A 56,560-nucleotide genomic window follows, 5' to 3' on the forward strand; every position below is an offset into this window, starting at 1 on the left:
AAAAAAAGCAGCTCGTTTTKKTTGCAAAAATCAAATAATGAATCAGGTGGTTCGTTTAGTAGAGCTTGAGAAGCATTTCTAGCCTTGCCAAAAAGATTTGTTTTAAGTCGACACAACCGTTTTTTTTGAAGGGTACCTGTTCTTGTTGGAGTAGTGTGATTTGTTCTGGCCATCCAGGGACTGTTCGTCCTGCTGAATTTACAACACGGTGGCAAGGCAAATTTAATGTGCGGTCTGTGTGCTTTAAAACATTACCAACAAGACGGGCATTTTTAGGATGCTGAATCATATAGGCGATTTGGCCATAAGTGGTGACTTTTCCTTTAGGAATGCGTTTTATAACAGAATAAACACTATCAATAAATGCTTTTGAAGCCATTTTAAAAACTCCTTTTTTAGTTTAGTATAGCAAATTTTTAGTTTGTCAGGTATGCTAATAGTTGGAAAGATTGGAGTGTGAATAAAATGGTGGATTTTACATATGCAAAAGTAAAGCAACTTGTTGTGCATTTTGTTGGGAATAAAGCGCAAGAAGAAGGCTATGAGATAGCGAAAAATGGCTTGACGGATATTTCGGAGGATTTAAACCGAACGCTTATCTCGATTTTTTGTGATGGTTTTCAAGATGATGATTTTTTTCATTTTACACATGAGACAAGTTTAGATTTTAATGAAGTGTATACGTATTCCAATAATATTTTTACGGATGATATGCATTTTTTAGAAGATACGGAGTCAATTGTAAAGCATTTATATAGTGAATCGACACATCCTAATATTAAAAGTGGAGATGTGTGGATTTTTGAATTGGAAGGCTGCGTTGTGGATGGAAATTTCACGAATGCAATTGGTATTTTTAAAGTAGAAAATAAAGAAGTTTATGTCAAAAATGATTTTAGCGGAAATAATTTTACGATTAGCTATGATACTGGTGTTACAGGAACGGATCTTGATAAAGGATGCTTTATATTTAATGATGCACGTGAAGAGGGGTTTAAAGTACTAGTTTTGAGCCGACTTTCAAAAAATGATTCGATATACTGGAAAGATCGCTTTTTAGCGATTGAGAAAACGGCGGATGAGAAATTTTATACAGAAAGTTTTGTCCATATTTGTACGGATTATATTAAGCAAAAAGAAGATTCTCTCATGGAAAAAGCGAGTTTTGTAAAGGCGACAAGTGAGTATATGCAATCATCAGAAATGCTTGATGTGGATGCTTTTACAGAAAAAACGATTGAAAATCCAGTGCAACAGGCGGAATTTAAAACGATTGTTGAGAATTTTGAGCAAGAAAATAATTTCAGAATGCCAAAAGAATTTCAGGTGGATGAGGAAAAAGCGGAAAAGTTTTCTAAAAAAGTAAGAAAGACGCTTAAGTTAGGGCGAAATATGACGCTTACGATTAAAGACTTGGAAAACTTAAATGAAGATGATTTTGTTCAAGGGTATGATCAGGAACGCGGACGGAACTATATGATTGTATATTTTGATGAATAAAAAAGCGCCTACAAGGCGCTTTCAGACTGCTGACAAACGGCAATCTTCGTTGTTAGCGCCTCCGTTCCGGTGCTCACGTACTCAAGTACGCTCCGCTCCGCTACTCGGCACTGCCTAGAATCTCACCATTTGTCAGCAGTCTGATTTTGGTGAGAAGCGTTTTGTTTTGCGTAATCTTTGAGTTTTTCTACAAGCTAAAAGCGCCTACAAGGCGCTTTTTTATTAGCGGTTTTGGATTACTTCTGTTTTGTAGCCGTCTGGATCGGTGATGAAATAATAGGTTGGGTCGCTACCTGGGAGACCTTTTAAATCTGTAACTGTGTAGCCTGCTTCCACATGTTTTTGATGGGAGGCTTTTAAATCGTCTACACCAACAGCTAGGTGGCCATAGCCATCGCCGATATTATAGGGCTCTTTTTTATCATAATTGTAAGTAAGCTCGAGTTCAAAGCCGCCCTCCTGAAAAGCAAGGTAAACCAGTGTAAATTCATGTTCAGGGAAATCTTTACGGCGTGTTTCTTTTAAATCAAAAGCCTTTGTGTAAAAATCAAGTGATTTATCTAAATGTTGCACGCGGATACACGTATGTAGCATATTTGTCATTTTATTTCCTCCTCTTAGGTTTCTCCCCATATTTTAGTATAGCTGTGCTTGAATTTCAAATTCGAGGGCTCGCGTTGTTTTGTTTCTTGCGTTATAATGGAGCTAGAATTTATGATGAAGGTGTGAGCTAGCATGCTAAATGTTGAACATATTGTAACTGGTCCAGTTGAAGAAAATACGTATGTTGTTCATGACGGGAAGACACTGCTTGTGGTTGATCCTGGAAGTGAGCCGGAGCGAATTGAGAAAATGATTGAGGAGACAGGCGCAAAGCCAGTAGCGATTTTATTAACCCATACGCATTATGATCATATTGGGGCGCTTGATGCGATTCGCGATCGTTATCAGATTCCTGTTTATGTTAGTCCTCTTGAGCAGGAGTGGCTTTCTAATCCCGAACATAATGGTTCAGTGATGTTAAGGGATTACGGTTTTGCTGTGATTAAAGCGCGTCCCGCGGAATTTGAACTAGAGATGCGAGATTATGATTTTTCAGGTATTAAATTTAAAGTCGTACCGACGCCAGGGCATTCGATTGGTAGTGTGAGTTTTATTTTTGATGATTTTGCCATTGTTGGTGATGCACTTTTTAAAGGCAGTATTGGAAGGACGGATCTTTACACGGGAAGTACGGAAACTTTACTGGAGAGCATCCAAACGGAGCTGTTTAGTTTGCCGGATGAGACGATTATTTACCCGGGGCACCGTGAATCTTCTACTATCGGTTTTGAAAAAGCGACGAATCCATATTTTAATTAGGAGGAATGTAAGATGAATGAACATGAATTACTTGAAAATGGCTACCGCAAATATCACGGAGAAAAAGTAGATGTGTATTTTAATGCGTCGATTTGTGAGCATTCTGGGAATTGTGTTCGTGGAAATGGTGAACTCTTTAATTTAGATAGAAAGCCATGGATCTTACCGGATAATGTGTCAAAAGAAGAAGTTATTCGCGTTATTAATACGTGTCCGAGTGGCGCGCTGAAATATATTGTGCATGATGAAGACGAAATTGAAAAATAAGGAGTGGGGCTCATGGAATTTAAAAATGGTGAAAATCGAATTTATGCGGTGAATGATGAAGGCATAGAAGTTGGCGAAATTACATTTACAGATGTTGGGGAATCCATGTTTATTATTGACCACACGGGTGTGGATGACAATATGCGCGGCCAAGGAATTGCGAGTGAGTTAGTTGCACATGCCGTTTCGAAAGCGAGAGCAGAAAACAAAAAAATTATTCCACTTTGTCCGTTTGCAAAAGCGGAGTTTGCTCGAAAAAAAGAGTATCAAGAAGTGGAAGCCAACCGTAAATGAATGTTTTAGATTTGAAAAAAGAGCGAAAAGTGTCATGGCTTGAGCTCTTTTTTGATTTAGTTTTTGTCACGGCAGTTTCGAGTACGACCCACCTTCTTTTAGAAATTGATGAATATCCTAGGCAAGTCGCATTTTATTTTTTAGAATACTTGTTAATGGTAACGCCTATGTTTTGGGCTTGGATTGGTCAAACCATGTTTTTCAATCGTTACGGTGAGAAAATAAAAAAACCAGAAATTTACATGTTAAGCCAGATGTTTTTTCTGATTTTAATGACAGCGAGCTTTGATTTGGAATTTAGTAACACCTTTTATACCTTTATTATTGGTTATGCGGGAATCAGGCTTGTTACAGTTTGCCAATATTTTATTGTAAGTAAAAAGCTCTCGGGGGATGCAAGGCAAATTTCGAGGCTACTTGGGACGATTTTTTTACTTGGCATACTTCTATCCCTAAGTTCTCTTTTTTTTGAAAGTCCCGTCCGCTATAGCGTCATGTATGCAGGGATTTTGCTAGATATTATTTTGCCACTTCTGCTCACGCGCCGCCTGAAAAAAGTGCCTGTAGATTTGCCTCATCTGGCGGAACGTTTTGGCCTATTTGTGATTATTACTTTTGGAGAAAGTATCGTCGCAATTACCAGCCTGCTAGTGGGGCATACGAAAGATTTAAACGTACTTGGCTATACGATAATCAGTTTCGGCCTAATTGCCACCCTCTTTATGTCTTACTTTCACAGTTTTGAACACATCATAGACCAAAAAAAAGAAACAAACGGACAAGTATTACTTTATGGTCATTACTTCATTATTGTTTCGATTATGATTTTAGCTGCCAATATACATTTATTGTTTGCAGGACATCTAGAAAAAAGCATTCTTTTGTTATTTAGTTATGGCGCAGTAGCTGTATTTTTCATCGCTAAACAAGTTGTTTTCGTTTACCATCAAAAAAGAGAAATTGAATTTTCTTTTTGGAAAGATTCCATACTTGTCTTGCTGCTTGTGATCGCTTTTCTAATGAATGAATTTACGGCTCTTCCAGTAGAAATAAGTTTTCTATCGTTATGGCTAATTGCTTTAGTAGACTTGGTGATTCAGTTTAACAAGACAAAGCCAGTTCGCTTAAGCAAGCTTTAATTTATAGAAAAGCCTTTTAAAAATGACACTAAATCTGTTATTTTAAAAGGCTTTTTTTGTTGTTAGCGTAAGAAAAATAAAATAAAAAACTTTCCTCTTGACAAAAAAGTTTCCTTAGTGCAAAATATAATTATCAGATATATAGAAAGAAGGCAGACCTATGGAGTCAGAGGAACTAATCATAAAATAAAAAAAGAAAAAAAAGGGTGCATGGATTCAAAAAACGCATAGTGTTAGCCTTGAAGAAGTACATCGTTCGATTCCTATTCCGAAAAATGCTAGTTTTATGAAAAAATTGCTAGCTTTTATGGGTCCGGGATCGCTTGTTGCAGTTGGATATGTTGATCCTGGTAACTGGGCGACTTCAATTGCAGGCGGGGCGCGTTTTGGATACACATTACTTAGTGTTATTTTAATTTCAAATTTAATTGCGATGCTTTTACAGAGTCTATCTGCGAAGCTTGGAATAGTAACAGGTATGGATTTAGCTCAAGCGACAAGAGCGGCAGTCGGGAAAAAGACATCTGTTGTGTTGTGGATTTTAACGGAACTGGCCATTATTGCAACGGATATTGCGGAGGTCATTGGCTCTGCCATAGCGTTAAATTTATTGTTTGGCATCCCACTTCTTCTCGGTGTGGCGATTACGACGCTGGATGTTTTACTGCTTCTTTTATTACAGAAAAAAGGGTTCCGCATTATTGAATCAATCGTCATTGTTTTAATGACAACGATTTTACTTATTTTTGGTTTTGAAGTGGTGGCATCTCATCCTAATATGGCGCAGTTAATGGAAGGGTACATTCCTAAAAAAGAAATTGCTACAAATCCGGCGATGCTTTTTATTGCACTTGGGATTTTAGGCGCGACGGTGATGCCGCATAATTTATATTTGCATTCTTCACTTGTGCAAACTAGGCGTTATGACCGGAGTAAGGAAGGGAAGAAAGAGGCAGTTAAATTTGCCAAGATTGACTCCACTTTTTCCCTAACTATTGCGTTCGTTATTAATTCGATGATCCTTATTCTTGGTGCTGCTGCATTTCACGGTACGGGGCTTCATGTGACAGAAATTGAGGGTGCCTATGAACTACTTGGTCCGACGCTTGGAATGGGGATTGCGAGCACGCTATTTGCGGTGGCGCTCCTTGCTTCTGGGCAAAATTCAACTATAACGGGTACTTTAAGTGGCCAAATTGTCATGGAGGGTTTTATTCACCTTCGTATGAAACCGTGGATAAGACGGGTGATTACACGACTTCTTGCAGTCATTCCAGTATTTATCGTAACGCTTTTAGCGGGCGAAAAAGGAACAGGTTCATTGCTACTTTGGAGTCAAGTTATTTTAAGCTTGCAACTGCCATTTGCTGTCGTCCCACTCGTTTTATTTACAAGCAGTAAAAAGAAAATGGGAGAATTCGCGAATAGTAAGCTGGTAAAAGTGGTCGCTTGGACAGCTACGTTTATCATTGTAGCGCTCAATATTTTCCTTTTAAGTTATATTTTACTAACAGGACAAGATTTAGGTTAACTCAAAATGCCATGCAGACTTCGCATGGCATTTGCTTTGTTTGTATAGTAAAATGAAGAGGAAGCCTAAGATAAAAGGAGACGCAAATAGTGGGTAATTATCTTGAAATTCCAAACTTAGATAAAAATTTTCCATTTCGTACTTTTACAAATGACGGGGAAGTACTTGTATATCCGCACTGGCATAAGGAAATTGAAATGATTTATGTTCTCCGTGGCAGCTTGAATTTAGGTGTCAACGATGTTCCCATTCAAATGAATGCAGGAGAAATTCAAATCATTAATGGCGGGGATGTGCATTATTTTTTGGCCTCGCCAAACAGCGAACGTATTGTGATTCAGTTTGACCTCGCTTTTTTTCAACAAGATAAAAAGTCAAATGAACAAGCTGATTTAAGACGTTTGTTTCAAACATGCGTAAGCTCTAGTCGTAATTGGGACGATGCGATTCGTTCGAAGATGCGCGAACTTATCTTAACGATTCACGAAGAGGAGCAAAATAAACAAAGCGGATTTGAATATGCGACAAAGGCCAAAATGTTAGAGATGCTCGTTTTATTATATCGGGAAGTCCCTAAAAATGCGGCTACTGGAGAGAATATTTTACGTGATGAGGCCGTTTTAAAATCGCAAGAAACATTAGAGACACTAGATGAAATTTTCTCCTATATTGAAAAACGTTATAAAGAGCCCATTAATTTGCAAGAAATGGCTGATTTGACGGGTTTTAGCACCTACTATTTCACGAAGTTTTTTAAACGTAATACAGGGATGACATTTGTTACTTTTTTAAATGATTATCGTTTAAATAAAGCGAAGTGGATTTTAATGAATGAAGAGTTTCCTATTACGGAAGTTGCTGAAATGACAGGGTTTAGTAGTGTTAAAACTTTTCATCATGCGTTTAAACGCGCGATGGGAATTGCACCGCTTAAATTTAGGAAGACAATATACGAGAAGAATCGGACAATAAAATAGGAAGAATTTCTCTCATTTGTTTTGTATGATTAGCCTATATAAAACGAATGGGGGATTTTTTATGAAGATTGGAATTATTGGTTGTGGTGGTATTGCAAACGGTAAACATATGCCAAGCTTGAAACAAGTGGAAGGCGTTCAAATGGTTGCTTTTTGTGATATTATTTTGGAGCGTGCAAACGATGCTAAACGTGATTTCGGGACTCAAAATGCAAGCGTATACACAGATTATAAAGAGCTTTTGAAAAATGAAGATATTGATGTGATTCATGTTTGTACACCAAATATTTCGCATGCAGAAATTAGCATTGCGGCTCTTCGTGCAGGTAATCATGTTATGTGCGAGAAACCGATGGCTAAAACGGCAAAGGAAGCTCAAGCGATGATTGACGCAGCAAAGGAGACGGGGAAAAAGTTAACAATTGGTTATCAAAATCGCTTCCGCAAAGACTCGCGTTACCTACATACGGTTTGCGAAGACGGAGAACTTGGCGATATTTATTATGCAAAAGCGAAGGCCATAAGACGCCGTGCAGTTCCAACTTGGGGCGTGTTTTTAGATGAGGAAGCGCAAGGCGGCGGTCCGCTTATTGATATTGGAACCCATGCGTTAGATTTAACACTTTGGATGATGGACAACTATAAACCGAAATATGTCGTTGGAAATAGTTATCACAAACTTTCTGGAAATGAAAATGCGGCGAATGCTTGGGGAGCCTGGGATCCGTCAAAATTTACTGTGGAAGATTCGGCGTTTGGTTTTATTACGATGGAAAACGGTGCAACCATTGTCCTTGAAGCAAGTTGGGCACTGAATACGCTTGATGTTGGAGAAGCTAAAACGGTACTTTCTGGAACTTTAGGCGGCGCGGATATGGATGATGGTCTTCGGATTAACGGAGAGGCACACGGATTAACCTTTGAGAAAAAAATTGACCTTGAAACTGGTGGCGTGGATTTCTATGACGGGACTGGCGAGGATCCTGCTGTTTTAGAAGCGCAGTCTTGGATAGAAGCGATTCAGGAGGACAGGGATCCAGTTGTGATGCCAGAACAGGCACTTGTTGTGACGCAAATTTTAGAAGGTATTTATGAGTCAGCCAAAACAGGACAACCGGTATTTTTTAAATAGAAAGCGGGGATGAATGGTGAATCAAAAAATCGGTCTACAAATGTGGAGTGTCAAAGAAGCTTCGGAACGCGATTTTTTCGGAACGCTTGAAGAAGTTGCTAAAATAGGCTATGACGGTGTGGAATTTGCAGGCTACTATGATGTTCAGGCGCCAGATTTAAAGGCGAAGTTAGAGGAGCTTAATTTGGAAGTAGCTGGTTCGCACATTCCGCTTGAGCGTTTACTTTCAGATTTAGATGCCGTTATAAAATACGAAAAGACACTCGGAAATCGTCATATTGTATGCCCTTACGCGGATTTCAAATCGGAGGCGGAATGGGTAGAATTAGCGCACAAGTTTGAACGAATTGCGGAAAAAGTGGTAGAGGCGGGAATGACGTTTAGTTATCACAATCATGCTCATGAATTTAGAACCATTAAAGACGAATATATTTTAGATTTTCTGCTAAAAAAAGCACCACATGTATCGCTCGAACTAGATACGTATTGGGCGGAATTTGCTGGTGCGTCGGCGCCGGAATATATGAAAAAATATAAAAACAGAATGCCCCTTATTCACCTAAAAGATCGTTTAGGAGACGAGAGCACTGAAATCGGAAGTGGCAATTTAGATATCCAAAGCTTTATACATGCAGCACGTGAAAATGGAACGGAATGGCTTATTATAGAACAGGAAGCCTTTCAGAAATTTGAACCATTAGAAAGTGTTAAAATGGGCTTTTTGAGCCTTGAAGGGATGGTTGCAAAATGATACAAGTAACAGTTTGGAACGAATTTCGCCATGAAAAAGAAAATGAAGTGGTAAGAAATATTTATCCGGACGGAATTCATATGCAAATCGCATCATTTTTAAAGGAAGCGGGATATGAGGCGCAAACAGCCACACTGGATGAAGCTGAACATGGTCTTACGGAAGAAGTTTTAGCCAAGACCGATTGTTTGATTTGGTGGGGGCATATGGCGCATGATGCGGTGGATGAAGAGATTGTGTCACGTGTCCAAAAGCATGTTTTGCGAGGTATGGGGCTTGTTGTGCTTCATTCTGGGCATATGTCGAAAATTTTTATGCGCCTTATGGGAACGAGTTGTGATTTGAAATGGCGCGAGGCGGATGAGCGTGAACGACTTTTTGTAGTGGATCCGACACATCCGATTGCTGAAGGGATTCCCGAGTCATTTGAGCTTTTAAAAGAGGAGATGTACGGGGAACATTTTGATATCCCTGCGCCCGATGAGACTGTGTTCTTAAGCTGGTTTGAAGGCGGTAATGTGTTTAGAAGTGGCATTACGTATAAGCGAGGCAACGGGCGAATTTTTTACTTCCAGCCTGGGCATGAATCTTATCCAACCTATTACAATGAATGGGTTCAAAAAGTCATTATAAATGGTGTCAAATGGTGTTCAGAAAATCGAAAGACCTATCCGGTTTATGGGAATCAAAAACCATTTTATGCGATTGAAGGGAGTAATGAAAAATGAAATTAGGCGTTTTTACACCATTATTTGCGGATTTAAGTTTAGACGAAATGCTTGATAAAGTAGCGAAAAGTGGACTTGATGCGGTGGAAATTGGAACAGGAGGAAATCCTGGTAATCATCACTGCCCAACAGACGAGCTTTTAGAAAGTGAAGAAGCACGTACAGCATATTTGGCGAAATTTAAAGAGCGCGGCATTCAAATTAGCGCGCTTAGCTGTCACGATAATCCAATCTCGCCAGTGAAGGAAGAACGAGAAGCGGCAGATACTATTTTACGGAAGACGATAAAGCTTGCGGCACTTTTAGGTGTGCCGGTTGTGAATACCTTTTCGGGAACTGCGGGGAATTCAGACGAAGCGACTGCGCCAAACTGGCCTGTCATTCCGTGGCCAACTGTTTATAGTGATATGAAAACTTGGCAATGGGAAGAGAAATTAGTTCCGTATTGGAAAGAAATTGGCGAACTTGCGGAGGGGCACGGGATTAAAATTGGTATTGAATTACATGGCGGCTTTTTGTGTCACACACCATATACGATTTTAAAGTTGCGTGAGATGACAAATGACGCAATTGGTGTCAACCTTGACCCAAGCCATCTTTGGTGGCAGGGAATTGATCCGGTTGGCGCGATTAAAATTTTAGGCGAAGCCGGTGCAATTCATCATTTCCATGCGAAAGACACCTATTTAGACCAAGATAATATGAATCTATACGGTCTTTTAGACATGCAACCTTATGGGGAAGTTAAAACGCGTGCGTGGACTTTCCGTTCAGTGGGTTGTGGTCATAGTTTAGCGGAATGGTCGGATATGATGAGTGCACTTCGCACATATGGCTATGATTATGTGGTGAGTATTGAGCATGAGGATCCATTAATGTCGATAGATGAAGGGTTCAAGCGAGCGGTTACGAATTTACAATCTATTTTAATTCGTGACGTGCCGCAAGATATGTGGTGGGCCTAATGGAAAAAGTGAATTTAGTCATTATTGGTTTTGGTGGCATGGGATCTTATCATGTGGAGCTGGCTAAGATGAGTGAGCATGTTGTCCCTGTTGGTGCATTTGATATTGATGAAAAAGTACATGAAAAAATTCGTGAAAAAGGATTGCGGGTTTACCGTAGTTATCAGGAAGTTTTGGCGGATGAATCAGTGGATGCGGTTTTAATTGCTACGCCAAACGACGTGCATAAAAAATTAGTCATTCGGGCGCTTGAATCCGGAAAGCATGTGTTATGTGAAAAGCCTGTTACTTTAAATACAACGGAGTTAAAAGAAATTTTAGCTGTTGCAGAGAAAACGGGTCGGACGTTTATGGTACATCAAAATAGGCGTTATGATCAAGATTTCTTGATTGTAAAACGGATGATTCAAGAAAAATCAATTGGGGATGTTTACCGCATTGAATCGCGTGTGCAAGGTGCAAATGGTATTCCAGGTGACTGGCGCCATTTAAAAGCGCAGGGCGGCGGTATGGTTCTTGATTGGGGCGTTCATTTGCTCGATCAATTATTGTTTATGGTTGATTCGAAAATAAAGCATGTATCTGCCAACCTAAGTTTTATCCTAGGGGACGAAGTTGATGACGGTTTTGTAAGTACGATTACGTTTGAAAACGGGGTTACCGCGCATATTGAAGTTGGGACGACTAATTTCATTAAGCTACCGCGCTGGTATGTGCTTGGAACAAACGGAACGGCGGTCATTCGTGACTGGGATTTAAGCGGGGAGGTTGTTATTGCGACTGAAAACCTGCATAACTCGCAGCCGACTCCAATTCAAGCAGGACAAGGGCTCACAAAAACGATGGCGCCCCCTTCTGAAGAGGCGACTGAAACGCGCGCTCTCCCTGCTCCGCTCGAAATGGAGACTAGTTTATATAATAACTTTGCGGATGTTATTTTAAAACAGGCGACTCCAATTGTGAAAAACGAGGAAGTGTACCGTGTTTTAACTTTAATTGAAGCGATTTTTAAAGCAGCTGAAGAAAATAAAGTGATTGAAAACTTTGATACAATTTAAAAAATCCATCCCGTATGCGCTACTTTTTGTTTAAAAATTTCTCGTTGTGGAACACTAATAAAGAAGACAATTTTGTTAGGAGGAATTTTACATGACTGAAGATAAAGGACTTTCCGACATATTAAAAGGTGCTAAAGATAAAGTCGTCGGAGAAGCAAAAGATTCATATGGTAAGCTTACGGGAGATAAAGCCAAACAAGGTGAAGGTAAAGCACAAAAAGCAAAAGGTACAGTAAATGAAAAAGTTGGCGAAGCAAAAGATAAGTTATCAGATGAATAAATGAAGAACAGCTTGGTTTCTTATAATGGGAACTAGGCTGTTTTTTTAGAAAAAAGGAGGGTTTTCTTTGGAAAAAGTTCTATTTGTATTGCTCGAGGAATTCGCTGATTGGGAACTAGCCTCCCTTGCAGCTGCTTTAAATGAGGAGCCGGAAAATGGCCAGGCTAAACGTTATTTAGTGGAAACTGTATCGCTTAAAAAAGAGCCCATTAAATCAATTGGTGGAATTACAGTCCTTCCAGATTATGCATTAAATGAGGTGCCAACCGATTTTTCCGCCCTGATTTTAATTGGTGGGAATTCTTGGCGAAAAAAAGAAAGTGAAGATGTAATGGAACTGGTTCATTATGCGATTAGCCGAAATGCTGTTTTGGGAGCGATTTGTGACGCCGCTTATTTTATAGGCTCCCATGGCATTTTAAACGAAGTGAAACATACGGCTAATTTTCTGGAAGAGTTGCAAGAGGTTCCGCTTTATACAGGTGAAAAGTATTTTGAAGCGAAGCAAGCGGTTCGTGATGGCTCAATTGTGACAGCAAATGGCTCCGCAATTTTTGAATTTGGTAAAGAGGTCATGCTTGCCATGGATGCATTTCCAAAAGCCGAAATTTTAGAATGGTACGATTTCTTTAAATTAGGTTACTATGAGGCAAAAAAGAAACATCCATCCTAATTCTAAAGCCAAGGTGGTACTCGCCTTGGCTTTAACAATCTTCTGGGTTAATAATAGAAAGGGTCATGTGATCTTCCCATTTTCCATTTATTTTGACATTTTTCCGCGCGATACCTTCTTTTTCAAAACCAGCTTTTTCTAAAACACGCATGCTCCGTAGGTTATGTGGCATAACACCTGCTTCAAGTCTGTGTAAATTTAATTTAGAAAAAGCAATAGCAACCACTTGTTTTACGGCCTCCGTCATATAGCCTCGTCCATTGACTTCACGGTCTAAAAAATAACCGACCCAAGCACTTTGTAAGCTATGACGTAAAACGCCTGTTAATGCAATAATACCAACGATGGAACCAGTCGCTTTTTCTTCAATAACATACGAATACGCGTGGTCATTTTCAGAACTTAATTTTGCCTGAATAATCCGATTTTTTTGCCCCTCTAATGTATAAAACTCATCTTTTCTAAGTCCTGTATAGTTTTGGAAAAACTCACGATTACGTTCTTCAAGTGCAAGCAATTCGGTGGCATCATCTAGTTCCATATAGCGAAGTGAAATCAAAATTTTCAGCCCCTTTTTTTAATTTTAGTATACACAAAAGTTAGGGAAACGAAAAGCTAGCGTGTTAAACATAATTCAATATCACGTAAATAAACTTCCTGCCCTTGTTTTAGAGTTAAAGTGAGTCTCGATACAACGCCTAGAAAATCGTTATTCATCCGAATCTTCTCTGTGATTACTACACGCGTTTTATTTTCGTTCGTTGCTTTATATTCTTCAAAAATGTAGCCGCTAAAAAAGCGATGTTTAATTTTATAGATGCGATATTGATTGGTTTTTTCGTCAATTCTATAAAAATCTAATTGTTGTCCGTTTGAATAAAATTCAGTTATTTTATTTGAGGAAGGTTCAGTTTGCATTCGTACGATATCTGTTCGCCAAGAAACATTACTTCTATAAGCCAGTAGATTCCAAACTTTTTCAACTGGCGCAGAAACGATGCGTTCTGCTACAGATTTTTCATATAGCCACATAAAAATTCCCCTTTCTTTCAAAGTTAACGTTCTTATACCTGTTTTCTTTTTGTTTGAAACGTAGTTGACATAAATTCAAATATGGTATATTCTGCTAATGAACAGGAAGTGTTGAAATTGAGAATTATCGTACCATTCGTAGAAAAGATTTCCTCTGCACAAATGAAGAAGACAGGGCATTGTGTAGAGGCTAAAAAATTTGAAAATCCTTGTCGGTAAAAGTTGGCATCATCACATTTAAGATGGCTTATTTGTGTTGCCCTTTTCCCGGCACTGACTGAAAATGGATTAAAAGGCCAAAGACAATTGCGTTTGTCTTTGGCCTTTTGTTTGAAACGAAACAGGAGGCGAACGAAAATGCTTCCTGTTTTTTATTTTGGCTGAAAGAGGAGATTAAAATGAGTATTTTAGAAGTGAAAAATTTAACACAAAGTTTTCCAGACCGTATGCTTTATAAAGGAGCAGAATTTAATATTTATAAAGGAGAACATGTTGGGGTTGTGGGGCGTAATGGAGCAGGTAAAAGTACGCTTTTACAAATTTTATTAGGTACGCTTCTACCAGATGATGGAGCTATAAAATGGCAGTCCGGCATACAAGTCGGGCATTTAGATCAATATGCAGAAATAAACGGGGATTATTCCATTTTGGCGTATTTAAAGCTAGCTTTTCAGTCCCTTTTTGAAGAAGAGGAGAAGATGAACGAGCTCTATGCAAGTGGAGACAGTGAGGCGATTTTAAAAGCTTCGAAAATTCAAGAAGAGTTATTACAGTTTGATTTTTACGGTATTGATCGCAAAATTACAGAAGTAACGAAAGGACTTGGGATTGATGAATTTGGTTTAGACCAGCTTGTTAAAAATTTAAGTGGTGGTCAACGTGCAAAAGTGATTTTAGCTAAGTTGCTTTTAGAGGAACCAGATGTGCTTATTTTAGATGAACCGACTAACTTTTTAGATACCTTTCATATTGACTGGCTAGGAAATGTACTCAAAAATTCAAAGGGCGCATTTATTCTGGTGTCGCATGACGAAACTTTTTTAGATCATGTCACCACACATATTTTAGATGTTGAATTTGGGACGATTAAAAAATATACAGGAAGTTATAAAGCGTTCCTAAAGCAAAAAGCGCATTTACAAGAGTCCTATTCACGTGAATATACAAAACAACAAAGAAAAATTTCGGAAACAGAAGCTTACATTCGCAAAAATAAAGCAGGGGTTAATTCAAAAATGGCGAGGGGACGGCAAAAGCAATTGGATCGTCTCGAAAGGATAGCTCCTCCCACATTTCACGAAAAACCTCGCTTTCAATTTAAAGAAAAAAACGATTTAGTGAGTGGGGAAAGTTTAGTCGTATCTGACCTTTTGGTCGGCTATGAAAAACCTCTGCTACCAAAACTGAATTTTCGTGTGCACGCTGGTGAGAAGTTTGTCATTACGGGATTTAATGGTATTGGGAAATCCACCCTTCTGAAAACCATTTTAGGTGAAATAAAGGCCTTAGGAGGGGAGATTCACTTCGCTAAAAATGTGCATATCGGTTATTTTGAGCAAGATTTAGTTTTTGATGCGAAAGAGATGACGCCCCTTCAATATATTCAAAATAAGTTTAAGACAAAAAGTGTGAAAGAAGTGCGGCAAATTCTAGCTCGTAGTGGTATTCGTGCCGAATTTGTTGACCGTCCGATTGAAACGCTGAGTGGCGGTGAACAAGCCAAGGTGAAGTTAACAGAATTGCTTCTTTTAGAAACCAATTTCTTAATTTTAGATGAGCCAACTAACCACTTAGATGCTCTTGCCAAAAAGGCTTTAAAGGAGGCGCTTCAAACTTATTCAGGCACAGTTCTTTTAGTTTCACATGAAGCCGATTTTTATAAAAATCTCACCGAGCGAGAGTTAAAGTTGTGAAGGAGAATAGATTTTATTACAATAAAAAAAGGAGGGGTTAGGATGAAAACAAATGTAAGTCTGTTAATTAAAAAATCTGTCGATGCTGTTTTTGAAGCCTTTATTAATCCGGAAATCAACAACAAAATTTTGGTTTACAAAAAGCTCTGGAAAGTTAGTTGAGGGGGAGGAAATAACTTGGGAATGGGAAATGTATGGTGTTTCAGATGAGATTTCAGTTTTAGAAATCATTCCTAATAACCGTATTCATATTCGCGATTCAAACTTAAAGGAAACTATTTTTGCATTTGAAAGTTATTCAGAAACAGAAACGATTGTTAAAATTGAAAATGGCGAATTTGATCAGCTTAGCGAAATCGTGGATAGCACAGAAGGCTATACGCTCGTCTTAAGTGGCTTAAAAGCTTATTTAGAACATGGCATACAATTAAATTTAGTTGAAGATAAACATCCAAAGGCACGAATTGATAGAGAAAAATAGTTGGCTAATTGATAAATGAAAAAATTATCACAAATATTGACTCTGTTTTCACAAACTGAACATCGCTTTATATCAACTTTTTTAGCAATAAAAGAGGAAAGAATGTTCAGTTTGTATTTATTTTTAGTTTATAAATATTATTATTTACTGTTGACATCTTCTTAAAATCAGATGATAATTTAAGTGTGAGTAGTCACGAATTAAAGCTTTTAGGAGGAATTTATATGTCATTAATTGGAAAAGAAATTGAAGAGTTTACAGCAAAAGCTTTCCATCAAGGTGAATTTATCGATGTATCATCTGAAAACTTTAAAGGAAAATGGAGTGTCGTATGCTTTTATCCAGCAGATTTCACTTTTGTTTGCCCAACAGAGCTTGAGGATTTACAAGACCAATATAAAACGCTTCAAGATTTAGATGTAGAAGTTTATTCTGTTTCAACAGATACCCACTTTACACATAAAGCGTGGCACGATTCTTCAGACGCGATTAGTAAAATTGAGTACATAATGATTGGCGATCCATCCCACAATATTTCACGCATTTTCGATGTGCTTGATGAGGAAGAGGGCTTAGCAAATCGCGGCACATTTATTATTGACCCAGACGGCATTGTTCAAACCGTTGAAATCAACGCAGATGGTATTGGTCGCGACGCTAGTACTTTAATCGATAAAATTCGTGCAGGTCAATATGTACGCAATAATCCAGGCGAAGTTTGCCCAGCCAAATGGAAAGAAGGCGCTGAGACGCTTAAGCCAAGTCTTGATCTTGTAGGGAAAATCTAAAGATGGCTTTAGAAAAAGAAATCAAAGAACAGCTAGCGGGTTACCTGGAATTACTTGAGCAAGATATTGTTTTAAAAGTAAGTGTCGCATCAGATGAGAACTCAAATAAGCTGGCAGAATTTGTAACAGAAATTGCTGCAATGTCGCCTAAAATCCACATGGAAAAAGGAAATCTCGCAAAAACGCCTAGTTTCAGTGTAGAACGTGTAAATGAGGACATGGGAATTGTTTTTGCCGGAATTCCACTTGGTCACGAATTCACTTCATTTGTTTTAGCTATTTTACAAGTGAGCGGTCGTTCGCCAAAGGTCGATGAAAAAATTATTTCGCAAATTAAAAAGATTAGCGGAACGTTTCATTTTGAATCCTATGTAAGCCTAACTTGCCACAACTGCCCGGATGTCGTACAGGCGCTCAATATTATGAGTATTTTAAACCCGAATATTAGCCACACGATGATTGAAGGCGGTATGTTTAAAGATGAGGTGGAAGCGAAAAACATTATGGCTGTTCCGACAGTTTTTGTAAACGGCGAGCCATTTGGAAATGGCCGAATGACCATCGAACAAATTGTAACTAAAATTGCTGGAGCCGTTGACGCTTCTGAATTTGAGGACAAAAAACCGTTTGATGTGCTCGTTATTGGCGGTGGACCGGCGGGTGCTAGCGCAGCGATTTATGCGGCTAGGAAAGGCATTCGAACGGGTATCGTAGCCGAAACTTTTGGTGGCCAAGTGTTAGAGACTTTAGGCATCGAAAATGTTATTGGAACAAAATATACGGAAGGTCCGAAACTGATGGCGCAAGTGGAGGAACACGTGAACGAATATGATGTGGACGTGATGAAATCCGTACGCGTAGCTAGTCTTACGAAAAATGAACAAGTTGAAGTAACGCTTGAAAATGGTGCTGTTTTGACGAGTAAAACGGCAATCATTTCAACGGGCGCTAGATGGCGTAATATTGGCGTTCCCGGCGAATCAGAGTTTAAAAATAAAGGTGTCGCTTACTGTCCGCACTGCGATGGTCCTCTTTTTGAAGGAAAAAAAGTCGCTGTAGTCGGCGGTGGTAATTCTGGGATTGAGGCTGCAATTGATCTTGCGGGAATCGTTAAGCATGTAACAGTGCTCGAGTTTATGCCAGAATTAAAAGCAGATCAAGTGCTACAAAAACGCCTATATTCCTTGCCAAATGTCACGGTGCTTAAAAACGTTCAAACGAAAGAAATTACGGGTGATAGTAAAGTAAACGGTGTGACTTATGTGGACCGTGAAACAAATGAAGAAACGCATATTGATGTAGAGGGCGTCTTTATTTTAATCGGTTTAGCACCCAATACAGAATGGTTAGAAGGCACGGTAGAACGCACAAAAATGGGCGAGATTATTGTCGATAAGCACGGTGCAACAAATGTACCAGGTGTGTTTGCGGCTGGTGATTGTACGGACAGTGCTTATAAACAAATCATTATTTCAATGGGCTCAGGTGCGACAGCTGCACTAGGCGCGTTTGATTATATGATTCGGAATTAAAAAATTAGCAGGCATAAATAGTGCCTGCTAATTTTTTGCGATTGTAAAATAGGAATCTTGGCTGTTGGTGGAAAAACTTTACAAAACTTGACTTATAATTAGCAGTAAATGCTTATTTCTATCTACGAGTTCACTAATTAATCGCTTGGCAACTTGATACAATATTGCTACTTGTATCTCTTTCAGTTATAATAAGAATTCTAAAACACAACAAAGGGGCTAACAACATGACATTTTTTAAAGTATTACAATCATTTTGGGTTAATTTTGCAAATTTCAAGGGAAGAGCAAGTAGAATGGAGTTCTGGTGCAATTTTATTTTGTACTATGCAATAGGGAGAACATTAGGCCTATTTATGGAAGAATCACTAATCATTCTTATTTCTCTTAGTGTGTTTGAGCTTATTCTAATTATTCCGCTAATTGTGCGCCGTTGTAATGATGCAAATGTCGGAAAAGGCTATAAAAGAACACTGATTACTGCTTATATCATCGTCAGTTTCCTCCCACCAATTGCTGACATTCTTTTTTTACTTTTAATTATTGCGAATATTTTTGTAATCGTATCTTTCCTTATTATCGGGACAAAACCTTCGGAAAAAATGGATGGAAATCTATAAAATTTTATTATAAATAACTCGAAATTACAAAATAGGGATAATTATTTTAAGAATAAACCACCCCAAGCCTAGTCGTTTGGGGTGGTTTTGATTAGATTAATGAATAGTGTTTCGTTTATTTGTTTAAAAATAAAAAGCCTTGATTCCTCAAGGCTTTTTGTGCAGACGGAGAAACGGGGATTCGAACCCCGGCGCGAGTTAGACCCGCCTAACAGATTTCGAGTCTGTCCCCTTCAGCCGGACTTGGGTATTTCTCCACAACAGAAATTATTGTATAATAAATCGCTCTAAAAAGCAACTGCAAGCTGTTTGTAATAGGGAATTCACAAGTTTTTTTGTAAAAAGATGATATCGTTTTCATGAAGTGGTAAAATAAAAGTATCTTAACTAAAGAGGTGGATATATTGGAACAGTTAAAACTTGGCGGTAAACTTGCGGCACCTAGTATTGCGATTGGCTGTATGCGAATGGCAGATTTGTCGGTTGAAAAAGCGGAAAAAGTGGTTAGAACCTCAATTGAAAATGACTTAAACTTTTTTGATCACGCGGATATTTATGGTGGCGGAAAATCAGAAGAAATTTTTGCAGAGGCGCTTCAAATGACAGCCGCTACACGCGAAAAGATTATTTTGCAATCGAAATGTGGAATTCGAAATGGTTTCTTTGATTTCTCGAAGGAACATATTATAAATTCGGTTGACGGGATTTTAAAACGGTTGCGTACGGAGTATTTGGATGTCCTGTTACTACATCGTCCGGACACGCTTTTTGAACCGGAAGAGGTTGCAGAAGCTTTTTCTGAGCTTGAAAAAAGTGGGAAAGTACGTCATTTTGGTGTAAGTAATCAAAATCCGTTGCAAATCGAGCTTTTAAAGAAAAATGTGGAGCAAGATTTAATTGCGAATCAGCTACAATTTAGCATTATGCACACGGGCATGATTGATGCGGGGCTGAATGTGAATATGACGGTGGATGCTGGTGTCGTTCGTGATAGCGGAATTTTAGAATATAGTCGGCTAAACGACATGACCATTCAAGCATGGTCGCCGTTCCAATACGGATTTTTCGAAGGCGTGTTCTTGGATAACCCGAAATTTCCTGAATTAAATCAAGCAGTGAATAAGTTAGCGGAGAAATACCAAGTGACAAACTCAGCAATTGCGGTTGCGTGGATATTACGGCATCCAGCTAAAATCCAAACCGTCCTTGGAACGATGAATCCTGAACGAATCGCAGGAATCCGCAAAGGAGCAGATATCCAATTAACGCGCGAAGAATGGTATGAAATTTATCGTGCAGCGGGAAATGTGCTGCCATAAAATAAAAAGGCTGATAAATTCAGCCTTTTTATTTTGAAGTAGACGTTTTTTCATCATGAATTTTACTTAGTTGCTGGCCGATATAGTTGATATTTCTAGATGATAGGGTTCGCTGAATGATAATGGTATTTTGCGACGCCGGATATTCGCCGTAATCAAGATTGGTGAGGAGAATATCAGGTTCTTCTGGACTAAAATCATCTAAAAAGACGATATTAAATGATTCTAAGAAAAAGCTACATATAGTCTTTTCGATATGCTTATTGGCGAAATAAGTTAAATCAGTTGCAAGCTTTAATTTAATTTGAGGTTCAAAATCATAATGAAGTTGGTAGTGCAAAAATAGCAAACCGTATTTGGATGTTAAATAGGTTTCGGATAAAAATAAAGAGTCACTTGTTGTACGATATAAATGCTTAATTAATTTCTGGATGACTTTTTTTGTATTGGATAAATAATTATTCGGTGTTGGGGCATTTAAACGATTGAAGTACGGGTAGCCGTTTAAATCCGTCGTGAAAGCTGGAAATAATTTTGCAAAGAGATGGTAGGAAAAACTAAAAATAATTGCGGGATGTAATTCTTGTATTAAGGTTCCTACTGATAATGAATTCGAAAATGCATGGGTAGACTGATATAAAGCTGTATTTTGGGCTTTATTAAAGATATAGTTCTCCTCGAGCAACTTAAACGTTGAAATATTTTCAGATTGAATAAGTAGCATGAAATAAAGAAATATCATTTCAGGCGAATTTTTTTCAAGCGTATTAGTAGGCCAAGACCTAACTTTTTTTTGAAAGCGATCGAATACAGGATTACGATGTGTGACTGTATCCCACCAATCTTCTTTTTCAACAAAATGACCGTGTCTGCGACGAATAATTCCAATAGCAATAAAAAATTCCAATTGACGCATTTGGATGGGTGTGAGTAAAACATCGGTATCGTTTATCATAAATTGTGCGAGCCTATGAATATGTTTTTCGTTAACCGTAGCAAACGGCCAAATCGCCCCGCCGTAAATTTTCCAAAAAATAATGTTAATCAGTAGGCGCACATGTGTTTCTTTGCCTACTAGTGTCGAATTTCCCTTGGTAATTTCAACAGAATAAGGTTTAAGGCCATCACGCAATTTATTCGTAACGCGCCTTATCGTGGCATCACTTGTATACATACGTAAAGAAAAACTTTCCGCATTTTGATAATCTTCATCAAGAAGAGCTAAAAAAAGTTGAAAAGTGATTGTATTTTCTACTAAATAAATAAGGAATTGTCGAATTTTTACGGCTGTGCCTTCAATACTTAGCCGGAAACCCTTTCCTTTATTCGTTTGCAGAACTATTTCATGTCCAGAATAGAAGGTACTAAGATCCTCTTCTAGTTGACTGATTATTTTTAAAGTTAAAGAAGAGCTGATCCCCAGTTCAGTTTGAATTTCTTTCGTTGTAAACCATTTTTCATCTTTTCGAAGTAAAATAAATAGTTGCCATTCATGAAAAAGATTTGAGTCAATCAAACTTAAATCTAACTTCATTATGATTCCCCACTTTTTTAAAAAATTAATATCCCTGTACGAGTATTATAGCACTAGATTGTTTTTGAGGGCAGTAGTTTGTGCAAAATGTTCGTGATACTGACTATCATTCTCAATTAGCGTATAAAATTATCAATTGCATTGAATATGAACTATAAATATGGTAAAATATAGTTGAATTAAATAATAATAATTTTAAAGTAAATCTGTTTCTCACGATAGTGGGAGCAGATTTTCGTGTTTTTAAGGGTAACGAAAATGATTCTCAAGTAGAAAGGATGAGTCAAATGCAAAAAATACGTGAAAATGGAGCTCTAATTGCGACTATTGTAAGTGGCGTACTCATACTGCTTGGTTGGCAACTGGATGGGAAAATATCGGGCGTAAGCAGTGCCATTATTTTCATCACAGCATTTATAATAGGAGGCTTCGATCAGGCAAAATCAGGCATTAAAGACACACTGAAGACGCATAAATTAAACGTTGAGTTGCTAATGGTATTAGCTGCAACAGGCGCTTCCATCATCGGATACTGGTTTGAAGGGGCCATTTTAATTTTTATTTTTTCACTAAGCGGCTCTCTCGAAACCTATACAACCAATAAAAGCAGACGTGAAATCACGAAATTAATGGCACTGAAACCTGAAACAGCCTTTTTACAAGGGGAAAAAGGAGAGTTAACAGAAGTCTCCGTAAGCGACCTCAGAATCGGCGATCTCATTTTAGTGCGCCCAGGTGAAAGTGTTCCCATTGATGGCCAAATTAAAAATGGTATAACCACGATTAATGAGGCAACCATTAACGGAGAATCCATGCCAAAAGAAAAGAAGCAAGGCGAAGATGTATTTGGTGGAACCGTCAATTTAACTGGCGCTATTACAGCATCCGTAAGTAAAAAGGAAGAAGATACAGTGTTTAGCCAAATCATTCGCATGGTACAAGAAGCCGAAAATAAACCTTCTGAAACAGCTGCGTTTATCGAGCGCTTTGAAGACAAGTATGTAAAAGCCGTTCTAATCCTAGTAGCCATCATGCTTTTCCTTCCTCATTTTGCCTTAGGTTGGACATGGATGGAGACCTTTTACCGGGCAATGGTGCTTTTAACTGTTGCCTCGCCGTGTGCTCTGGTCGCGTCCGTCACGCCCGCCACACTTGCTGCTATTTCAAACGGAGCAAGGCACGGTATTTTGTTTAAAGGGGGAATCCACCTTGAACATCTAAAAGCCGTCCATGCAGTGGCATTTGATAAAACTGGAACGCTAACAAAAGGGACGCCAGCTGTGACAGATTTTATTTTGCCAGATGAGAAAGAAGCCGAAGACATTCAAAATGTCGTTTATACGCTCGAAAAAAATTCCACACATCCGCTAGCAAAAGCGATTTCAGATGCCCTTGACCTTCGTTCTGCGACATACTTACCTGAACTTGTGACCGAAGATGTACCTGGTTTTGGCGTGCAAACAAATTACAATGGTCATGTTTTTAAAGTAGGAAAGCCCGATTTTATAGGCGCAGAAAATACAACTTCATTCCAAGATGAATACGCCGAAGATTTAGCCAAAGAGGGGAAAACGATTGTGTATGTATCGAAAGATGACCGGGTTGTCGCTCTCCTTGGTTTAATCGATCTTGAACGTGAGGAAGCTAGGACAACGATTTCAGCCCTCCAGTCGAGTGGTTTAAAAACGATTATGGTGACAGGTGATAATGAAGCGACAGCACTTGCTATTGGGGAGAAAATTGGAATTGATTATGTTATAGCGGGTTGTTTACCTGAAAATAAGGTGGCAGTGATGGAAGATTTAAATACTGTGTATGGAAGCGTATGTATGGTAGGCGACGGCATTAATGATGCCCCGGCACTTGCCCATGCAACGGTCGGAGTCGCAATGGGTGAGGGCACAGATATTGCTATGGAAGCGGCGGATATTGTGTTAATGAAAAATGATTTAGAAAAGCTTGCTTATGCAAGGAAACTATCTGTCAGACTTTCTCGTGTTGTCAAACAAAATATCGTTTTCTCCATTGCGGTGATTTGTTGTCTAGTTCTACTCAATGTTTTTCAAACGATAAACTTACCATTTGGCGTTATCGGACATGAAGGAAGTACGATTTTAGTTATCTTAAATGGTTTACGTCTACTAATTCCAAATCGTAAATGGATGAAACAGGGGCAGAGTAGAAGTAATAAAAAGACACGGAAACCTCAAATTTATGCTATAAAAGAAGTGCTCTAAAAAGCCAAAAAAACCTTCTAATTGGAAGAAGGTTTTTTGGTCATTTTTTTTATCCATTTGACGAGCAAGTAGACGATTGTTAAAAAAAATGCCTGCATAAATGAAAAGCAGTCCGACTGGAACGAAAATAAATCCAGGTTCTTGTACAATACCGTTTGCATCAATAGTTGTACCGACAATAAGGGAAACGACAAATGAAATCAGCCCTAGAGCGATACAGATTAGTCCGCTATATTTAAATAAAGTATTCATTATATTCATCCTTTCATTAAAAGAAGATAGTTGTAAAAGTAAAGAGGCCTGTTTATAGTGATAGTATACCGTATAAAAAAACGAAAAGCAATATATTTTTATCGAAAAACGATAAACGAGGTGTAGATATGTTGAATCTAAGCCAACAATTACAAAAATAATTCAGTATTTTGACAGTCATAAAAATGTTTCGTTAGTGGTTCAAGAAGGATCGTTTGCCAAACAGCAGTATATGGATAAATATTCGGATTTAGACTTAAATGTTTGGTTTTCTAAAGAAATGGACTTTACAAACGATCTTACCTGGTTGAGCGAACTAGGAGAGGTGCTTGTTGCAGTGCCGCTTGATTTTCCGGTTCAAGATGGTATGCGCTCGCTAATTGTTATTTTTGAAAACGGCGTAAAAGTGGATTTTTCTTTCTGGCCAATTGAATTTTTAGAGCAGCCATTTCCTTATTATGATGCGTATTTGATTTTGCTGGATAAGGCGAATTTAAGCGAGAAACTTGTTCCTTTTTTAAAAAAGAGCGAAGTGACACAAATGGATGAAAAAGCATTTCAAACGCTTGTGGATGAATTTTATTTGGAGATGCATTATGTGGCAAAATTTCAAAAAAGAGGCGAATTTTGGTTTGTTGCGGCATTAAAAGCGGGCATTCGAGAAAATTATTTTTTGCCACTCTTAGAACAAATCGCGATTTTAGAGGGAAAGTCGCCATCTTTTTTAGGCCGTCACATGAATGACTGGCTATCCCCCTTTTGGCTAAACAAAATTCAGCTTTTATTTAAAGAAAATGATTCTAAAGAGGTTTTCGCTTTATTTTCCGAACTATACCAAGAAATCGCTAGAAAAATGGATTTTCAGTTTGACCAAAAACGGCTTAAAAAGCTTGAAAATTTAATTCTAGGCTTATAATTTGTACTTTTTTTATTTGCCGTATACAGTTAGTGGGGGGAGTGAGGGGAATGGAAATTTATCCTGTGAAGCTTGGGCCTGAGCCCGATAAACGGAAAGCCGTTTTGTCTATTGGCAAATTTGATGGTGTACACTTAGGCCATCAGCGAATTCTTAGGGAGGCTAAGCGTATTCAGCAAAGTGATGAGCTGCTATCTGTCATTAGTTTTAGTCCACATCCGCTATGGGCATTAAAAAAGATGCCTGAGTATCGGGAGATGATTACGCCGAAAATGGAAAAAGAACGATGGCTAGCACATTTTGGCGTCGATGTTCTTTTCGAAACCGATTTTACAGCAGAATATGCGGAAACAACACCCGAGATTTTTGTATATGAGCATTTAGCGGAGCTTAATTTATCCCATATCATTGTGGGCGAGGAATTTAATTTTGGAAAAGGTCGGAAATCGGACATTGATTTACTGACCGATTTGTGCGCTCAATCAAAGACAAAGGTCACAGCTGTTCCGGTTAAAAAAGATGGAAAAAATAAAGTGAGTTCGACAGACATCCGCGATATGATTCGGCGTGCAGCATTTCAAGAGGCAGAAAAATGGTTGGGACATGCTTGGTTTGTTTCGGGTGTTGTGGAAGATGGCGTTATGAAAGGTTTAGAAGAGTACTGTTTACCACCTGCTACGAGTTATATGACGGATTTAGGCCTTGTAGAGGTGACAAAGAACCACCAAATTAAAATAAATATACCTAATGGCATGCAAACCATCCGTTTTAAAGAGTCTTATTGATAAGGCTCTTTACTTTTTACTCTTTTAGTAATATACTAATTTAGTAAATTACTAAAAGGAGAATAAATATGATTCCAGTAAATCTTAAACATAAACCAGTTATTGTTGTACCAAACTATGAGGATGTGGACGGAAAACTTGCTTATCAGTCCGATGCAAAAGGTCTGTCACTTGGCCTTGCGCAGTGGAATGATCGCGGGAAAGTTGATATTTCTGCAAAAATATGGCGCCATACGGGTGGGAAATGGTCACGTCAATCAGAAGAAATGCCACTTCATCGTGTGCTAGACTTAGCTATTTTAATTGCTCGTGCAAAAGGACATTTTAACGAGGCATATAAATACGAACATTTTTATGATAAAGAACAAATTGAACTTGACAGAATTGGTTTACAAGGAGATGCTATGACAGTTCAAATTTGTGAAGAAAATCCGTATATTGATGAAGACATTGAATTATTCCAACAAGTTTTACGTGATAATGATGAACTTTTAAGTGAGAGACTACGTATACTGAGCAAACTTTTGAAAGAGTCAGGTTACTAGGAGGGGAATCATGGGACAAAAGAGCGAAGACAGAAAAGCCAAGATTCGTGCATATAAAGAAACGCCTCCCGATGCGGGGGTTTACCGATTTTCAAACGAAGAGACGGGTGTTTTCTTAATTGGCAAAACAATGAATTTAAAAGGTGCTGCTTCTAAATTGGAATTTGGCATGAAGTTAGGCGAAGGCAGTATGCTTCCCCGGTATATGGCGGATGAGGCAAGAAAATCAGGTGTCGATAAAATTACTTTTGAAGTTTTAGAGCGTGTGGAAGTAAAACCTGAGATGACACGTGCGGACATTGAAGAAGAATGTGATGTGCTTTTTGAGATTTGGGAAGAAAAACTTGAGTCTAAATAAAATGTATAGGCATAGAGACGATAGACAAAGTAGTAAATTCTTTGTCTATCGTTTTTACTGAATGTAACAATAAAAGTAGTGTCATCCAAATATCAACATCAAGTGTGAGGTAAATTGGTCGCCATTTCAATGGGTGAACTTATACCTAGTGATTATTTAATGAAAAAAGTAAATGAGATGTAGGATCCGGGTTTATTTATCCGTTAGTCGAACATAGCTATTCTCATACAAGTCAGCCCAATATGTCCCTGTTATTCTTGTAAAAGTAGTACTAATTCAATTGTAACAGTCTACTGTATTAGTATGAATCTAGAAAAACGGTAAAAAGTTTGACAATCTGAGATTAGCAATTAGATAGAACTATCCATTTTTTGTAGTGTGTAATTAATAAATTGGGACATAAAATATATATTACTTAATAAAAAATAATAGTATAGACTTGTAAACAATGAATTTTGTTACTTTGTCTACAGTTTAAAACGCCCTTTCTTATATTGGAAAAGGTGTTTTTCTTCATTCTTTTACACAACTATCATGTTTAAATTCTTTTAAGGTTCACAAAATGTACATAAATGAGCAAGCAAAGAAAAAATGAGTAAAAAACATATTAAATTTTAATCTTTTGCGATTAAAATATGCTATGTAATCATAAATGAAACCCCTATAACTTATGAAATCAGAACAGATATCGTTCCTATTATTATAGTGAAAAATGGAAATAAAGGGCATTAATTCTCTTTATAGGAGTGGTTTATGTGGTTTATCTGGGAAGTCACAAAATGGACAAAAAAATAAGGAAGTAAATTAATAAAAATATCTTTTTTTAAAATTTGAAACTGCTATGATATTAAATGTACAAAAGTTAATGAATATTTCAATAGAAAGAGGAGAACTATAAGGTGGATAAAACAAAAAGATGGAATTTTCACATCTATATTTAAGGCTTAAAGAGGCGTCACAAATTATACAAGAAAAATAGATGGAAAGTAATAAAAATGGCTTTTTTAAAAATTTCAACCTGATATGATAATAATGAATTCAGGGACTAGTTGCTAGCATAAAGAAGAGCAATTATAAAATATTAGGTTGAAAAGTCAAAAAAAACATTCAACTTGAAAGGGCGATTTAAATGGTTTCTGAGATAAAAGAACTGTATTCAAATGAAAATGTGGAAAAAAGTTTTAGCCAAGAAAATTTAATTAAAATGCTTATCCATTCTCCTCGAGTAAAAAATGAATATCGGAAAATAAAGAAAAAGCAAACTATAGTTCCAGTAAAAAATAATGAAATTTATTTTCTTACATCTGGCTTAATTGTGTCCCAATATGAAGATCAGCCTATTAATTTAAAAAGTGCCAATCAGTTTATTGGACTAGATACCATCATTTTACAAGAAGATCAGATGTATAATCATCAAGCGCTTGTAGATAGTGAAGTCATCGTCTTTGAAACAAAAGAAGTATTGATGGAACTATTTAGCCAACAAGAAGGCTGGTTATTTTTAACACTTGAAATGCAAAAGCAAATAAAACTACTAACCGACAAATATCTAATTATGCAGAAGAATAGTTTTGCTCGGCTCACGACTACCTTTTTTGAACTGGCACTAAGGTTCGGTGTGAAGCAAAAAGATGCTTATATATTGCCTAAATATTTCAGTAAAAAATTTATCGCAGACTATTCAGGTTTAAGCCCAAGTTCAGTTAAAAAAATTGAAGTTTTGTTACGAGAAGACGGTATCATTAAATTTATTGACAAGAGGTATGTTGTTTTTTTAGAAAAGTCAAGATATTATCCTGAAATGCCGGACAAGTATTAGTTTCTTTTTAAAGGAAAGGCGGTTATCTGCTATGGGAAAGTTTACCATATTGATTGATTCAAGCTAAATACTTTGAAGTCAGTCATTGAAAGGGAAATAGTTGCGCAACTATCCTATTATTTTAAATTAGAGGAGGACATTTATTAATGTCAACAAAGAAAAATTTTATTAAAAAAAGTGGAACAATTGCTTTAGCAACAGCATTAGTTGGTAGTAGTTTAATTACTGCTTTACCCGTTAATGTATTTGCGAGCGAAGCATTAAAAATCACGGCTTTAACAGCGACTCCTGCAAATGCAACAGAAGTAGCTACCTTCGACCAATTGAAAGCAGCGTTGCTAGACACCAGTATTACCGATATTAAATTGACTGCGGATATTAAAGTGACATCAAGTTTCAACTTCACAACTCAGAAAAACCTTTATGGTGAGGGCCATACAATTGATATGGCGAATAACAAGATTGGGATTTCTAAAGCGAATTTAGTAAACCGAGTTGAAAATGTCAACATTACGAATCAAAATATTTATCCGCTTTTCTGGTCTGAAACTTCTGGTGTTGTTGTAACGTATAAAGATGTAAGCTCTTCAGGTAACCAATTTGTTTATAACAATGCAGGTACAACTATTTTAGAAGGTAAAATTACTGCAAATGTTCTGGCTGAGGAAGTTTATCAAGGTAAAGATATTCAAATTAAAAGCGGTGCGGATGTAAACTTTACTTCTCAAACTGGCTGCCCAGCATTCCGTGTATCTGGCAGTGTGACCCAAGAAGCAGATTCTAAAGTGAAGGTTGTTTCTAAAGACTATGTCATTTACGCAGGAAGCAGCAACGTTCAAATTAATATTGCTGGGGATATGGATATTACATCTCAAACACAGCAAGCCATTTATACAGCTGGATCAGGTGGGAACATGGTTATTCAATCGGGTGCTAAATTTAAAGCATCAGCGGGAGATAAAATTGAAGAAGGAATTTCCATTACAAGCGGTAACTTAACAGTTAAAAGTGGTGCTGACTTTAATGTAACTTCAGCGGGTGTGCAGGGAACAGTTCAAACTGGCGGAAAATTAATTTTTGAAGATGGTTCGAACTTTGCAATTACAAATACTAACCCGGTTGGTTCTGTTTTTGCTAACTATGCAGGTAGCTCCACAAATATCAACATTAATTCAGATAAAGGATTGTCAACATGGGATTATGGTCAAATTAACACAGATTTACCAACTCATAATTACAATGACTTTAAAACAGCAACGTTTGATTTATCTGGATGGGATAAAGGAAATCTTAGTCAAAAGAATTTAACTTCCAATAGCTCGCAATTTATGTCGCAGTTTGTAAGTAAAACAACGGCTAAACTATTTGGTGGTAGCTATGCGCTAACAAGTATTGCGCAAACAACAATTGATGATTTAACAACAGATTCCACACTAGCAACTGGTAAAGCTGAACCGAATGCTTCTATTGTCATTAAAGATGCAGCAGGAAATACAATTGGCTCTGGAAGAGTTGGTTCTGATGGGTTCTATAGCATCACGATTCCAAAACAAGCAGCTGGAACTAAAGTCACTGCAATGGCAACTTCAAATGGCATTACTTCTGATGCTACTACGACAGTGAAGCAAGCTGCAATTGCTCAAACGACAATCGATGCTTTAACGACAGATTCAACTAAAGCAACAGGAACAGCAGAACCAAATGCTTCTATTGAAATCAAGGCGAATGGTGAAGTAATTGGCTCTGGAAAAGTTGGTGGAGACGGGAAATACAGCATCACGATTGCTCAACAAGATGTAGGAACACGTGTAACGGCAACAGCAACAGTTGGCGACGCTTCTTCTTCTGCAACAACAGCGGTTACTCAAGGTGCGATTGCACAAACAACTATTGCTGCGTTAACGACTAAATCGACTACGGCTCAAGGAACAGCAGAACCGAATGCGTCTATCACGATTAAAAATGATGCTGGCGATACGCTTGGAACAGGAAAAGTTGGTTCTGACGGCAAATATAGCATTACAATTCCAAAACAAACTGCGGGAACAGTAGTGACTGCAACAGCTTCAGCAAGTGGTAAAACTTCAAGTGCTTCTACAACAGTTTTACGCGGTGAAATCAATCAAACAACCATCAATAAAGTAACGACAGAATCGACATCGGTTTCTGGAACAGCAGAACCAAATGCCACTATCGTCATTAAAGATGATAATAATAATCAGCTTGCAACAGGACGTGTTGGCTCTGATGGCATTTACAGCTTGACCATTGCTAAACAAGCAGAAGGAACAGTTGTTATTGCAACGGCTTCAGCAGACGGATTCACATCTGATGCTTCAACTATTGTAGTCCGTGACGGAATTGATCAAACAACTATTAATTCATTAACAACAGATTCTACGAGTGTTTCTGGAACAGCAGAACCTAACTCGACAGTTGTTGTGAAAGACCAAGACGGTAAACAACTTGCAACAGGCCGAGTAGGCTCTGACGGTATTTACAGCCTAACTATTCCGAAACAAGCAGAAGGAACTGTTGTAACCGCAACAGCAACATTAAACGGTAAAACTTCAAGTGCATCCACAACGGTTAAACGTGATGGCATTGCACCAACAACACTAGATACACTGACAGCAGATTCTACTACTGCAACAGGAACAGCAGAACCAAATGCGACGATTGTGATTAAAAATGCAGCTGGTGACACACTTGGAACAGGTAAAGTAGGTTCTGACGGTAAATACAGCATTACGATTCCAAAACAGGCATCCGGAACTGTCGTGACTGCAACAGCAACAGCAGACGGTAAAACTTCAAGTGCATCGACAACCGTTGCCAAAGGACAAGATATCGCGAAAACGACAATCGATGCCTTAACAACAGATTCTACACTTGCGTCAGGAACAGCAGAACCAAACTCAGATGTAGTGATTAAAGCAGGGTCAACTACACTTGCTTCTGGAAAAGCGGGTTCTGATGGTAAATATAGTTTCACAATTGCAAAACAAGCAGCTGGAACAATCGTAACTGCTACGGCTTCTGCAGACAACCAAACATCAAGTGCATCTACAACAGTGACGAAACAATCATCTGGAACAGTGACAGTCACAGCACCTTATTATGTAGGTTATGATTCGAATGTAAAAGCAACTGTTTCTGGTGATGCAGTGAAAGTATATCTAGAAGTAGATGGAACGAAATATACAACTGTTCCAGTAAGTGGCAGCTTCCAGTATTATGCGAAAGATAAAATTACGAAAACGACTCAAAAAGCTTACCTAGTAGCTCTTGATGCAAATGGTAAAGAATTATCTCGTGCACAAGTGACACTTAAAGATGGTAGCGTTATGCAAGGTACTGTTAGTGCAACACCGTTTATTGTTGGTGCAGATAGCTATGTGAAAGGTGCTTACACAGGAGCCGTGACTAAAGTAGCGATTTCTGTTAACGGGACTGTTTACCCAGCAGTAGCTGTTTCCGGTCAAGGCGCACTTCAATACTACGCGAAAGATAAAATCACTAAAACATCAGATGTTGTGAAACTAATCGGTTACAACTCTGAAGGTACAGCAATTTCTACAGTTCCAGTTGTTTTAAATGGACCAGACAGCTTAGTAGGCGCAATTACGCCAAACCCAAGCAATTTCGTTATTTCTAACGATTCTTATGTAAAAGGAACTTATACAGGTAATGTGAAATATGTTTCTCTTGTTGTGAATGGAGTTGAAAGTGCGAAAGTGGGTGTAGTAGACGGAACAACTTGGCAGTACTATGCAAAAGGTAAAATTACGAGCCCAACAGATGATGTTTCTGTTAAAGCTTACAATTCGGCGGGCACATTAGTAGATACGAAGTCAATGACGGTTTCTCAAAACCCTGTGGGTCAAAGCACAGTGGCACCGGCAGACTTCACGCTTAAATCTGATTCCTACGTAAAAGGAACATATACAGGAAGTGTGAAATATGTAGCATTGAAAGTTAATGACACGGTTTATAGCAAAGTGGCGGTAGTAGATGCGACAAACTTCCAATATTATGCGAAAGATAAAATCAATTCAACAACGGATGATGTTTCTGTAATTGGTTATGACTCTACTGGCACGCAAATTGCTTCCAATAAAGTTAATATCAAATCCGGTGAACAATCTACGATGACAGCAAACACGTATAAATTAGGTGATTCAAATGCAACAGGTACGTATACAGGTGCAGTGAAATATGTGGCTGTGAAAATTAATGATACAACGTACAGTAAAGTTCCAGTTAACACAGATGGCACTTACCAATACTACATCAAAGACAAAGTATCTAGTAAAGATGATGTTGTAACTGTACTTGGTTATGATTCAACTGGTGCAGTTGTTGCACAATCAAGCGTAACAATTGACCCAGGTGTAGCACCGACCATGACAGCAAATGATTACACAATAGGAACTGCTAATGTAACAGGTACGTATACCGGTGGTGTAAAATATGTGGCTATTCAAGTAGGGGATACGGTATACAGCAAAGTTCCAGTTAATACAGACGGCACATTCCAGTATTATTCAAAAGATAAAATCTCAGATGCTACTGTCAAAGTAACAGTCTTAGGCTATGATGCAACTGGTAAAGTTGCTGTTCAAGCAGATGTAACAGTTAAATAAATTTAATATTGAAATGTGGTGGCTAAATCAGATGAGGCTTAGTCACCGCATTCTTTTAAAAAATTCGAAGGAGTATAACACTTTATGAAAAAAGCAATTCTGATTGCAATGTCTGGCGTTTGCGCGCTATCTCTTGTGGCTTGTTCCGATCAAGGGTCGAAGGAAATGAAAACGGATAGTCCGAGACAAGGAGAAAAAGCAGATACAACACAAAAATATCCAACAAAAACGGTTAATAATGTGGAAATGAAAATTGAGAATATCAAGACAACGGAAAATGGTAAGGGCGACAAAAATATTGTCCAGTTTAACCTTACTTTTAAAAATAATAATGATGGAAATTATGGTGTAGGCGGTAACGACTTCATTCTAAAATCGGGAGATAAGACGTATATGGTGAAGGCTGACGCGAACAATATCGGCACGGAAATAGGTGCAGGTAAAACAGTGAAGGGCAGCGTAAACTTTGAAATACCAAAAGACGTTCAAAAAGGCGAGTTTTCCTACAAACCTGTTGCAGTTGGGAAGCAAAAATCGGAAGTGTTAGCAACCTGGAACGTTACGATTCCTGAAGCGAAGTAAATTTGAAGGAGATGCTTTTTTTGAAAATTACAGTCATTGGGTTAGGTTATATTGGCCTTCCCACCGCAATAATGTTTGCCAACCACGGCCAGCAGGTCATCGGGATAGATGTGAAAAAAAATGTGATTGAAATGTTGAACGAAGGAAAACTTCATATCGAAGAGCCTGGGCTTAAAGAAGAACTTCACCGCGCCATTTCTTCTGGCAATTTTACAGCGCAATTTGAGATGGAAGAATCTGATGCTTTTATCATCTCTGTACCAACCCCCAATTTGCCTGACGCGTATCGGTCTTGTGACTTAACGTATGTTAAAGATGCTGTTCAGAAAATTATCCCATTTTTAAAAAGAGGGAATGTCGTGATTTTAGAATCTACTATCGCGCCGCGAACAACCGAAGATGTGGTGAAGCCGCTCCTTGAAAATGCGGGCTTTATAATCGGAGAAGATCTGTTTTTAGTACATTGTCCAGAACGCGTTTTGCCGGGAAAAATTATTCATGAATTGGTGCATAATAACCGTATCATTGGCGGAGTTACGCCAAATTGTGTCGAAGCCGGGAAACGGGTTTATGGTGTGTTTGTGAAAGGCGAACTTATTGAGGCGAGTGCTGGTGCAGCTGAACTTTCGAAACTCATGGAAAATACGTACCGAGATGTGAATATTGCACTTTCAAATGAGCTTTCCAAAATTGGTGACGCTCTTCATATTAACGCGCTTGAAGTGATTGAAATGGCCAATAAACATCCACGTGTGAATCTTCATTCGCCAGGACCCGGTGTCGGAGGTCATTGTCTGGCTGTTGATCCTTACTTTATCGTTTCGGCTGCGCCGGAACAAACGCCGCTTATTCAACAGGCACGCGTAATTAACAACTCGATGCCAAACTTTATTTTAGACAAAATTAATGGATTCATGAAGAAAATTAACGGCAAGAAAATTACTATTTGCGGGGTGACCTACAAAGGAGATGTGGACGATATCCGTGAGAGCCCGGCACTTCAGATTGTTCAGCTTTTGGATGAACAAACGGATTTTGCGTTATCGATTTTTGACCCACATGTGAAGAAACCATGGATAGAGACCGATTTTGAAGCGGCTGTTCATTCTGCCGATTTACTAGTCATTCTTTCCGACCACAGTGAATTTAAATGGATTACCGAAGAAAATCTAAACAGTATGAACCAAAAAAAATATTTTTGATACAAAAGGAATCATCCAGATAAAACGAAATCAAGAAGTAAATATATTTGACATGGGAAGCTTATATCAAATGAAAAAGAAAAATTCATTAGCACCACTATCTGCTCTTAGCACAGGAGGAAATGAATGGAAGAAACAATGAATGTGAAACGTTTGTGGGGACTTCTCAAAAAGAATAAATGGCTGATTTTCATGAGTACATGCGTTTGTGTTTTACTCATGAGCGTTTACTTGTACGCATTTTCTGTGCCAACGTATCAAAGTGAAACGGAAGTTCTGATTAATCAGTCTGTTCCTGAAAATACAGTTGTTCAGTCACAAGATGTGCAAGCAAATTTACAGCTTGTGAATACGTATACGTCAATTATTACTAGCCCCGAATTTTATCAGCAGTTTCAGCAATATTAGATGATAAATATTCAATAAAAGAACTTAGCAATATGATTAATGTTAGTAACGCCTCAGATTCACAAGTGATTCGCATTCAAGTCCAAAGTAAGAATCCGAATGATGCTGTGAAAATAGCGAATGAGACAGTCCGTGTCTTTAAAAAAGAAATTCCGAAAATAATGAAAATTGACAATATATCTGTTTTATCACCCGCATTTTATGATTCAGCCATGTCACCTGTGAAGCCGCATCAGTCACTCATGCTAGTTGTATCTGGTCTGTTTGGATTAGTAATCGGGATTATTATCATGTTTGTTCGTGATTTATTTGACCGGTCCATTAAATCCAAAGAAGATGTGGAGGCAATATTAAACCTCCCAGTACTCTCAATGATTAGTGAAATTAAAGAGGCCGACATACAGAAATTTAAAAACAAGCGGAGAAAACGGAAAGGATAAGTGCAACATGTTGAAATTAAGTGAACGAAAACTCATTGCCTACGCCAATCCCAGCTCGCCTATAGCGGAGCAATTTAAAACACTCCGAGCAGGGATCCATTTTTCCTCAGTCGATCATAAATACAAAACCATTTTAATTACCTCTACAGAACCAGAAAGTGGCAAATCCACGGTATCTGCTAACTTGGCTGTTGTCTACGCGCAACATGGTCAAAAAACGCTCCTAATTGACGCGGATATGCGAAAACCTACAGGTCATCTCACATTCGGAATTCGAAGCAACATAGGGCTTTCCAATTTATTAGCAAGTTCGGACTTAGCGGCGGCAGAGGTGTGTAGTCAAACAGCCATTGAAAATTTGGATATTTTAACGAGCGGAACATTGCCACCAAATCCAAATGAACTGCTTGCTTCAAAGAAAATGGGGCAAATATTGGAAGAATTGGCCAGTTGCTATGACCAAATTATTATTGATACCCCGCCTATTTTAGCCTCATCCGATGCACTTGTTTTAACCTCTTATGTGAATGGCGTAATTTTAGTTTTGAGGAGTGATAAGACGCTTAAGGATCGTGCAAAAATTGCGGTGGAACAGCTTCGGAACACACATGTGCACATTATCGGCACGGTTTTAAATTGTGTAAAAAATGATTCAGACAATTATTACTACTATTATCAGTGAAAGGAATCGTTATGGAAACTATCAAAACGGTGGCGAAGAAAGCCACTACAAAGCAGAACTCCCCTTTTTATCCAGTAGTAAAAAGAAGTATGGATGTCGCAGGCGCGGGATTAGGTTTGTTTTTCCTAGCACCGTTCCTGCTTGTCTTAATACTGGTCTTGAAAATTTCTAATCTTCGTGCACCGGTTTTCTTCAAACAGGAACGAATCGGAAAAAACGGCAGTAAATTTATGATGTATAAATTTCGGACGATGATTCCGAATGCAGAAGAAAAATTAGCGGAATTGCTCCAATATAATGAGGTTGAGGGAGCATTGTTTAAAATGAAACGTGATCCGCGTGTAACGAAAATCGGTCGCTTTTTAAGGAAAACGAGCATTGACGAATTGCCACAGTTAATGAACGTATTGAAAGGTGAAATGTCACTTGTTGGACCAAGGCCTCCGCTCGGGCGCGAGGTGGCACTTTATTCAAAACGCGACTTTGCTCGCCTCACGGTTACGCCCGGATGTACAGGTTTATGGCAAGTCAGTGGCCGAAGTGATGTTAGTTTTGATGAAATGGTCAACTTAGACCTTCATTACATCCGTCATGCGAATTTTGCTTTAGATTGTAAAATTATTTGTAAAACTTTTTGGGTGATTATCGCCCCAAACAGCGCGTATTAAGCTAGAGGAGAGTCGAAATGAAACGCATATTTTTGCTGGGAAGCTACTTAAATCCCCTCAATATGAAGGAAACTTTGGTTAAAATTGAGGACATCATCGAACAGAGAATACCGGTGCAGCATGTTGTCATTAATGCAAGCAAAATCAATTTGATGGCGGAAGACGCTAAACTTGCCGAAATTGTAAATGCGGCGCCACTTATTAATGCAGATGGTCAGTCAATTGTTTGGGCAGGGCGTTTTCTTGGACACGACATTCCAGAACGCGTTGCGGGAATTGATTTATTTGTAAATTTGGTGGAGCAAAGCACTCAAAAAGGCTATCGTGTTTTCTATTTTGGCGCGACGGAAGAAGTCGTTTCAGCGGTTGTTGAAAAACATCAGGCGATGTATCCGAATTTGCAAGTAGCCGGTTACCGAAACGGCTATTTTGAAGAGCATGAGTCTGATGAAATTGCGCTTTCCATCCGAGAATCGAAAGCGGATATTGTGTTTGTGGCTTTCTCCAGCCCGAAAAAAGAATATTGGATTCATGCGCATAAAGAAACAATGAATGTTCCTTTTGTGATGGGGGTTGGCGGCAGTTTTGATGTGGTGGCTGGTGTGACGAAGCGAGCACCAAAATGGATGCAGAAGACGGGACTCGAGTGGTTTTACCGTTTTGTGCAAGAACCACGGCGGATGTTTAAACGCTATTTTGTCGGCAACTTACGTTTCTTAAAAAAAGTCATTCAAGAAAGGCGGTGTAACTAAATTGTTTGCAAAATTTACATTTTCAATCTTGAATCGGCTTCCGATGCCGAATCGATTAGCACCGGGCCGTTTTTTACGGCACTGGAAAAACCAGCTTGCGAAGACGCTTTTTGGCAGCTGTGCGGCAAACAGCAACTTAAGACCCAATCTGAAGCTTCGCCACACGAAAAATATTCATATTGGGAAACGCTCTTCCATAGGGGATGCTGCACGAATTATTGCAACGGCACCCGTTTATATTGGTGATGACGTTTTAATGGCGCCAGAAGTTGTCATTTTAACAGATAATCATTGTGTAAATGGTAAAACGAAAATTTTAGATAGTGGAACCGAAAGAAAACCCGTTCACATTGGAAATGATGTCTGGATTGGTACACGTGTCATCATTTTAGCGGGCGCAGAAATTCCAGATGGCTGTGTAGTCGCAGCTGGCGCCGTTGTTCCCGCAAAAAAATATCCACCTTATAGCGTCATTGGCGGTGTGCCTGCTAAAGTCATTAAACAAGAAAGGTAAGAATGCTGTGCTTAAAGAAACAAAACTTTTTGTTCGTTTATTCGCGATTTTTCCAATCATCGACACCTTAAACGGTTTTGCTTTATCTGCCGGAATCAATTTGCCTATCGGCGTGGCGTACCGCTTATTTTGTATTTTCTTTCTCATCGCCGGTATCTTTAAAAAAGGTTTTCCCAAAAATATCTACACCGTTTTAACAGCCAGTTTTATTTTCTCTGGTATTCTTACGCTTCTCATTCAAACCATTACCTTGCAAAACGGATTCGGAGCATTAGGTAACGACCTGAGTAATATGGTCAAATTTTTCCTATGGGTGCTTATCCCGTACTATATTTACCAGCGCCGCGATGCATTCACAGAAGCTGATTTTAGCCGTTTATTTCTAACCATAAGTGCTCTTTTCACAATATGCCTCCTCGTTCCGTACTTGCTCGGTATCGGCAACCAAACCTACGCTGGTTCAGACGCAGGCTACAAAGCTTTTTTCTTCGCGAATAACGACACCACCATAGGCTTTATTGCAGCCGCTACGTATACAGGTTGGTACTTGTTCCATCAAACGAGTAGCGCAAAACAAGCGAGACGCCTCCTGACAGCATTACTTTACATCGGGAACCTCGTTGGCTTACTCCTACTCGGCACAAAAACGGGTATCATTTACGGCGTCGTACTCACCATCGTTCTACTCATCCGATTTTTCTTTTTTCAAAAACGAGTACCTCTTCTGGTTAAATGGAGCACCGGAAGTGCGGTCATCGCCGTGGCGCTCTTTGCCATTTTCAAAGGGAGAAGTTTCATTTTGGACACCCTTTCCGGCTCGATTCAACGTTTAACCTATTTTTATAATCTTTATAACGGAGATCTCATTCGCTTTATCACAAGTTCTAGAAGCCAGTTTTTAGACTCGGCCTTTCAGTCCTTCACCGGAACTGGCCATTTAGTCAACCAGATATTTGGTTTTGGGTTTAGTCTGCGCGTCGCGAATTGGGGACTTGGCGATTTAGTCGAAATGGACTTTTTTGATGTGTTATTTTCACTTGGATTTATCGGGGTTTTAGTCACATCCGCCGTTTTACTCTACTTTTTCATAAAAGCCTGTCAGAAACGAAGTATTTACAGCGTGATGTTCATTGTCCTCCTATTTTACGGAGCTTTTGCCGGCCATGTGCTTTTTTCAGCGCTGTCCTCGACGTTATTCGGACTTATTTGCGGTGCTTTACTATTAAAAAAAGAAAGTTTGCGTGAACCTAAATGAAAAGCTTAATTACAAGGCTCCTCCAGTTCGGCATCGGCTCAATTGGTGCGGCCATCCTAAATTTACTCACTATTCCAGTTGTCACCTTCTTCATTTCACCGGCTGAGTACGGAAAAACAAGCATGTTTATGCTCGCGCAGACACTCCTCATTTGCGTCATCTATCTTGGATTCGACCAAGCCTTCGCACGCGAATTTTATGAATATACGAACAGGAAAAAGTTGTTTAAAACGTCCATTTTAGTTCCTTTACTATTTTCTACTCTCGTCATTGTCATGATGTGTGCTTTCAAAAAGCCAATCTCACTGTTTCTTTTTGGTAGTGAAAATTATTACGAGGCCGTTTATCTTATCGCCATTTCAACAATTTTCCTCATCTTTGAGCGTTTTATCTTTTTATATATTCGAATGGAAAATAAGGCGCTGGAGTTTTCGATATTCAATATCTTCATTAAATTAAGCATTTTAATCTGTACCATTGTATTTCTTTATTTTCTACCACACACATTTATTACCGTGGTTTACGCTACCATTATCGGCCAGATGATTGGCGACGTTATTTTAATGTTGCGAAATATTTCCCTACTACGAATCAATCCGCTTAAAGCTGATCCGGTTTTAATGCCAAAACTAGCGAAATTTGGACTTCCGGTTGTTATCGCCACGTTTATTTATAGCTTATTTGTGGTTATTGATAAATTGTTTATCCGTTATTATTGCAACTTTGAACAGCTTGGACTATATACGGCGGCGTTTAAAATTGCGAGCGCGCTTTTGATTCTTCAGGTGACGTTTTCTAATTTCTGGGTGCCGACCGCGTATGACTGGTACAAAAAACAAAAACCGATGCGCTATTTCAAATTCGTAAGCGACAGTATAATGTTTTTGATTGCACTCCTATTTTATTTTTCTCCTTTTATTCAAAAGTGTGATTGTGATGATTTTATCGCCTGACTACAGTAATGCGCAGTATATTTTCCCGTTTCTTTGTTTCTATCCGTTGATGATGACTGTTAGTGAGACGACGAATCTTGGCATTGTTTTTCTGAAGCGCAGTTCGCTAAATATTCTCGTTTCGCTCATTTCACTTGCTGTTTCTGTTGGGCTGAATTTTTGGCTTGTTCCTATTTACGGGGCCACGGGGGCTGCCGTTGCGACTGGTTCGGCGTATATTGCTTTCTTTCTTGCACGGACGTATTTTTCGATGCGTATCTGGAAAGGATTTTCTGTGAAGCGACATCTTGTGACAACAGCTGTTTTATTTGCCGCAGCAAGTCTCAACATGATCATTCGTGACACATGGCTTATTTCGATTTTAAATACAATAACACTCATCCTCATCTTGCTCATTTATGTACCGCTCGTTCAGATGAGCCGAAAGTTTGTCAAAACGAAACATCAAAAAAATAGGATTCAGAAAGGAATTCACGCATGAAAATACTTATTATTGCCAACATGTATCCGTCCAAAAAATTTCCGTCATATGGCGTTTTCGTAAAAAATCACGTTCGTCTACTTGAAGAAGCAGGGGTCACCGTTGAAACTATCACGATGACTAAAGAGTTAGCACCAGCCAAAAAACTCATCCGCTACCTCCATTTTTACCTCCAAATTATCTTGACATTATGGTTTAAAAAATATACGACCATTTACATTCACTACGCGTCCCATAGTGCGCTACCCATCTTGTTTGCAAAAGCACTACGCCCCAAACTGAATTTGACCGTCAACTTGCACGGGAGCGATGTGTTCCCGGAAACGTCGTTCCAAGAAAAACTGCAAAAATGGGTGACACGGCTTCTTCGGAAAGCCCGCCATATTGTGGTCCCCTCTGCCTATTTCAAATCCGTTGTCGCCGAGCGCTACACGGTTTCTGCTAGCAAAATTGTAATTTCCCCATCTGGTGGCGTGAACCGCAAACTCTTCACCCGTTTAGAAACACCAAAAGCAGATACTTTTTTTGTTGGTTATGTGGGCCGAATTGATACCGATAAAGGTTGGGACGACGCCTTATATGGCTTTTCTGAATTTAAGCATCAGTCAAACACGGACGCCAAGCTCATTATGGTTGGAAGCGGGAAAGAAGACGCTAAAAAAGAAGCACTCATCCAAAAACTCGGACTCGAACAAGATGTCATTTGCCACAGTCTCCTGCCGCAAGAAAAACTTGTCGCGATTTACAACCAAATGAACGTCTTTGTTTTCCCCAGCCGGAGAAAAGGAGAAAGTTTAGGCCTTGTCGGAATTGAAGCCATGGCCTGCGGCATCCCAGTTATCGGCAGCCAAATTGCCGGCATAAAGGGATACCTTGTGGAAGGTGAAAACGGCTATTTCACTGAAGTCGGAAACCCATACTCTATCGCCGAAAAGTTGCTCGAATTTGCGGTAAGTAGTAAGGAAAATAAAAAGCGATTAAGCGATAATGCCTTTCATTCAGCAGCTCCGTATGACGAAGAATGTGTGAAAAAACAGATGGTTTCTTTTTTACCGCGTATTTCAAGCTGAAAAGCCTTGTTCAGTTTCAAAGGATAGAGATATTTACCACACAAGAAATAAAGTGGAAAAATCTACACTACAAAAGTCTAACTTTTAGGGTAATAATATTTGACCACAAAATGATATTATAGTAGTAAGATAAGGGAATAGAGATGGACTTATGATTAAAACAGGCACTCCTTATCTATACTTTTATGATGAGTGCGCTGTAGCATTAAATTATTATGCCGAAAATGATAAATTATTTGATTTAATTAACAGAAAATCTATGTAATCTTGTGACTATTATTAACTTTATGTTGTTGAATCTGGAAAGAATAACCGTTCACATACCTGTTTGGAAGATAACCATGCTTCCCCTCAATTATGGAATTGAAATTTTAGTCTTGATAAGTTCCTCTACCTAAATGGAAAAGCAAAGTCAAAAAAGGGAGCCTAGATAAAATATCTAGGCTCTTTTTAGCTACTTAACGACTTTTTTCTTTTTAACTAAGAGGATAAAAGCAAGTGATATCGCAAAAAGGCCAATGAAGATGACCCAGAAATGAACTGGCTCTTCTCCTGTTTGCGGTAAAACAGAGCTTGCGGCAGGTTTTTCAGCAGAAACCTTGTTTGTATCAACGATTTCAGGTTTGCTTGGCTTACTATTTACCGCTAAAGCTGCATCCTTTTTTTGATAAATAAAAGTTGTCACAACGGGTTGATTAGAAAAAGTTCCGCTTTGTTTCCCTTCTGCTTTTAAAAAGGTATAATTTGGAATTTCTTTTTGCGTTAGTTGGAATGTATCGCCGAACTGCCCGGTTAAAACGGTATCTTCGGCAATTTGTTTCCCAGATTCATCTTGATATTTTGCTGTAACAGGCGAAACGCTATTTTGAAGGGCAAGAAGAAGCTTATCTGTTGCTGTACTTACTTCGTTTGCTGTATATTTTTTTCCACCGATTAGATTCGCAAGTTCATCGCGTGCTTGTTTTAGTGTAGCGATATTCGTATTTTGTAAAATAGTGTCAGCTTTATCTAGCGCTTGAGCGGCTTTGCTTAAATCTATCCCCATTAGTTCTTGTTCTAAAATCGGGTCGTAAGTTGGACTTATAGCATTTTCGTAAGTAGAACCTAAAACAGCTACGTTTACATCATATAAATTTTTTGCATTTTGAATTTGTGTGTCTGCTGTTTGAAGTGTTTGGGTAGGTATGTTTTTCGCATATTTAATACGATTTAAGTGATGTTTCGCTAAATTTTGCGCGGTTTGAACAGAATAGCCATTGACTTCTAAAATCGAAGTTTTTGTCCATAAAAGGTTAGAAGGTGATATGCTATTTATATCTGGTTCCTCGTATGTTTTCCCGTCTCGGTCGAAGGCATAAAGGAACATGCCGGCTAAATTATTTTCACGCGCGTATTTGGCTACTTGATAAATATTCGACTCTTCATAAGGTATTTTAGTGTCATACCAGCGATTTGAGGGATCTTGTTCTTCAGGGAAGGTGAGTCCTGGTAAAAATTTATTATTAGCAATGTAAGGTGCATAGGCATTTGCAGCCATTTCAGTTCGACTGGAGTTGCTACCGTATTGTTGGTAAGCGAGGATATCAAAGTTACTGCTTACATTTTGAAAAGGTTTTACATTTTGACCGTTTGTATCATAAAGAAATAGTGTACCATTATTCGCTTTTGGACCAATATATTTGGAAAGTGCTTGAATAACACCATCCGAAATTTTCACTTCATCATCCGTTGGGAAAGTTTCCATATCAATATCAAGGCCGTCTAGCCCCAAGGTAACATAAGTTCATCTAGCAAAGCCTTGGCATAATCATCAAACTCTTTTTCAGTAGGAAAACTACCTTGATACGGAATCTCAAGCAATTTCGTATAGTCGAAGCCACGAATTAATTTGACACCACGCGCATGTAGTTCAGGCTCATATTCTTCTTTTAATTTTTTTAAAAAAAAGGCTCAGCTAATTTTTCTTGACCAGGCGGTACATAACTAAAAACATTGACAATGTTGATACCATACGGGATATCCGTCATTCGCAACCAGTTTTCATCAGGTAAACTTGTATTGACTCCCTTCATCTCTTTATCCCGCCAAGCACGGTAATAGACCATAAAATTTTTATTGATGACTTGTTCTTCGGCTTGTGCTGTTTTTTCGGCAGGTAGTACGGGGATTAAACTCAAACAAAGCAATAAGACTAAACCAATCAAAAAGCTTTTCTTTTTCATATAAACACCCCTTTTCTAGTTTTAGAAAACGAAAAGAAAACGTTTTCATGGAAATTCTATCATAAATATAAAATTTTAATAGGCAAAAATTAAAGTATTTTAAGTAATTATTATGGTTTATTAAAAAATGCCTTGTTATCTTGGAAGGGTCAAAATAGCTGTTTTTGGTATAATAAATCTATTCAATACGAGGAGGTTAGCAGATGAGAAAAAGTAGCTGGGTTAGAGGATTAATATGGATTTCTATCGTTTTTTTCTTGATTTGCTTAACCGGATTATTTTTCATTTGGTTCTCGAATAAACAAACCATAGAAACTGTGTCAAAAGATAAAAAAACTGCTGAAACAAGTCAAACAGATGTGAAAATAGTGGCGCTCGGAGACTCTCTTACTCGTGGCTTTGGAGATGAAAGTGGAGTAGGCTATGTGGGAGCCGTCACCAATTCCTTAGAAGCAAGCGGGAGACAAGTTGAAAAGGTGAATTTGGCTGTGAACGGAGCTAAAACGAGCGATTTAATGAAGCAACTGGACCAAAAAGAAGTGGCGAATCAAATTGCATCGGCGAACCTTATTTTAATGACGATTGGTGGAAACGACCTTTTTAGAGGTGGTGAAGCCTTCTCGCAGTACAAAACGAGTCAAATCGAGACAATACAGAACGAGTATCTCAAACAGTTAGGCCAAATTTATACTAAAATTCGCACATTAAATAGTGAAGCACCGATTTATCATGTGGCACTTTACAATCCTTTTTTAGAAGAAAAAGAGGGTCCTGCCATGTCAGAAACAGTTTTTTCGTGGAATGCCGCAACGGAAAAGAAAGCCAATGAATTTTCTAAAATTATTTGTGTGCCGACCTATGATCTTATGCAACTAAACGGAGAAGACTATCTTGCTTCTGACCATTTTCACCCAAACAGTGAAGGGTATAAGTGGATTGGAAACCGCGTCTTTAGTGTTATTAAAGCTGGAGGTGAATAAATATGACAGGCTATGCGCTTGAAGTAAAACAGGTATCTAAGAAAATTAAAAAACGGATGATTATTTCTGATATTTCGTTTCAAGTAAAACCAGGCGAGATTTTTGGTTTTTTAGGTCCGAATGGCGCTGGGAAAACGACAACGATTCGCATGCTTGTTGGACTTATGAAGCCAAGTTCAGGCACCATTTTGATTGGCGGTTATGATATTCGAAAAGATTTTAAGAAGGCCATGCAAAATTTAGGTTCCATTGTTGAAAATCCGGAATTCTATCCTTTTTTAACAGGAGAAGAGAATCTTGCGTATTTTGCGCGCATGGACAACTCCATTCCAAAAGAACGTATTCAGGAAGTGGCGGCGCTTGTTCATATGGAAGGACGTTTAAAGGATCGTGTGTCAACTTATTCGCTTGGGATGAGGCAACGTTTAGGCATTGCTCAAGCTCTTTTAAGCAAACCTAAATTACTTATTTTAGATGAGCCAACGAATGGGCTCGATCCGTCCGGTATTCATGAAATGCGGGATTTTATAGAAACGCTTGTAAAGGAAACAGGGATAAGTGTTCTTGTATCTTCACACTTACTTGCAGAGATTGAACTTTTATGTGACCGTGTGGCAATTATGACGGAGGGGAAAATCATTTTAACAGATACGACACAGCATTTACTTGAATCTCGCGAACAAATTCGTATCGAAGCGGAGCCACAAAATGCTGCAAGAGACATTTTATCGTCTTATACAGACGTTTTAGAAAATGGCCCTTTTTTATACATGAAAAAAAGTAATGATGTTTCTTTTTGGAATCAAAAACTGGTTGAAAACAGGATTTTAGTGCATCGCATCGAGCGCCTCAAGCCATCTCTTGAAGACTTATTTTTAGAACTTACAAAGGGGGGCGAACAATGAATCAGCTCGTCTATAACGAACAGCTTAAGCTATGGCGAAAACGCCGTGTGTTCATCATTTTGATTCTTGTTGCACTTATCTCAGGAATTTTTACATATGCACAGTATCGGCAACATGAGGAGGATGTGAAAAAAGCAGGAACGACGGATTGGCATATTCAAGTTCAGGAACGAATTATTGATCTTGAAAATCGGCTCGGCTCTGGCAGATTGCCGGACGATTATCAAGCATATTTTAAAGTACTAAAAGGTCAGCTGCAATATTATTTAGATCATGATATTAATCCCAATGCGCCTGGAGCCCCTATGTTTTAAAAACTTTTGTAGAAAACGGGATTAGTTTACTGTTTCCCCTGTTTATGATGGTGATTGCTGCCGATTTAATTTCTGCTGAAATGAGTTCAGGAACCATTAAATTCCTACTAACAAGACCTGTATCGCGAGCCCGAATTTTAACAAGTAAATATATTTCCTTACTGCTATCTATCTCGGCAATTATCGTCTTGTCTGGCTTAACGGCCTATCTCATTTCTGGACCGGTGTTTGGTTATGGTGGCTGGGGAGCGCCTGTTTTAACAGGTTTTCAAGTAAGCGGTGATACAATTGATACGTCTAACGTCTATCAATTACCCATTTATCAATTATTAATCATGGAATTTGGACTTGCGTGGTTTGTTAGCATTATTGTGGGAATTTTAACCATATTTGTTTCTGTCATCGTTCGGCAAACTGCAGCAGTTATGGGAATCATGCTTGCAGCTCTCATAACAGGGACCATTCTAACCAATCTCGTAAATGCCTGGCCGAGTGCGAAATATTTATTTATGGTAAACTTACAATTAACAAACTATTTAAATGGAACAGCACCGCCTGTTTCGGGCATGACGCTAGAGTTCTCTATGCTCGTACTCTTTATTTGGGGACTAACTAGTTGTGTGCTCTCCTATTTTATTTTTACAAAACAAGATATTTCCAGTTGAGGTGGTTTTTATGAAAAAAGTAGAAGAAAGCGATTTACGCCAGATCTTACCTTTATTTCAAAACGAGGCGGACAACTATTTGGCTACAAATAAACGCATCATTCAAGAAAGCGACTTGCGAAGTTGGCTAAGTACAGATGATCAAGTACCTTTTGTTTCGTTTGAAGCGGGAAATCCAGTCGCTTACGGTGAAATATGGATTGATGACGAAGAAGGAGACCTAGAATTCGCACATCTCATAACAGCACAAGAATACCGCGGACAAGGGTACGGGAAGAAACTAGTCCAAAGTTTACTTGAAGAAGCAAAAAAATACCCCTATGACGACATTTTTATTCGCGTCTTACCTGAAAATTCACGTGCAATTGAACTTTACGTAAGTTTAGGTTTTGAAGAAATTAAACCATTTGATGAACGCTATTTTTGGATGAAACGAAAAAATTTACGTTAGTAGGTGAGAAAAATGTATCTTCATATTGAAAAAAGTATTCGGGATAAAATAGAAGAACTACGAACGAACAATGAAAAAATAATTTTAAATTTAAATGATGGGGCAGGTAAATTTTCTGATAACAAGGCATCATGCGCATTAGATCTTTATTTTGACATTCTATTAGTGAACTCGAATGAAGATTTACATGAATACGGGGAAACTTTATCGTCTGATATTGGCCCCATTTTTATGAAGCCTTATTCAAGTGTTTATTTGGAACAGGAAAACATATTAAAAAAGGGATCTCTAGGAGTTAACGTTTTATCTGGAGAAAAAAGTGGTATCATTTGTAATGATGTAAAAATAAAAAAATAACTCCTCGTCTTATTTTTTGTAAGTTAGTTTACTTTACTTTTTAATTGTTTAGTTGTAAACTATAAATATAGAAAGGAGGCGCGAAATATGTCAAAAAGAATTCATCACATTTCTGCCTTTATTAAAGACTTTGAGACATCTCATTATTTTTATCAAGATGTATTAGGGTATAAATTTGTTAAAAATACAGTCAACCAGGCAAATGTTAAGATGCGACACTTGTTTTATGGGGACTACGAAGGAAATCCGGGAACTCTTCTCACTTTTTTCGAAATTCCACGTATTGGGAAAAGTTACAATAAAAAAGCTTATTTTGGTCAAGTTACACTCGCCGTTCCTAAAAATAGTTTAAATTTTTGGTATGAGCGCTTAAAATCATTTGAGGTTGAAACAGAGCGCCTAGAGAATCAATTGATTTTTTCTGACCCTGATGGATTAACATTTGCGCTTTCTGAAGTTTCAGAAGAAATAACGGAACGAAATGCGACGAGACATACAGATATTCCTAGAAATAAACAAATTATTCGAATTTTAGATGTCGTTTATCACGTACCTGATGCCGGTAAAGCGAAGAGTTTTCTAGCTGGTTTTGGTGTTAACGAAGTCACAACTCGGCAAACTTTATCCAAAGAAAAAACGCGATTTGGTAGAGGGACGATTGACCATGTGGCGTATGAGGCGGCGACGAAAGAAGAACTGGACGCGCTTTACGAGTTTGCGCAAACAAATGATATTGAGGTTGAGGAATATGTGGATAGAGGCTACTTTATTAGTCTTTATGTACGCGACCCATTTGGACTTAGAATTGAATTTGCAAATGTTACGCCAGGATTCACATTAGATGAATCAGTCGATGAATTAGGCACGCATTTTAGCTTACCACCGTTTTTAGAACCGAGAAGAACTGAAATTGAAAATTATTTTGGAGGGAAAATAAAATGATAAAAGATTTAAAAGGTATACACCACGTAACAGCGATGACAAGTAGTGCGGAGAAAAATTATGAATTTTTTACAGAAGTACTCGGAATGCGATTAGTGAAAAAGACAGTGAATCAGGATGATATTCACACGTATCACATGTTTTATGCGGATGATGCTGGAAGTGCTGGAACAGATATGACGTTCTTTGATTTCCCTGATTTGCCAAAAGGTAGACCCGGAACAGATAGTATTTCGAAAACGAGTTTCCGCGTACCAAACGATGCAGCACTAGAATATTATATGGATCGTTTCAAAAAATTAGATGTACCCCACGAAGACATTAAAACCATTTTTGGAAAAAAAGTATTGCCGTTTCAAGATTTTGATGGTCAAATGTTGCAACTCATTTCTGATGAACATAATGAAGGAGTAGCAGCAGGCGTACCATGGAAAAACGGTCCGGTTCCAGAAAAATATGCTATTTACGGTTTAGGTCCGGTTTTTCTTACTGTCGTGTCGCTTGAAAATATGGATGCGGTATTAAAAGCGATTCTTGGTTTCCGTTTTGTTAAGGAAGAGAACGGCTTACATCTATACGAAGTTGGCGAAGGTGGAAACGGGGCACAAGTTATTGTAGAAGAAAGAACAGATATTGGAATGGCTATGCAAGGATACGGTGGTGTGCATCATGTTGCATTCCGTGTTGAAAACCATGATGAGCTATTAAAATGGGTTGAGCGCATGGAAACTTTCCAAGCACCTAATAGTGGCTATGTAAATCGCTTCTATTTTGAATCTCTTTATGTGCCTGTTAGCCAACAAATTTTGTTTGAATTTGCAACGGATGGACCAGGCTTTACGAGTGATGAACCGTATGAAACATTAGGTGAAAAATTGAGTTTACCACCATTTTTAGAAGGGAAAAGAGAACAAATTGAAGCAATGGTAAGACCAATTAATACTAAAAGGAGCTAAAATGTATGGATCATATTTTTATTCCAGGTGATAAATTAAAGAAACCATTACTTTTACTTCATGGTACAGGCGGGGATGAGAATTCGCTTGTTGACATCGGGAAACTTATTGCAAATGATGCGCCTATTTTATCGCTTTGCGGAGATGTTTCAGAAAACGGCGCTAATCGCTTTTTTAAACGTTTTAGTGATGGCAGGCTCGACCTTTTAGATCTTGCTATTCGAACGAAAAAGCTACTTCAAACCACGTATGAACTCGCAGAAACGTATGAGATTGACTTTCAGGATCTTGTTGTTGTCGGCTATTCAAACGGGGCAAATATTGCTGCAAATGCCATTTTACAGGAAGAAGATGGCTTCCAAAATGCAATTTTACTTCATGCGATGCCTGCTAATAATAAGCCACAAGATTTTTCTTTAGAAAAACGACATGTCTTTTTAACGGCTGGTGTCAATGACCCACTAGTTCCTTTTTCTAGTACGAAAGCACTTGTTGATTTATTCCAAGATAGGGCGGCTGAGGTTCAAACCGTTTTTACGGAAGCGGGGCATAATTTAACAAGGGAAGAAATTGAGGACGCTAAATTATGGTATGAGAATTTAGGTGTGGAAGCATGAAATATTTGGCAAACGAACTTTCTCAAAAAGAAAATTATAAGTTTTTAAGTGGTGCGATTATTCCGAGACCTATCGCTTTTGTTACGACGGTGTCAGAAGAAGGTGTGGTAAACGCAGCCCCGTTTAGTTTTTTCAATATAGTTTCGAGTGATCCGCCAGTTGTGTCCATTTCGGTTCAGCGGCAAAATGGTGAAATGAAAGATACAGCGAGAAATGCGCTAGCAAACGGCGAACTTGTGATTCATATCGTGAGTGAAGATATGGTAGAAGATGTGAACAAGACAGCGGCTTCGCTCCCAAAAAATGAAAGCGAACTTACAGAAACAAACTTCCATCTTTTGGAGGAAGAAAATTTCACTGTTCCAAGAATTGCGGAAGCGAAATTAAAACTTGCTGCCACCGTTTTTAATACGCTTCCGATTCAAAATGATGCAGGAGAAACAATAGCAGATCTCATTTTAGCGCGTATTGTTCAGTACGATTTTAATGATGAGATTGTTGACCAAGAAAAAGGATATTTACTAGCGGAGGAAATCCATCCTGTTTCGCGTTTAGCTGGAAATGATTATGCGAAATTAGGGGAAACATTCGTTGTAACACGTCCCGAGTAATAAAAAGAAAAGCTACCGATCGTGGTCGGTAGTTTTTCTTAACTTGAAATTTAAAAGTACTCATGTTATGATGGCGTTATCTAAAAGGTTAGGAGGCTCGGCAAATTATGATTTGGATTAGACTTCGTTCCGTAAGCGGTTCTTGCAGCTAATTAAATAGTGCGGAAATCTGCGTTTTTTTGACGTGGATAACGGGATTGGTCTATTCACAATTTGCGTGAGTGTTCTTTTAATACGGAAATTTTTTGAAAGAGGCGAGTCGAAACGCTTCTTTTTTGTACGCTTTTTTAAGGGCAAGTATACAAATCCTGACCGCACTGAAAGAAATCTATTTTTTCAGGAGGTCATTTTTTATGAATAAAAAAGTTATTTTAGTTGGTGTTAGCGGCTCAGATAAAAATTTTGAATATACGATGGTAGAGCTCGCCAATTTAGCAGAAGCGAATCATTATGAAATATTAGATGTGGTGAAACAAAATATTGATCGGATTAATAAAGCAACGTATGTCGGGAAAGGGAAAGTAGAGGAACTTAAACAAATCGGGGAAATGTTACAAATCGATGCCTTTGTCGTAAATGATGAATTGACGGCCTCGCAAATAAGAAATCTTGAAGAGGAACTTGAGAAAGAAATTATTGACCGCACAGCGCTTATTTTAGCGATTTTTGCCGAACGTGCCAAAACACGTGAGGCAAAGCTACAAGTTGAAATTGCGCGGCTGAAATATGAACTTCCTCGTCTTTCAAATAGTGATGAAGTTTTTGATCAGCAAAGTGGAAAGACGGGGCTTGCCAATCGCGGTTCTGGTGAGAAGAAAATTGAAAGTGACCGCCGGATTATTAAAAATCAAATTCGCCATTTAACAAGTGAACTAGAGGAGATTGTGCAGGAGCGGGAAACAAGACGGCGTAAGCGCAAGAAAAATGAAATTCCTGTTGTTTCTCTTGTTGGGTATACAAACGCGGGGAAATCGACCACGATGAATGGCCTTGTGAATCAGTTTAGTAAATCCGCTCACAAACAGGTTTTTGAAAAAGATATGCTCTTCGCCACTTTGGAAACCAGTGTTCGCGAAATCATTTTACCAGACAACAAACAATTTTTATTAACAGATACGGTTGGGTTTGTTAGTAAATTGCCGACGCATCTTGTAAAAGCTTTCCGCTCTACGCTTGAGGAGGCGAAAGAAGCTGATTTACTGCTGCACGTTGTCGATTATTCTGATGAAAATTATAAGGCAATGATTGAAACAACGGAAGCAACTCTTTTAGCTGTTGGGGTAAAGGATGTCCCCGTTTTATACATCTACAATAAGGCCGATTTGGTACATGGCGCCGAGTATCCAGCTTTACAAGAAGAGGGGCTCATTTATTCGGCGAAAGATGAGGCAAGTCTCGCGATGTTGACGGAAGAAATCACGAAAAAAATCTTTACAGGTTATAAAGAAACATCATACCTTATTCCGTTTGATCGTGGCGATATTATCTCGCATTTAAACGACCATGCGCATGTACTCTTTCAAGACTATACAGAAGAGGGGACAAAGCTACGTGTTGAGGTGAGTCCTGCTGATTATGAAAGATTTCAATCTTTTCAATTGAAATAACAGCATTTTAAAGTTTGTAATGGTAAAATAAACCGGTAAGATATTGTAAAGTGAGGAAATAAAATGAAAAAAAATAGTTTTAAACTAGCAGCGTTTGCCGGTTTTATGCTGCATTCGTATTATGAAACAAAACATTTAACGATAACGGATTATCGTATTTGGTCGAATAAAATTCCGCAAGCATTCGATGATAAAACGTATATTCAATTGTCGGATTTGCACAGCTGTTCTTTTGGTAGATTTAATGACAAGTTAATTGGCAAAATACTAGCACTAAATCCAGATGGCATTTTCCTAACTGGCGATTTAATTGATGGGGATGAGCCTCAAAATGTTGCCACTGCACTTGTTCGCAAGCTCGCTCAAATTTGCCCCATTTATTATATTAGTGGCAACCATGAAAGAAAAAGCGCATTTTTTGATGAACTACTTCTCTCTCTGAAAGAGGCAGGCGTTCACATTTTGTATAACAACTATCTTTTTTTAGAGGAAGAGGGAGAAAAAATCGCGCTCGCTGGCATTTCTGATCCGAGTTTCAGCTTATCTGAAAACGAAAAACTAAGAACATCCATTGAAAAAGAAAAAATGGGCGTAATTACGGAAGAGGAAATTAAACGTGCGACGGCTGGTATTCCGGAAGAATTATTTACCATTTTATTAGCGCATCGCCCGGAATATTGGTCCATTTATCAAAATATGCCAATTGATCTGGTTTTTTGCGGTCACGCGCACGGGGGGCAAATTCGTTTGCCGCTAACTGAAGGGCTATTTTCTCCGGGACAAGGGCTTTTTCCTAAGTTAACAGCGGGCTCCCATCAGTCAAATGGAAAAGCGATGATTGTGAGTAGAGGTCTTGGTAATACAACACTTGTACCACGCGTGTTTAATCGTCCTGAAATCGTCCGAATTTGTTTGAAAAGGGAGTCGTAAAAGTGATTTATTTAGAGAATCACGATGAATTAGATCAGGCGAAGAATTTTGCTATGGAAGAATATGCCTTGCGCTTTTTACCTGAGGATGAAACTTATTTTATGTTTTATAGAATGAATCCAAGCGTGATTGTGGGTAAAAATCAAAATATGTATGAAGAAATTAATCATTCGTACATTGAACAAAATCAGGTGGACGTGCTTAGGCGATTATCTGGCGGCGGGGCTGTGTATAATGATTTAGGAAATATAAGCTTTAGTATCATTACAAAAGACGATGGAAATAGCTTTCAAAACTTTGAAAAATTCACGATGCCAGTCATTAAAGCACTAGAAACTCTCGGCGTAGAGGCAACTTTAAGCGGTCGTAATGATATTGAAATCGGTGGTAAAAAGATTAGTGGTAATGCGCAGTTCATTACAAAAGGACGTTTATATAGTCACGGCACGCTACTATTTGATGTGAATTTAGATAATGTTCAAAAAGCACTGCATGTGGATCCGGAAAAATATTTGTCAAAAGGCGTTAAATCCGTTCGAAGTCGTGTGACCAATATCCGTGAACACTTAAAAGAAGATATGGATATTTTAGGCTTTAAACAAGTACTTTTAAATTCTATTTTTGCAACAAAAGACATTCCAACCTATTCTTTTACAAAAGAGGACTTGGAGGGGATAAAAAAAATTGAAAAAGAACGCTACCGCAATCCTGCTTGGACATACGGAAGGTCTCCGAAAGGGCTTGTCACGAAGAAGAAAAGATTTGATGCGGGTACAGTTCAATTTCATTTGGAAACCAAAAAAGGTTTTATTACGGAAATTAAAATTTTTGGAGACTTTTTTGGCATGTATGATATTTCGGAGCTTGAGGAAAAATTAACCGGCATTTTTTATACAAGAGAAGCTCTTCGTAATGTTTTGACGCCAGATGAGGTGGCGCGTTATTTTGGCCGTATTCCTCGTGATGAACTGCTTGATTTTTTACTATAAGTCTAAAGGCTGAGTTTGACTTCCTTCAAAAGTGGGAATCTTCGAAAAGAGAAATATTATATAATATTCATTGGGAAACTTATAAGAATTTACTGGAGGGATTATATGAATACGTATAAAATTGCAGGAGTCGTGGCTACTTTAGCTCTTTCTGTCGGATTATTAGCAGCATGTGGGGACAATGATGATAAGCAGTCGAATAACAATAACAACACGAACTATTCATCTAAAAAAAGCTCAGATAAAACGACAAGTCAACAAGATTTAAATGGAAAGTCATTTAATTTGTCAATGGACGATGCGATTAAAATGTTCCAAGATAAAAATAAAGAGGCTGATTTAACTTCAGTCAAATTGGAATATGAAAATGGAAAAGCGGTTTATAAAATTGAAGGCGCAGATAATATGAAGGACTATGAAATGGTATTTGATGCGGATTCCAAAGAAGTGTTAGAAGATAAAGCTGAAAGCATGGATACGGATGATAAAAATGACGTTCAAAATGATAAAATAAATATGGCGGGTATTATTTCCATGGATGAGGCTATGCAAAAGCTACCGCTGAATCTGATGGTGCTGTTACGAGTATTGAATTAGAACGTTCTTTTAATGACACTGTTTATTCTGTTTCAATTGAAAATGGTACGAATGAATCGGATGTCACAGTTAATGCCAAAGATGGTTCTGTCATGAATGTTGAAAATGACTAAATAGAAGTAAAAGCACATGGCTATTTTAGCCATGTGCTTTTTTTGTGTGCAATTGTAGTATTTTTTTATTTTTTTTGGATACGATTCGTTCATTTAATTACTCAAAATGAAGCTTTCCCGTGAAGCTTTTCCATGTTAAACTAGAAATAGGCGAAAATAGAAAAGAGTGTAACGATGGCAGGAAATAAATTAGTTCATTTTTATTTTAAAAAACTAGGGGATTGGAATTTAATGTATAGTTTTATGAAAGGTTTTTGGGTAAGCTACCTTTCAATCTGCTTTTTTCTTATTATAGCTGTGTGGCTTAGTTTTATGTACGGGAGTTTACTTCTCGCGTGGACGGTGCTTGTCGCTTCCATGTGTTTAGTAGGGTTACTTTTTTACATAATGATTGTTAGAAAGGCACGGAGGTATATAAAGCTAAACTATCAAATTCGCAATTTCAATGAATGGAATAAGTTAAAACAATATCTTCTTTACGCTTATTTAAAACAAAACGGGTTTAGAACACGGGAAGATCTTGATAAGCTCATTGGATTTATTCGTTCAGAGTACGGGAATTTCGAGGAAAATAAAAAGCGAAATTTACTTGGAATGATTATGAGCGTTTTTATTGCTGTTTTTCTAGCTATTTTTGGCGGAAGTTTTTTAATCCAAGTGGAGGATTTTAAAAACCGAACTATCTTTACACTTATCATTCTTTTTTTAGCCGTGCTACTTCATTATTTAGGAAAAATGATGGAACAATTTTTTCGGCATTTCACTAAAAAAGAAGCACGACAAAGTTTTCAACTCATTCAACAAATCATTTTAATTCAAATGATTCTTCTAACAAGTGAAAATACGGAATATCATCCTTTTCT

The 56,560-nt window shown here is 38.2% G+C and carries 60 protein-coding genes, 1 tRNA gene and 3 pseudogenes (1 of these 64 cut by a window edge); 54 read left to right on the forward strand and 10 right to left on the reverse strand.

Features of this window, described 5'->3' with window-relative positions; all coding sequences use genetic code 11:
• Positions 1-55: 55 nt before the first annotated feature.
• Complete coding sequence (locus LFLEISCH_RS05130) at positions 56-379, reverse strand: MGMT family protein (protein ID WP_007473728.1); 324 nt, start codon at positions 377-379, stop codon at positions 56-58.
• A gap of 86 nt (positions 380-465) precedes the next feature.
• Here LFLEISCH_RS05130 and LFLEISCH_RS05135 point away from each other — a divergent pair, with 86 nt between their 5' ends.
• Positions 466-1,500 (forward strand): nucleoid-associated protein, encoded by a 1,035-nt coding sequence (locus LFLEISCH_RS05135; protein ID WP_007473729.1) that lies wholly within the window; start codon positions 466-468, stop codon positions 1,498-1,500.
• A gap of 222 nt (positions 1,501-1,722) precedes the next feature.
• Here LFLEISCH_RS05135 and gloA read toward each other — a convergent pair whose 3' ends face one another.
• Complete coding sequence (gene gloA / locus LFLEISCH_RS05140; protein ID WP_007473732.1) at positions 1,723-2,103, reverse strand: lactoylglutathione lyase; 381 nt, start codon at positions 2,101-2,103, stop codon at positions 1,723-1,725.
• A 132-nt stretch (positions 2,104-2,235) separates the two neighbouring features.
• On the opposite strand from gloA, the gene LFLEISCH_RS05145 reads away from it, so the two are divergent.
• The 13 genes from LFLEISCH_RS05145 to LFLEISCH_RS05205 all read left to right on the forward strand — a co-directional run bounded on the left by LFLEISCH_RS05145 (position 2,236) and on the right by LFLEISCH_RS05205 (position 12,657).
• The gene (locus LFLEISCH_RS05145; protein ID WP_007473734.1) at positions 2,236-2,862 is read left to right on the forward strand and encodes an MBL fold metallo-hydrolase; all 627 of its coding nucleotides are present in this window, start codon (positions 2,236-2,238) and stop codon (positions 2,860-2,862) included.
• Between the two features lie 12 nt (positions 2,863-2,874).
• Positions 2,875-3,129 (forward strand): (4Fe-4S)-binding protein, encoded by a 255-nt coding sequence (locus LFLEISCH_RS05150; protein WP_007473737.1) that lies wholly within the window; start codon positions 2,875-2,877, stop codon positions 3,127-3,129.
• A gap of 12 nt (positions 3,130-3,141) precedes the next feature.
• Positions 3,142-3,423, forward strand: a complete 282-nt coding sequence (locus LFLEISCH_RS05155; RefSeq protein ID WP_007473739.1) for a GNAT family N-acetyltransferase — start codon at positions 3,142-3,144, stop codon at positions 3,421-3,423.
• Positions 3,420-4,562: a low temperature requirement protein A gene (locus LFLEISCH_RS05160; RefSeq protein WP_007473740.1), complete on the forward strand. Its 1,143-nt coding sequence runs from the start codon at positions 3,420-3,422 to the stop codon at positions 4,560-4,562. Before LFLEISCH_RS05155 ends, LFLEISCH_RS05160 begins: the two co-directional genes overlap by 4 nt.
• A gap of 214 nt (positions 4,563-4,776) precedes the next feature.
• Complete coding sequence (locus tag LFLEISCH_RS05165) at positions 4,777-6,093, forward strand: Nramp family divalent metal transporter (RefSeq protein WP_051057287.1); 1,317 nt, start codon at positions 4,777-4,779, stop codon at positions 6,091-6,093.
• A gap of 89 nt (positions 6,094-6,182) precedes the next feature.
• Positions 6,183-7,070 carry an AraC family transcriptional regulator gene (locus LFLEISCH_RS05170; protein WP_007473742.1) on the forward strand — a complete coding sequence of 296 codons (888 nt, stop codon included), beginning with the start codon at positions 6,183-6,185 and terminating at the stop codon, positions 7,068-7,070.
• A 61-nt stretch (positions 7,071-7,131) separates the two neighbouring features.
• On the forward strand, positions 7,132-8,202 hold the full coding sequence (locus LFLEISCH_RS05175; RefSeq protein ID WP_040504772.1) for a Gfo/Idh/MocA family protein: 1,071 nt from the start codon (positions 7,132-7,134) through the stop codon (positions 8,200-8,202).
• Positions 8,203-8,218: 16 nt separating this feature from the next.
• Positions 8,219-8,953, forward strand: a complete 735-nt coding sequence (locus LFLEISCH_RS05180; protein WP_223196466.1) for a sugar phosphate isomerase/epimerase family protein — start codon at positions 8,219-8,221, stop codon at positions 8,951-8,953.
• The gene (locus tag LFLEISCH_RS05185) at positions 8,950-9,681 is read left to right on the forward strand and encodes a ThuA domain-containing protein (RefSeq protein WP_007473746.1); all 732 of its coding nucleotides are present in this window, start codon (positions 8,950-8,952) and stop codon (positions 9,679-9,681) included. Before LFLEISCH_RS05180 ends, LFLEISCH_RS05185 begins: the two co-directional genes overlap by 4 nt.
• Complete coding sequence (locus LFLEISCH_RS05190) at positions 9,678-10,646, forward strand: sugar phosphate isomerase/epimerase family protein (RefSeq protein WP_007473749.1); 969 nt, start codon at positions 9,678-9,680, stop codon at positions 10,644-10,646. The genes LFLEISCH_RS05185 and LFLEISCH_RS05190 overlap by 4 nt, the downstream gene beginning before the upstream one ends.
• Entirely contained in the window at positions 10,646-11,704 is a 1,059-nt protein-coding gene (locus tag LFLEISCH_RS05195; RefSeq protein ID WP_007473753.1) for a Gfo/Idh/MocA family protein, read from the forward strand. The genes LFLEISCH_RS05190 and LFLEISCH_RS05195 overlap by 1 nt, the downstream gene beginning before the upstream one ends.
• A 91-nt stretch (positions 11,705-11,795) precedes the next feature.
• Complete coding sequence (locus LFLEISCH_RS05200) at positions 11,796-11,984, forward strand: CsbD family protein (protein ID WP_007473754.1); 189 nt, start codon at positions 11,796-11,798, stop codon at positions 11,982-11,984.
• Positions 11,985-12,051: 67 nt separating this feature from the next.
• Positions 12,052-12,657: a DJ-1/PfpI family protein gene (locus LFLEISCH_RS05205; protein WP_007473755.1), complete on the forward strand. Its 606-nt coding sequence runs from the start codon at positions 12,052-12,054 to the stop codon at positions 12,655-12,657.
• Between the two features lie 31 nt (positions 12,658-12,688).
• Here the strand turns inward: LFLEISCH_RS05205 and LFLEISCH_RS05210 are convergent, their stop codons facing one another.
• Together LFLEISCH_RS05210 and LFLEISCH_RS05215 are read right to left on the reverse strand one after the other, a co-directional pair.
• Positions 12,689-13,216, reverse strand: coding sequence for a GNAT family N-acetyltransferase (locus tag LFLEISCH_RS05210; protein WP_007473756.1), 528 nt, complete (start codon positions 13,214-13,216; stop codon positions 12,689-12,691).
• A gap of 56 nt (positions 13,217-13,272) precedes the next feature.
• Positions 13,273-13,689, reverse strand: coding sequence for an SRPBCC family protein (locus tag LFLEISCH_RS05215; protein ID WP_007473758.1), 417 nt, complete (start codon positions 13,687-13,689; stop codon positions 13,273-13,275).
• A gap of 398 nt (positions 13,690-14,087) precedes the next feature.
• Between LFLEISCH_RS05215 and LFLEISCH_RS05220 the strand changes: the two genes are divergently transcribed.
• The 5 genes from LFLEISCH_RS05220 to LFLEISCH_RS05240 all read left to right on the forward strand — a co-directional run bounded on the left by LFLEISCH_RS05220 (position 14,088) and on the right by LFLEISCH_RS05240 (position 19,023).
• Complete coding sequence (locus LFLEISCH_RS05220; protein WP_007473761.1) at positions 14,088-15,602, forward strand: ABC-F family ATP-binding cassette domain-containing protein; 1,515 nt, start codon at positions 14,088-14,090, stop codon at positions 15,600-15,602.
• A gap of 190 nt (positions 15,603-15,792) precedes the next feature.
• Positions 15,793-16,083: an SRPBCC family protein gene (locus tag LFLEISCH_RS05225; protein ID WP_007473764.1), complete on the forward strand. Its 291-nt coding sequence runs from the start codon at positions 15,793-15,795 to the stop codon at positions 16,081-16,083.
• A gap of 224 nt (positions 16,084-16,307) precedes the next feature.
• Entirely contained in the window at positions 16,308-16,871 is a 564-nt protein-coding gene (gene ahpC, locus LFLEISCH_RS05230; RefSeq protein WP_007473765.1) for an alkyl hydroperoxide reductase subunit C, read from the forward strand.
• A 2-nt stretch (positions 16,872-16,873) separates the two neighbouring features.
• Positions 16,874-18,403 (forward strand): alkyl hydroperoxide reductase subunit F, encoded by a 1,530-nt coding sequence (gene ahpF, locus LFLEISCH_RS05235; RefSeq protein WP_007473767.1) that lies wholly within the window; start codon positions 16,874-16,876, stop codon positions 18,401-18,403.
• 227 nt (positions 18,404-18,630) lie between these two features.
• The gene (locus LFLEISCH_RS05240; protein WP_051057288.1) at positions 18,631-19,023 is read left to right on the forward strand and encodes a DUF805 domain-containing protein; all 393 of its coding nucleotides are present in this window, start codon (positions 18,631-18,633) and stop codon (positions 19,021-19,023) included.
• A 166-nt stretch (positions 19,024-19,189) separates the two neighbouring features.
• Here the strand turns inward: LFLEISCH_RS05240 and LFLEISCH_RS05245 are convergent.
• Positions 19,190-19,280: transfer RNA gene (locus tag LFLEISCH_RS05245), tRNA-Ser, on the reverse strand.
• Positions 19,281-19,427: 147 nt separating this feature from the next.
• Between LFLEISCH_RS05245 and LFLEISCH_RS05250 the strand changes: the two genes are divergently transcribed.
• On the forward strand, positions 19,428-20,342 hold the full coding sequence (locus LFLEISCH_RS05250) for an aldo/keto reductase (protein WP_007473771.1): 915 nt from the start codon (positions 19,428-19,430) through the stop codon (positions 20,340-20,342).
• Positions 20,343-20,370: 28 nt separating this feature from the next.
• On the opposite strand, the gene LFLEISCH_RS05255 is transcribed toward LFLEISCH_RS05250, so the two are convergent.
• Positions 20,371-21,876 (reverse strand): helix-turn-helix domain-containing protein, encoded by a 1,506-nt coding sequence (locus tag LFLEISCH_RS05255; RefSeq protein ID WP_007473772.1) that lies wholly within the window; start codon positions 21,874-21,876, stop codon positions 20,371-20,373.
• A gap of 287 nt (positions 21,877-22,163) precedes the next feature.
• Between LFLEISCH_RS05255 and LFLEISCH_RS05260 the strand changes: the two genes are divergently transcribed.
• On the forward strand, positions 22,164-24,113 hold the full coding sequence (locus LFLEISCH_RS05260; protein WP_007473773.1) for a heavy metal translocating P-type ATPase: 1,950 nt from the start codon (positions 22,164-22,166) through the stop codon (positions 24,111-24,113).
• Here the strand turns inward: LFLEISCH_RS05260 and LFLEISCH_RS16465 are convergent.
• A complete protein-coding gene (locus LFLEISCH_RS16465; protein ID WP_077907956.1) occupies positions 24,018-24,374 on the reverse strand; it encodes a DUF3955 domain-containing protein in 357 nt (118 codons plus the stop codon). The genes LFLEISCH_RS05260 and LFLEISCH_RS16465 overlap by 96 nt on opposite strands.
• 187 nt (positions 24,375-24,561) lie before the next feature.
• On the opposite strand from LFLEISCH_RS16465, the gene LFLEISCH_RS05265 reads away from it, so the two are divergent.
• The 18 genes and pseudogenes from LFLEISCH_RS05265 to LFLEISCH_RS05340 all read left to right on the forward strand — a co-directional run bounded on the left by LFLEISCH_RS05265 (position 24,562) and on the right by LFLEISCH_RS05340 (position 42,441).
• On the forward strand, positions 24,562-25,281 hold the full coding sequence (locus LFLEISCH_RS05265) for an aminoglycoside 6-adenylyltransferase (RefSeq protein ID WP_241432875.1): 720 nt from the start codon (positions 24,562-24,564) through the stop codon (positions 25,279-25,281).
• A gap of 50 nt (positions 25,282-25,331) precedes the next feature.
• Positions 25,332-26,066 carry an FAD synthetase family protein gene (locus tag LFLEISCH_RS05270; protein ID WP_007473775.1) on the forward strand — a complete coding sequence of 245 codons (735 nt, stop codon included), beginning with the start codon at positions 25,332-25,334 and terminating at the stop codon, positions 26,064-26,066.
• Positions 26,067-26,134: 68 nt separating this feature from the next.
• Positions 26,135-26,611, forward strand: coding sequence for a DUF6530 family protein (locus tag LFLEISCH_RS05275; RefSeq protein WP_007473776.1), 477 nt, complete (start codon positions 26,135-26,137; stop codon positions 26,609-26,611).
• A 10-nt stretch (positions 26,612-26,621) separates the two neighbouring features.
• Positions 26,622-26,969 (forward strand): GIY-YIG nuclease family protein, encoded by a 348-nt coding sequence (locus LFLEISCH_RS05280; protein WP_007473777.1) that lies wholly within the window; start codon positions 26,622-26,624, stop codon positions 26,967-26,969.
• A 1,129-nt stretch (positions 26,970-28,098) separates the two neighbouring features.
• Positions 28,099-28,788 carry a Crp/Fnr family transcriptional regulator gene (locus LFLEISCH_RS05285; protein WP_007473778.1) on the forward strand — a complete coding sequence of 230 codons (690 nt, stop codon included), beginning with the start codon at positions 28,099-28,101 and terminating at the stop codon, positions 28,786-28,788.
• A 146-nt stretch (positions 28,789-28,934) separates the two neighbouring features.
• Positions 28,935-33,434 (forward strand): immunoglobulin-like domain-containing protein, encoded by a 4,500-nt coding sequence (locus LFLEISCH_RS05290; protein WP_007473779.1) that lies wholly within the window; start codon positions 28,935-28,937, stop codon positions 33,432-33,434.
• Positions 33,435-33,518: 84 nt separating this feature from the next.
• On the forward strand, positions 33,519-34,016 hold the full coding sequence (locus LFLEISCH_RS05295) for a DUF4352 domain-containing protein (protein WP_007473780.1): 498 nt from the start codon (positions 33,519-33,521) through the stop codon (positions 34,014-34,016).
• Positions 34,017-34,036: 20 nt separating this feature from the next.
• A pseudogene (locus tag LFLEISCH_RS05300) lies at positions 34,037-35,360 on the forward strand (nucleotide sugar dehydrogenase).
• Positions 35,345-35,626 (forward strand): YveK family protein, encoded by a 282-nt coding sequence (locus LFLEISCH_RS15835; RefSeq protein WP_241432876.1) that lies wholly within the window; start codon positions 35,345-35,347, stop codon positions 35,624-35,626. The pseudogene LFLEISCH_RS05300 and the gene LFLEISCH_RS15835 overlap by 16 nt, the downstream one beginning before the upstream one ends.
• Positions 35,627-35,658: 32 nt before the next feature.
• Entirely contained in the window at positions 35,659-36,066 is a 408-nt protein-coding gene (locus LFLEISCH_RS15840) for a YveK family protein (protein ID WP_241432877.1), read from the forward strand.
• A 7-nt stretch (positions 36,067-36,073) separates the two neighbouring features.
• The gene (locus LFLEISCH_RS05310; protein ID WP_007473782.1) at positions 36,074-36,748 is read left to right on the forward strand and encodes a CpsD/CapB family tyrosine-protein kinase; all 675 of its coding nucleotides are present in this window, start codon (positions 36,074-36,076) and stop codon (positions 36,746-36,748) included.
• 11 nt (positions 36,749-36,759) lie between these two features.
• Complete coding sequence (locus LFLEISCH_RS05315; protein WP_007473783.1) at positions 36,760-37,416, forward strand: sugar transferase; 657 nt, start codon at positions 36,760-36,762, stop codon at positions 37,414-37,416.
• Positions 37,417-37,433: 17 nt separating this feature from the next.
• Positions 37,434-38,168, forward strand: coding sequence for a WecB/TagA/CpsF family glycosyltransferase (locus LFLEISCH_RS05320; RefSeq protein WP_007473784.1), 735 nt, complete (start codon positions 37,434-37,436; stop codon positions 38,166-38,168).
• Between the two features lies 1 nt (position 38,169).
• Entirely contained in the window at positions 38,170-38,682 is a 513-nt protein-coding gene (locus tag LFLEISCH_RS05325; RefSeq protein ID WP_007473785.1) for an acyltransferase, read from the forward strand.
• Between the two features lie 7 nt (positions 38,683-38,689).
• Positions 38,690-39,937 (forward strand): O-antigen ligase family protein, encoded by a 1,248-nt coding sequence (locus tag LFLEISCH_RS05330; RefSeq protein ID WP_007473786.1) that lies wholly within the window; start codon positions 38,690-38,692, stop codon positions 39,935-39,937.
• Positions 39,934-40,890, forward strand: coding sequence for a lipopolysaccharide biosynthesis protein (locus LFLEISCH_RS05335; RefSeq protein WP_241432878.1), 957 nt, complete (start codon positions 39,934-39,936; stop codon positions 40,888-40,890). The genes LFLEISCH_RS05330 and LFLEISCH_RS05335 overlap by 4 nt, the downstream gene beginning before the upstream one ends.
• The gene (locus tag LFLEISCH_RS15845) at positions 40,874-41,371 is read left to right on the forward strand and encodes a lipopolysaccharide biosynthesis protein (RefSeq protein WP_241432879.1); all 498 of its coding nucleotides are present in this window, start codon (positions 40,874-40,876) and stop codon (positions 41,369-41,371) included. Before LFLEISCH_RS05335 ends, LFLEISCH_RS15845 begins: the two co-directional genes overlap by 17 nt.
• A complete protein-coding gene (locus LFLEISCH_RS05340) occupies positions 41,368-42,441 on the forward strand; it encodes a glycosyltransferase (protein ID WP_007473787.1) in 1,074 nt (357 codons plus the stop codon). The genes LFLEISCH_RS15845 and LFLEISCH_RS05340 overlap by 4 nt, the downstream gene beginning before the upstream one ends.
• Before the next feature lie 454 nt (positions 42,442-42,895).
• Here LFLEISCH_RS05340 and LFLEISCH_RS15610 read toward each other — a convergent pair whose 3' ends face one another.
• The 3 genes and pseudogenes from LFLEISCH_RS15610 to LFLEISCH_RS15615 all read right to left on the reverse strand — a co-directional run bounded on the left by LFLEISCH_RS15610 (position 42,896) and on the right by LFLEISCH_RS15615 (position 44,663).
• Entirely contained in the window at positions 42,896-43,807 is a 912-nt protein-coding gene (locus tag LFLEISCH_RS15610; protein ID WP_420912437.1) for a MucBP domain-containing protein, read from the reverse strand.
• A gap of 54 nt (positions 43,808-43,861) precedes the next feature.
• Positions 43,862-44,325: pseudogene (locus LFLEISCH_RS16470) on the reverse strand (EndoS/ChiA family endoglycosidase); the annotation flags it as partial.
• Positions 44,326-44,378: 53 nt separating this feature from the next.
• The gene (locus tag LFLEISCH_RS15615) at positions 44,379-44,663 is read right to left on the reverse strand and encodes an EndoS/ChiA family endoglycosidase (protein WP_206538445.1); all 285 of its coding nucleotides are present in this window, start codon (positions 44,661-44,663) and stop codon (positions 44,379-44,381) included.
• 203 nt (positions 44,664-44,866) lie between these two features.
• Between LFLEISCH_RS15615 and LFLEISCH_RS05350 the strand changes: the two genes are divergently transcribed.
• The 15 genes and pseudogenes from LFLEISCH_RS05350 to LFLEISCH_RS05415 form a co-directional block, all read left to right on the forward strand.
• Positions 44,867-45,643, forward strand: a complete 777-nt coding sequence (locus LFLEISCH_RS05350) for a GDSL-type esterase/lipase family protein (RefSeq protein WP_007473788.1) — start codon at positions 44,867-44,869, stop codon at positions 45,641-45,643.
• Positions 45,644-45,645: 2 nt separating this feature from the next.
• The gene (locus tag LFLEISCH_RS05355; RefSeq protein WP_007473789.1) at positions 45,646-46,548 is read left to right on the forward strand and encodes an ABC transporter ATP-binding protein; all 903 of its coding nucleotides are present in this window, start codon (positions 45,646-45,648) and stop codon (positions 46,546-46,548) included.
• Positions 46,545-47,527: pseudogene (locus tag LFLEISCH_RS05360) on the forward strand (ABC transporter permease). The gene LFLEISCH_RS05355 and the pseudogene LFLEISCH_RS05360 overlap by 4 nt, the downstream one beginning before the upstream one ends.
• A gap of 10 nt (positions 47,528-47,537) precedes the next feature.
• Entirely contained in the window at positions 47,538-47,978 is a 441-nt protein-coding gene (locus tag LFLEISCH_RS05365; RefSeq protein WP_007473792.1) for a GNAT family N-acetyltransferase, read from the forward strand.
• Between the two features lie 12 nt (positions 47,979-47,990).
• Positions 47,991-48,335, forward strand: coding sequence for an iron-sulfur cluster biosynthesis family protein (locus LFLEISCH_RS05370; RefSeq protein ID WP_007473793.1), 345 nt, complete (start codon positions 47,991-47,993; stop codon positions 48,333-48,335).
• 87 nt (positions 48,336-48,422) lie between these two features.
• Positions 48,423-49,277, forward strand: coding sequence for a VOC family protein (locus LFLEISCH_RS05375; protein ID WP_007473794.1), 855 nt, complete (start codon positions 48,423-48,425; stop codon positions 49,275-49,277).
• Entirely contained in the window at positions 49,274-50,233 is a 960-nt protein-coding gene (locus tag LFLEISCH_RS05380) for a ring-cleaving dioxygenase (RefSeq protein ID WP_007473795.1), read from the forward strand. Before LFLEISCH_RS05375 ends, LFLEISCH_RS05380 begins: the two co-directional genes overlap by 4 nt.
• 5 nt (positions 50,234-50,238) lie before the next feature.
• Positions 50,239-50,850 (forward strand): alpha/beta hydrolase, encoded by a 612-nt coding sequence (locus tag LFLEISCH_RS05385; protein ID WP_007473796.1) that lies wholly within the window; start codon positions 50,239-50,241, stop codon positions 50,848-50,850.
• Entirely contained in the window at positions 50,847-51,461 is a 615-nt protein-coding gene (locus LFLEISCH_RS05390; RefSeq protein ID WP_007473797.1) for a flavin reductase family protein, read from the forward strand. Before LFLEISCH_RS05385 ends, LFLEISCH_RS05390 begins: the two co-directional genes overlap by 4 nt.
• Before the next feature lie 353 nt (positions 51,462-51,814).
• The gene (gene hflX, locus LFLEISCH_RS05395) at positions 51,815-53,068 is read left to right on the forward strand and encodes a GTPase HflX (RefSeq protein ID WP_007473798.1); all 1,254 of its coding nucleotides are present in this window, start codon (positions 51,815-51,817) and stop codon (positions 53,066-53,068) included.
• Positions 53,069-53,131: 63 nt separating this feature from the next.
• Complete coding sequence (locus tag LFLEISCH_RS05400) at positions 53,132-53,998, forward strand: metallophosphoesterase (protein WP_007473799.1); 867 nt, start codon at positions 53,132-53,134, stop codon at positions 53,996-53,998.
• A gap of 2 nt (positions 53,999-54,000) precedes the next feature.
• Complete coding sequence (locus tag LFLEISCH_RS05405; protein WP_007473801.1) at positions 54,001-54,987, forward strand: lipoate--protein ligase; 987 nt, start codon at positions 54,001-54,003, stop codon at positions 54,985-54,987.
• A 105-nt stretch (positions 54,988-55,092) separates the two neighbouring features.
• Positions 55,093-55,584, forward strand: a complete 492-nt coding sequence (locus LFLEISCH_RS05410; protein WP_007473803.1) for a PepSY domain-containing protein — start codon at positions 55,093-55,095, stop codon at positions 55,582-55,584.
• On the forward strand, positions 55,575-55,697 hold the full coding sequence (locus LFLEISCH_RS16475; protein WP_149022046.1) for a PepSY domain-containing protein: 123 nt from the start codon (positions 55,575-55,577) through the stop codon (positions 55,695-55,697). The genes LFLEISCH_RS05410 and LFLEISCH_RS16475 overlap by 10 nt, the downstream gene beginning before the upstream one ends.
• 174 nt (positions 55,698-55,871) lie before the next feature.
• Positions 55,872-56,560 carry the 5' portion of an ABC transporter ATP-binding protein gene (locus tag LFLEISCH_RS05415; RefSeq protein WP_007473805.1) on the forward strand. Its footprint extends 70 nt past the window's final position, so 689 of the gene's 759 nt are visible here — the first part of the coding sequence; the start codon lies at positions 55,872-55,874; its stop codon lies off the right edge, out of view.

Origin of the sequence: Listeria fleischmannii subsp. fleischmannii LU2006-1 (assembly GCF_000344175.1) — a bacterium.
GTDB lineage: Bacteria > Bacillota > Bacilli > Lactobacillales > Listeriaceae > Listeria > Listeria fleischmannii.

What these genes read in the sequence shown, in the direction of transcription:
- ahpF (WP_007473767.1), top strand. Translation starts at nt 16,874, where the DNA reads ATGGCTTTAGAAAAAGAAATCAAAGAACAGCTAGCGGGTTACCTGGAA.
- LFLEISCH_RS05370 (WP_007473793.1), top strand. Translation starts at nt 47,991, where the DNA reads ATGTATCTTCATATTGAAAAAAGTATTCGGGATAAAATAGAAGAACTA.
- LFLEISCH_RS15615 (WP_206538445.1), bottom strand. Translation starts at nt 44,663, where the DNA reads ATGAAAAAGAAAAGCTTTTTGATTGGTTTAGTCTTATTGCTTTGTTTG.
- LFLEISCH_RS15840 (WP_241432877.1), top strand. Translation starts at nt 35,659, where the DNA reads ATGATTAATGTTAGTAACGCCTCAGATTCACAAGTGATTCGCATTCAA.
- LFLEISCH_RS15845 (WP_241432879.1), top strand. Translation starts at nt 40,874, where the DNA reads ATGATTTTATCGCCTGACTACAGTAATGCGCAGTATATTTTCCCGTTT.
- LFLEISCH_RS05365 (WP_007473792.1), top strand. Translation starts at nt 47,538, where the DNA reads ATGAAAAAAGTAGAAGAAAGCGATTTACGCCAGATCTTACCTTTATTT.
- LFLEISCH_RS05275 (WP_007473776.1), top strand. Translation starts at nt 26,135, where the DNA reads ATGATTCCAGTAAATCTTAAACATAAACCAGTTATTGTTGTACCAAAC.
- LFLEISCH_RS05390 (WP_007473797.1), top strand. Translation starts at nt 50,847, where the DNA reads ATGAAATATTTGGCAAACGAACTTTCTCAAAAAGAAAATTATAAGTTT.
- LFLEISCH_RS05410 (WP_007473803.1), top strand. Translation starts at nt 55,093, where the DNA reads ATGAATACGTATAAAATTGCAGGAGTCGTGGCTACTTTAGCTCTTTCT.
- gloA (WP_007473732.1), bottom strand. Translation starts at nt 2,103, where the DNA reads ATGACAAATATGCTACATACGTGTATCCGCGTGCAACATTTAGATAAA.
- ahpC (WP_007473765.1), top strand. Translation starts at nt 16,308, where the DNA reads ATGTCATTAATTGGAAAAGAAATTGAAGAGTTTACAGCAAAAGCTTTC.
- LFLEISCH_RS05220 (WP_007473761.1), top strand. Translation starts at nt 14,088, where the DNA reads ATGAGTATTTTAGAAGTGAAAAATTTAACACAAAGTTTTCCAGACCGT.
- LFLEISCH_RS05315 (WP_007473783.1), top strand. Translation starts at nt 36,760, where the DNA reads ATGGAAACTATCAAAACGGTGGCGAAGAAAGCCACTACAAAGCAGAAC.
- LFLEISCH_RS05145 (WP_007473734.1), top strand. Translation starts at nt 2,236, where the DNA reads ATGCTAAATGTTGAACATATTGTAACTGGTCCAGTTGAAGAAAATACG.
- LFLEISCH_RS05160 (WP_007473740.1), top strand. Translation starts at nt 3,420, where the DNA reads ATGAATGTTTTAGATTTGAAAAAAGAGCGAAAAGTGTCATGGCTTGAG.
- LFLEISCH_RS05150 (WP_007473737.1), top strand. Translation starts at nt 2,875, where the DNA reads ATGAATGAACATGAATTACTTGAAAATGGCTACCGCAAATATCACGGA.
- LFLEISCH_RS05185 (WP_007473746.1), top strand. Translation starts at nt 8,950, where the DNA reads ATGATACAAGTAACAGTTTGGAACGAATTTCGCCATGAAAAAGAAAAT.
- LFLEISCH_RS05375 (WP_007473794.1), top strand. Translation starts at nt 48,423, where the DNA reads ATGTCAAAAAGAATTCATCACATTTCTGCCTTTATTAAAGACTTTGAG.
- LFLEISCH_RS05350 (WP_007473788.1), top strand. Translation starts at nt 44,867, where the DNA reads ATGAGAAAAAGTAGCTGGGTTAGAGGATTAATATGGATTTCTATCGTT.
- LFLEISCH_RS05310 (WP_007473782.1), top strand. Translation starts at nt 36,074, where the DNA reads ATGTTGAAATTAAGTGAACGAAAACTCATTGCCTACGCCAATCCCAGC.
- LFLEISCH_RS05285 (WP_007473778.1), top strand. Translation starts at nt 28,099, where the DNA reads ATGGTTTCTGAGATAAAAGAACTGTATTCAAATGAAAATGTGGAAAAA.
- LFLEISCH_RS05400 (WP_007473799.1), top strand. Translation starts at nt 53,132, where the DNA reads ATGAAAAAAAATAGTTTTAAACTAGCAGCGTTTGCCGGTTTTATGCTG.
- LFLEISCH_RS05155 (WP_007473739.1), top strand. Translation starts at nt 3,142, where the DNA reads ATGGAATTTAAAAATGGTGAAAATCGAATTTATGCGGTGAATGATGAA.
- LFLEISCH_RS05320 (WP_007473784.1), top strand. Translation starts at nt 37,434, where the DNA reads ATGAAACGCATATTTTTGCTGGGAAGCTACTTAAATCCCCTCAATATG.
- LFLEISCH_RS05240 (WP_051057288.1), top strand. Translation starts at nt 18,631, where the DNA reads ATGACATTTTTTAAAGTATTACAATCATTTTGGGTTAATTTTGCAAAT.
- LFLEISCH_RS05130 (WP_007473728.1), bottom strand. Translation starts at nt 379, where the DNA reads ATGGCTTCAAAAGCATTTATTGATAGTGTTTATTCTGTTATAAAACGC.
- LFLEISCH_RS05255 (WP_007473772.1), bottom strand. Translation starts at nt 21,876, where the DNA reads ATGAAGTTAGATTTAAGTTTGATTGACTCAAATCTTTTTCATGAATGG.
- LFLEISCH_RS05195 (WP_007473753.1), top strand. Translation starts at nt 10,646, where the DNA reads ATGGAAAAAGTGAATTTAGTCATTATTGGTTTTGGTGGCATGGGATCT.
- LFLEISCH_RS05270 (WP_007473775.1), top strand. Translation starts at nt 25,332, where the DNA reads ATGGAAATTTATCCTGTGAAGCTTGGGCCTGAGCCCGATAAACGGAAA.
- LFLEISCH_RS05355 (WP_007473789.1), top strand. Translation starts at nt 45,646, where the DNA reads ATGACAGGCTATGCGCTTGAAGTAAAACAGGTATCTAAGAAAATTAAA.
- LFLEISCH_RS05280 (WP_007473777.1), top strand. Translation starts at nt 26,622, where the DNA reads ATGGGACAAAAGAGCGAAGACAGAAAAGCCAAGATTCGTGCATATAAA.
- LFLEISCH_RS05290 (WP_007473779.1), top strand. Translation starts at nt 28,935, where the DNA reads ATGTCAACAAAGAAAAATTTTATTAAAAAAAGTGGAACAATTGCTTTA.
- hflX (WP_007473798.1), top strand. Translation starts at nt 51,815, where the DNA reads ATGAATAAAAAAGTTATTTTAGTTGGTGTTAGCGGCTCAGATAAAAAT.
- LFLEISCH_RS05295 (WP_007473780.1), top strand. Translation starts at nt 33,519, where the DNA reads ATGAAAAAAGCAATTCTGATTGCAATGTCTGGCGTTTGCGCGCTATCT.
- LFLEISCH_RS05380 (WP_007473795.1), top strand. Translation starts at nt 49,274, where the DNA reads ATGATAAAAGATTTAAAAGGTATACACCACGTAACAGCGATGACAAGT.
- LFLEISCH_RS05260 (WP_007473773.1), top strand. Translation starts at nt 22,164, where the DNA reads ATGCAAAAAATACGTGAAAATGGAGCTCTAATTGCGACTATTGTAAGT.
- LFLEISCH_RS15835 (WP_241432876.1), top strand. Translation starts at nt 35,345, where the DNA reads ATGGAAGAAACAATGAATGTGAAACGTTTGTGGGGACTTCTCAAAAAG.
- LFLEISCH_RS16465 (WP_077907956.1), bottom strand. Translation starts at nt 24,374, where the DNA reads ATGAATATAATGAATACTTTATTTAAATATAGCGGACTAATCTGTATC.
- LFLEISCH_RS05190 (WP_007473749.1), top strand. Translation starts at nt 9,678, where the DNA reads ATGAAATTAGGCGTTTTTACACCATTATTTGCGGATTTAAGTTTAGAC.
- LFLEISCH_RS05385 (WP_007473796.1), top strand. Translation starts at nt 50,239, where the DNA reads ATGGATCATATTTTTATTCCAGGTGATAAATTAAAGAAACCATTACTT.
- LFLEISCH_RS05200 (WP_007473754.1), top strand. Translation starts at nt 11,796, where the DNA reads ATGACTGAAGATAAAGGACTTTCCGACATATTAAAAGGTGCTAAAGAT.
- LFLEISCH_RS05215 (WP_007473758.1), bottom strand. Translation starts at nt 13,689, where the DNA reads ATGTGGCTATATGAAAAATCTGTAGCAGAACGCATCGTTTCTGCGCCA.
- LFLEISCH_RS05335 (WP_241432878.1), top strand. Translation starts at nt 39,934, where the DNA reads ATGAAAAGCTTAATTACAAGGCTCCTCCAGTTCGGCATCGGCTCAATT.
- LFLEISCH_RS05175 (WP_040504772.1), top strand. Translation starts at nt 7,132, where the DNA reads ATGAAGATTGGAATTATTGGTTGTGGTGGTATTGCAAACGGTAAACAT.
- LFLEISCH_RS05340 (WP_007473787.1), top strand. Translation starts at nt 41,368, where the DNA reads ATGAAAATACTTATTATTGCCAACATGTATCCGTCCAAAAAATTTCCG.
- LFLEISCH_RS05225 (WP_007473764.1), top strand. Translation starts at nt 15,793, where the DNA reads ATGTATGGTGTTTCAGATGAGATTTCAGTTTTAGAAATCATTCCTAAT.
- LFLEISCH_RS05135 (WP_007473729.1), top strand. Translation starts at nt 466, where the DNA reads ATGGTGGATTTTACATATGCAAAAGTAAAGCAACTTGTTGTGCATTTT.
- LFLEISCH_RS15610 (WP_420912437.1), bottom strand. Translation starts at nt 43,807, where the DNA reads ATGTTCCTTTATGCCTTCGACCGAGACGGGAAAACATACGAGGAACCA.